The following is a 54283-nucleotide window of genomic DNA, read 5'->3' as shown; positions in this document are numbered from 1 at the left end:
CTCTTCGACCGATCGCGCGCCGTCGACGACGCAGAGCTGCGTCGCGACGATGAGAACGCCCGGCGGCATAAAGGAGATTTCGCCCGCTTTGAACGGGTCGGCATGCGCGAAGGGGATTTCGGCGCCGACGCCGGTCGACCAGCTGTAGGTGGTGAATTCACTATGCTGTTCCCAGCGAAGCCGCCAGTCGCCAAAGATAAAGTAGTGGAATCGCGCGCCCGGATCGGGCGCCAGCACGCCATGCGCGAGCGCGAGCGCGCCGATCGCTTCACGATCGGCGGCCGCCGCTTCGTGGTCCGTGGCGAAGGCGTAGTGATAGATGCGCCGCGGCGCGTCGAGCGGCAGGAACGGCCGCGCGTGCAGCTCCGCGAGAACAGCCTCGCGGAAGGGATGCTCGCTGAGAGTCTTGGGTTCGTCTTCGCTGATTTCCATTGCGTCTCTCTTGAATCGCGTTCACGCGAATCACCGGCGTCACGCGCCAGTCTGTCATGATCGGCGCAATGACGGCGGGGCGGGTCCGTTTTTGGTTGCCATGAATTCTATTCCAGATAATTCTTTGCGGGACAGCCGACGGGGCAAGCCGAATGGAGGGCCGCATGTTGGACGCGCGACGCGCACCATTCTCGTCGATCCTGAGCGCGCTCCTCACAATCGCCGCCACCCTCGCTTACGCGCAAACGGCGCCCAAGCCTGCGACGGAAGCCACGAAGTCCGCCAATCAGGCCGTACTGCAGAGTCTGAATTTCGACGACCGTGAAGATTTTGACAACGCCGCGCGCGGTCTCATCGCCAAGCCCGACTCGCTGACGATCAAGGACGCTTCGGGCAGGGTCGTCTGGGACATGGAAAGCTTCAAGTCCTTCATCGTCGACAAGCCAGCGCCCGATTCGGTCAATCCGAGTCTTTGGCGCAATGCGCAACTCAACATGCATTACGGCCTATACAAGGTTCACGACCGCATTTTTCAGGTCCGCGGCTATGATTTATCGAACATAACTTTCATCAGAGGCGACAAAGGCTGGATTGTCTTCGATCCGCTGATCTCGACCGAAACCGCCAAGGCCGCCTTCGAACTCGTCGCGCAGAACCTCGGCGAGCGTCCGATCGTCGCCGTCGTCTACAGCCACTCGCATGTCGATCATTATGGCGGCGCGCGCGGAATCATTGATGCGGCCGATGTGAAGGCGGGCAAGATCCAGGTTCTCGCGCCGGAACATTTCGCTGAACATGCGGTGAGCGAAAACGTCATCGCCGGCAACGCCATGAGCCGCCGCGCGATCTTCATGTATGGCGCGATGCTGCCACGCGGCGAACGCGGCAGCGTGGGCGCAGGACTGGGCCAGACCACGTCGACCGGCGTCATATCGCTCATTTTGCCGACGCGCGAGATCAAGAAAACCGGCGAGACCGTCATGATCGACGGCGTGCGCATGGTCTTCCAAATGACGCCGGGCACCGAGGCGCCGGCCGAGATGAACACCTATTTCCCGCAGTTCCGCGCGATGTGGATGGCCGAAAATGCGACCAACACGATGCACAACATTCTCACCTTGCGCGGCGCTCAGGTGCGGGACGCGCTGAAATGGGCGCGTTACCTCGATGAGACGATCGATCTTTTCGCGGACAAGACCGACGTCAAGTTCCAGAGCCATCACTGGCCGCTCTGGGGGCGAGAAAAGATCGTCGACTACCTCAAGAAGCAACGCGATCTTTACAAATATATTCACGACCAGTCCGTGAACCTGTTGAACAAGGGCTACACGGGCGTTGAACTCTCCAACATAATTCAGCTTCCGCCGGAGCTCGACAAGACATGGGCCGACCGCGGATATTATGGCTCGCTCAAACACAATTCGCGCGCGGTCTATCAGCGCTATATGGGCTTCTACGACGGCAACCCGACGACGCTGGACCAGCTACCGCGCGCCGAGGCGGCGAAGAAATACGTCGAATACATGGGCGGCGCGCCGGCGATCTTAAAACGCGCCAGAGCGGATTTTGATAAGGGCGAGTATCGCTGGGTAGCCGAGGCGCTCACCCATGCGGTTTTCGCCGATCCCGACAATAAGGAAGCCAAGGATCTGCTCGCCGACGCCTATGAACAGATGGGCTACCAGGCCGAGTCCGGGCCGTGGCGCGCCATCTATCTGCAAGGCGCGTTCGAATTGCGCAATGGCGTTCCAGAGTCGGGCGGCCTGAACACGGCGAGCCCCGACACGATCGAAGCAATGCCTCCGGAAATGACGTGGGATTATCTCGCCGTGCGCTTGAACGGGCCGAAGGCGGTTGGGAAAAAGCTGATCCTGAATGTTGAGTTCACCGATCTCAAAAAGCTGTATCGGTTGGCGGTCGAAAATGGCGTGCTGAACTATTCGGACAAGCCCGCGCCCAATCCGGACGCGAAGGCCACGCTCAAAAAATCGACGCTCGATCGGATCGAGCTTGGCCTCCTCACGCCCGAACAGGCGATCGCCTCGGGAGAGCTGAAAGTCGAAGGCAAGCGCGAGACGTTTGTGGAGTTCGTCGGATTGCTCGACAAATTCCCGTTCTGGTTCCACATCGTGACGCCTTGAGCGGCGGGAGCGGTCTCGATATGCGGCCGCAGCTCAGCGTCGTCGCCGGCTTGTCGCTTTTTTTTGTCGTTTTCGTCAGCCCTCAGACGGGCATGGCCTGCGGCTTCGATGGGCGGCTCGGCGACGGATTCAGCGCAATGCATCCAAAGTCGCTTGCGGTCGCTTTCGCAGTCAGCGACGCGGTCGCAAGCGGCGTCGTCAGTCGCGCTGCGATTGCGCCGATCGAGCCTGGCCCGAAAGGCTATTGGCGCGCCGCAGGCCGCATCCAAAGCCTCGAGCGTCGGCTTGCGGCGACTCCCGAGACGCTGATCCTGGCGCCGAAAATCTCCGTTCTCTTCATCGACTCTCAGCTGTGGTCGCGATTGGCCGCAAGCGCGGGGGGCTACGACATCGAAATGCATGTCGCAGGACCGGCGCCCGGCGATGTCGTGGTCGTGACCAATGAAACAGTCCTCGCCTCCGTGCTCGACGGCGCGCTTGCGCCGCAAGCCGCGCTCGATCTCGGCGTGATCGCAATCGACGCCGAGCAATCCGTGGCGAAGGCGGTGCGCAAGGCTCTGTTCAGCGCGACTGCGTCGACGACCGAGAAGACCGCTGCCGCAAAGCCAATTCCCTTCGTCAGACGCAAACGGTAGCTGCGGATTCGTGCGGAAGCGCGCGCACGCTCAGGTGATCACGCTTGGAGCAGCGCGCTGCGTATAGCGTTCGATGTCGGCGAGTTCGCGCGACAGGCCTACGAGATCGGCGAGCGCCGCCTCCGTCTCCATATGCTGCCGCGCGGGATCGGGTTCGTAGCGCTCGATATAAACCCGCAGCGTCGCGCCGGCCGTGCCGGTGCCCGATAGCCGGTAAACGATCCGCGAGCCATCAGTGAAGATCACCCGCAGGCCCTGATGCTGCGAGTCCGAGCCGTCGACCGGATCGTGATAGGCGAAGTCGTCGGCCGTCGCGACTTCAAGGCCGCCGAAATATTGGCCCTTGAGAGTCGGCAGACGTTGGCGCAACGCGTCGATCAGCGCATGGGCGCCGTCGCTCGCGACTTCCTCATAATCGTGACGCGAATAAAAATTGCGCCCATAGGTCGTCCAATGTTGTCGAACGATGGCGTCGACGCTCTCTTTGCGCGCCGCGAGAATGTCGAGCCAGAACAGCACCGCCCATAGCCCGTCTTTCTCGCGCACATGGTCGGAGCCGGCGCCGGCGCTTTCCTCGCCGCAGATCGTCACGAGACCCGCGTCGAGCAGATTGCCGAAATATTTCCACCCCGTCGGCGTCTCGTAGAGCGGGACGCCGAGCCTTTCCGCGACGCGGTCGGCGGCGGCGCTTGTCGGCATCGATCGCGCAATTCCTGTGACGCCTTTGCGATAGCCAGGCGCAATCGTGGCGTTGGCGGCGAGGATCGCGAGACTGTCCGAGGGCGTGACGAAACGACCGCGGCCGATGATGAGATTGCGGTCGCCGTCGCCATCCGACGCGGCGCAAAGATCGGGTGCGGCGTCCGACATGGCGAGATCATAAAGATGCCTGGCGTGGACGAGATTGGGGTCGGGATGATGACCGCCGAAATCGGGCAGGGGCGTCGCGTTGATGACGCTACCCGGCCGCGCCCCGAGTTCCTCTTCGAACAGCACGCGCGCATAGGGGCCGGTGACGGCCGACATGGCGTCGAATGTGAAGGTGAAGCCCGACCGAAAAGCGTCGCGGATGCGATCGAAATCGAAGAGCGTCTGCATCAGCGCTTTGTAATTCGCGACGCTGTCGACGACGTCGACGCGCATGTCGCCGACGCGCGTTTCGCCGAGCCTGTCGATATCGACGTCTTGGGCTTCGACGATCCTGAACGACGTAATCTCGCGCGTGCGCGCGTAGATCGCGTCCGTCACCTTCTCGGGCGCCGGACCGCCATTCGCGACATTATATTTGACGCCGAAGTCGCCGTGCGGGCCGCCGGGATTGTGGCTGGCGGACAGCACGATGCCGCCGAAGGCCACAAGCGCGCGAATGAGCGCCGAGGCCGCGGGCGTGGACAATATGCCGCCCTGTCCGATCACGACGCGGCCGACGCCGTTGGCGGCGGCGATCTTCAAGATCTTTTGAATCGCCTCGCGGTTGTAATAGCGGCCGTCGCCGCCGACGACGAACGTTGCGCCCTGATAGCCCTCCAGACTGTCGAAAATCGATTGAATGAAGTTTTCAAGATAATGGCGCTGCTTGAAGACCTCGACTTTCTTGCGCAGGCCGGATGTGCCCGGGCGTTGATCGGCGAAGGGCGTCGTTGCGATGGTGGTCGCCTGAGAATTCCCCATTTTGGAGCGGAGGCCTCGCGTGTTTGTCGGCGCCGCGGGGACGCGGCGTCCGCTTCTACAACTCGTCTCCGGCAACGGCAAAACGGCGGCGCGAGTCCCGCGCCGCCGTTCAGACTGCCTGGAAAATGTTGAGCTTACCAGCCCCAGCCGCCGCCCCAGCCGCCGCCGCCCCAACCTCCACCCCAGCCGCCGCCCCAACCGCCGCCGCCCCAGCCGCCGCCCCAGCCGCCGCCGCCCCAGCCGCCGCCCCAGCCGCCCCAGGGATCTCCCCATCCGCTGTAGGCGGCCGGGTAGTAGCCATAGGGGTAGCCATAGCCGCCATAACCGCTCGAAGCCGCGGCGAGGCCGGCGCCCAGAAGTCCGAGGCCCACGCCCGCGGCGATGGCGCCGCCGGGGTTGTAATAGCCGCGCCGGTAGCCGTAGCGCCGACCCCAGCCGCCGCGATAGCCCCAGCCGCCGCGATTGCCCCAGCCGCGACGATACCAAACATTTTCGACCGGGCTCGATGGTGCGACAATTGACCGATCGGGCGCGCTCATCGGCCCGGCGAGCGCTTCGGTGGGAACGGCGGTCGCCAATGTCGCGCTGCAGAGCGCGCCGGAGAGCGCCAATTTTAGGGCTTTTCGCATCGTTCATCCTCCTCCTGGCGCGGCGTCTCGCCGCGTGCGTCGCAAACTCCCCTGGAGCTCACGCCGCACTAACAACTTACTTAGGCTGAACATGATCCGCTGCGAGAGGCTGAAACGGGACTTTTTTTGGCGTTTACGTTAAGCGCCCAACATCGCTGTCAGACGCCGACGCCTCGGCGCCGATATCGTGGATGAAATCCAAAAGCCTGCAACGAAAGAAATCGCGCACGCGAGCGGCGGTCGCCGGATGCTGCTCCAAAATCAAATGAAACAACGGCCGCAAGATCTTAAGCACCGTGGCCGGCTCCTGGGCGATCGCGCCGGCGGGGCGCGTCGACGGCGCGAGGAGGGCGGTTTCGCCGATCAGCGTCCAGGGCCGGACGATCTTCGACCGAGGACGTCCGTCGTTTGCGGCGGTCAGCGCGATCGACCCCAAGGTGAGCACATAGCCGCCGTCCGACATTTCGCCGCGTCGAAACAGGACGTCGCCGGCGCGCAGCAGGCGCGTTTCTGCGGAAAGCGCGAGCATACGCAGGGCGTTCGGCTCGAAGATCGAAAAGAGAGGGATGCGCGCGAGATTGTCGATATCGTCGTCCAGCGTCATGTCATTTTGTTCGGCGTCCCCCACGCTATCTCTATATGCGCCGGCAGCGCGGCGTAAGCGTGGCGTAAGCGTTAAGACGCGGGGTCTTCTTCGCTGGCGGCAAGCCGGTATCCGTCGCGTTCCGTTTTGAGCCAGCGCGGCTGTTCGGGCGATGGCTCGAGCTTGCGTCTTAGACGGTGAATGTGCGTTTCGAGCGTACGGGTCGACATATTCGGACTGTAGCCCCACACGTCGCGAAGCAGCGCCTCGCGCGAGACCGCCGCGCCCTGGGCGCGCGCCAGCCTCGCGAGAATCGCCGTCTCTTTTTCGGTCAGCTTCAAGCGCGCGCCAGAAGGGGCCCGGAGTTCGCCGGCCTCGAAATGAAAGGGGCCGACAGCAGCCCGCGCCGGCGTGGAATCGACGAGCGCGACCAATTCCGCAAAGCGGATGGGACGCGTAACGACGGCGTCGACCCCCCGCGGCGGCGATTTCGGCTCATCGGCGATAAGGACGACACGGGTCCTGCAGCCCCGCGCGCGCGCATCAGCAAGCGCTTTGAGATCGCAATGGGCGTCGTCCACGATCGCCGCATCCGGCCAATCTTCTCCCGGCGCGCCGAGCTGGCCTTTGCGCAGCGCATAGCGGCCGAGCGCGGCGAATTGCTCGACGAGCGTCGCCCGCAACGGGGCGTTGGCGGCGATGCATAAAGTGCGCGAAAGGGACATCAGCTGGGGGCGCTCCTCGCGGGTATTCCTGCTATAGGCGGTCAGACGCCGACGATCGGCGCTTATGAACGCATCATGCACCGCCGAACGACCCGGACGAAACCTGCCGGACTGGCCTTGCTGCGCGTCGCGCGGCGCATTGGCGGCCGCCCGCACGAGGGAAGGCTGATCGCCGGGACGCTCATTCTTCCTTGCGCGCTCGGCCGCAGCGGAATCTCGCGCCGCAAACGGGAAGGCGATGGCGCGAGTCCGGCCGGCCGTTGGCCGCTCCTCTATTTTTACCTGCGCGCGCCAAATCCCCTGCGCCTGCGGTGGCGGCGCACGCGGCCGCACGATCTCTGGTGCGACGATCCGCGCTCCTTTCTTTACAACAAACCGCTGCAGGCGCCGTCGCGCCTCGGCCATGAGGAAATGTGGCGCAAGGACGCGCTCTACGACACCGTCGGCGTCATGGGCTACAATCTTCGTCCTCGGGTGCGCGGTCGCGGCAGCGCAATTTTCTTTCACATCGCCACGGATGATCTTTCGCCCACAGCCGGCTGCGTGGCGCTGCGCGCCCGCGACATGGCGCGGCTTCTGCCGCGGTTGCGGCGCAAGGTCGCGCTGTTGATCGAATAGCGCCGAGCCCCCTCCCTGTCCCTCCCCCGCTTCGCAAACCGGGTGCTCCCGGTTTGCGCATCGACCCCGAAGTCGGCAACAGCCGACTTCGGATGGGAGAGGGGACGCTAACGAGCGGCATTCGCGGGCATGAATGGCGCGACCGCAGCGTTGAAGCGTGACGCCAGTGCTGATGAAACGCCGAACCTAACTCCCTCTCCCGCGAAGCGGGGGATGGCTGGGGTGGGGGTCCGGGCCATCATCCGCGCGAGTCTGGTAGGAGCCGCCGTCTCACGCGGGATAGTCGCGCTCGCCCATGATCGCCGACCCGACCCGGACATAGGTCGCCCCTAACTGGATCGCGAGTTCGAAATCCGAACTCATGCCCATGGACAGTTCTTTGATCCCATTGCGCGCGGCGATGTCGGCGAGCAGCGCGAAATGCGGAGACGCCTGTTCGCCCACGGGCGGCACGCACATCAGCCCTTCGATGTTCAATCCATAAGCGTCGCGACAGGCGGCCAGAAAGCTGTCGGCGTTTTCGGGAAGGACGCCGGCCTTTTGCGGCTCGGCGCCGGTGTTGACCTGCACGAACAGCCGCGGGCGCTTGCCGGTCCTGGCGATTTCCTCGGACAGCGCCCTGGCGATCTTTTCGCGGTCGACGCTCTCTATGACGTCGAAGAGCTCGATCGCCTCGCGCGTCTTATTCGACTGCAGCGGGCCGATGAGATGCAATTCGATGTCCGGATAGTTTTCGCGCAGCGCCGGCCACTTCGACATAGCCTCCTGCACGCGGTTTTCACCGAAACTGCGATGGCCCGCTTCCAGCAGCGGCGCCACGTCCTCGGCCGGAAAGGTCTTGGTGACGCAGACGAGGCGAACGGCGCCGGGATCGCGGCCACAGTCCGCTGCAGCGCGGCGAATCGCTTCGCGTGTCGTTTCGAGGCGATCGGCGGCTCCCATGGCGCGAAAAATCGCGATTTCGGCGGCCGGGTCAAGCGCCGAATTTTTTACGCCTTCGCAGCGCGGAACTTCGCGCAGTCCGGCGCGTTAAGCTTCCGGCGGGAAGGTGCGCGGGGAAGGCCGAGGGATTGTCGCGACGTTCATGATTGAGAAACGCGTCCCGCCTACGAAGATTGCTCCCACAAAATTGGAGGCCGATAATGGTCAATGACAGCCTGACTTACGACGGGCGCACGATGCATTTGCATCATCTGCGCCGCAAATGGGGATGGATCGTCGCGCTCGGCGCGCTCATGCTCGCCGGCGGACTGTTTGCGCTCTACGACGTCACGACCGCCACGCTGGTGACCGTGTTTTATGTCGGCGCGGCGATGCTTGTCGCCGGCGCGATGGAGATCGTCACCGCCATTCAGATCAGGCCCTGGACCAGGGCGCTGCTCTGGGGCGCGATCGGGCTTATCACGATCGTTGCGGGCTTTCTGGTCTTCCGCGATCCTTTGCTCGCGGCGGTGTCGTTGACGGCGATCATTGGCGTCGCGCTGATCGCCGCCGGCTTGTTCAAGCTGATCCTCGCCTGGCACATCCGCGACGTCGGCCCCTGGGGTCTCGTGGCGTTCTCGGGACTGATCAGCGTCGTGCTCGGCGGAATGATCCTGGCGCAGTGGCCGATGTCGGGCCTCTACATCCTCGGCCTCTTCCTCGCGATCAATCTGATCTTCGAGGGCGTCAGCTGGATCACCGTCGGGCTTTCGGCGAAGGCGTGAGCGTTTGACAAAAGGCAGGGGCCGCCAAGCGGCCCCTTTTGTTTTCGCGACTGGATTGATGAATTCCGCCCTTTGACATCCCCCCGACCGCCCGGCATTAGAGGCGCAATCCCGCAAGCCTTTGACCGGACTCGCCAGCAAAATGAGACCCGAACGCTATAATTTCGCCGAGGCGGAGTCGCGCTGGCAAAAGATTTGGGAAGAAAAACAGTCTTTTAAGGCGGGTAGCAGCCCAGCCGCGGCCAAATATTACGTGCTCGAGATGTTTCCCTATCCCTCGGGTCGGCTGCACATGGGCCATGTGCGCAATTACTCGATGGGGGACGTCATCGCGCGCTTCATGCGCGCCAGGGGTTTCGACGTCCTGCATCCGATGGGGTGGGACGCCTTCGGCCTTCCCGCCGAAAACGCCGCGGCGCAGACCGGCGCGCATCCCGCGCAATGGACCTACGCCAATATCGCGGCGATGCGGGCGCAGCTCAAAACGCTGGGGCTGTCGCTCGACTGGTCGCGCGAGATCGCGACCTGCGATCCCGAATATTACGGGCGCCAGCAGAAGCTTTTCCTCGATTTCCTGAAAGCCGGCATCGTCGACCGCAAGAAGTCGAAAGTGAATTGGGACCCCGTCGACATGACGGTGCTCGCCAATGAGCAGGTCATCGACGGCCGCGGCTGGCGATCGGGCGCGCTCGTCGAGCAGCGCGAGCTGACGCAGTGGTTCTTCAAGATCACCGACTATTCCGAAGAGCTGCTCGCCGCGCTCGACGATCTCGAGCGCTGGCCCGACAAGGTGCGGCTCATGCAGCGCAACTGGATCGGGCGTTCGGAAGGCATGCTCGTGCGCTTCGCGCTCGCCCAGCCGATTGGCGAAGCGCGCGAGATCGAGGTGTTCACCACCCGCGCCGACACGCTGTTTGGCGCGAAATTCGTCGCGCTCGCCGCCGATCATCCGCTGGCGAAAGCCGCCGCGCAGAAGGACCCGGCGCTCGCCGCCTTCGCCGAGGAGTGTCGGCGCGGCGCGACGTCCGCGGAAGCGATCGAGACCGCGGAAAAGATGGGCTACGACACGGGGCTGCGCGTCGTTCATCCCTTCGATCCGAACTGGACGCTGCCGGTCTATGTCGCGAATTTCATCCTGATGGACTATGGGACGGGCGCGATCTTCGGCTGCCCGGCGCATGACCAGCGCGACCTCGATTTCGCGACGAAATATGAACTCGGCTTCAAGGTCGTCGTCTGCCCGGAAGACCTCGTTCCTCAAGAGCTCGAAAAGCAGATCGCGACAAGCGGCGAAGCCTTCGAGGCTGAGGGCAGGCTGGTCAATTCCGGCTTTCTCGACGGGCTTACTGTGTCGGAGGCGAAGGACGATGTCGCCAACCGTCTGACGACGACGGCGCTGTTCGGCCATCCCCAGGGCGAGCGGAAGGTGAATTACAAGCTGCGCGACTGGGGGATTTCGCGCCAGCGCTATTGGGGCTGCCCGATCCCCATCATCCATTGCGAGACTTGCGGCCCGGTCCCGGTTCCCGAGGCCGATCTGCCGGTGCGGCTGCCCGAAGACGTCTCCTTCGATCAGCCCGGCAATCCGCTCGATCGCCACGCGAACTGGAAGAATGTCCCCTGTCCTTCCTGCGGCGCGCCGGCGCGGCGCGAGACCGACACGATGGACACGTTCGTCGACTCGTCCTGGTATTACGCGCGCTTTGCCGACCCGCATAATGAGACGGCGCCGGCAAGCGCCGAGGCGCTCGCGCGCTGGCTGCCGGTCGATCAATATATCGGCGGCATCGAGCATGCGATTTTGCATCTGCTCTATTCGCGGTTCTTCGCCCGCGCCATGCGCGACAGCGGCCATGCCGCGGTGGCCGAGCCCTTCGCCGGACTCTTCACCCAGGGCATGGTCGTGCATGAGACCTATCGCGCGCCGGACGGCCAGTGGGTCGCGCCGTATGATGTCCGGATCGAAGCCAAGGACGGCGGTCGCCGCGCCTTTCTCGTCGACGGCGATGTGGAGATCGGCATCGGCCCAATCGAAAAAATGTCGAAGTCGAAAAAGAACACGGTCGACCCTGACGATATCGTCGCAAGCTATGGCGCCGATACGGCGCGCCTCTTCGTCCTGTCCGACAGCCCGCCCGATCGCGACGTCATCTGGTCGGACGAGGGCGCGCAGGGCGCATGGCGCTTCGTTCAGCGCCTGTGGAGGCTAACCGGAGAATTGGGACGGGTGGCTGCGCCCGTCGGGGCTGAGCCGCCGGCGGCGTTTCACGATCTCGCGCTCGCCGTGCGCAAGGCGACGCATCGTTCGATCGCCCAGGCGAGCGAAAATATCGAGCGGCTGCGCTTCAACAGCGCCATCGCCCGCATCCGCGAATTCGCCAATGAGCTGACGAGCGCGCTCGACGCCGTGACCGAAACGCCCGTTCCGGACGATCTCGCCTTCGCCTTCCGCGAGGCGGCGGACGCGCTCGTTCGGCTTGTCGCGCCGATGACGCCGCATGTCGCCGAGGAGTGCTGGGCCGATTTGGGCCACAAAGGTCTGGTTGCTGAAGCGCCTTGGCCGGCGGCCGATCCTACCCTGTTGGCCCAGGAGATGATAAGCCTGCCGGTGCAGGTCAACGGCAAAAAGCGCGCCGAAATTCTTGTCGCCCATGACGCGGACGAAGAAACGATTCGCAAAGAGGCTTTGGCGCAAGATGGCGTTCAGCGCGCCATGGAAGGCAAGCCGCTGAGGAAGTTCATTCTCGTTCCGAAAAGGATCGTCAATGTGGTCGTCTAGCAAATCGCCAGTCGGCAAGTCGGCAGTTGGCGCGCGTCCTACTGCCGAAGGCCGACTGCCGACTGCCCTGTTCCGGCAAGCGATGGTCGTTTTGGCGGCGCTGCTTGTCCTGCCGCTCGCCGGCTGCATCCAGCCGCTTTATGCGCCGGCAGGATTTGGGCTCGACTCCGCGCCGCTCGCGGCCGAACTGCAGTCGATCGCGGTTGATGAAATTCCGCAGCGGCTCGGCCACTATGTCCGAAATGAGTTGATCTTCGGCCTGAACGGCACCGGTTCGCAGCCGCCGCCGCGCTACCGTCTGATGGTCGTGCTCCGCGAGCGCGTGCAAACGCCGATTCTCGACACCGTGACCGGCCGCGCCACATCGGCGACGGTGATCGTCGACGCCGAATATCGGCTCGTCACCATCCCTGATGAGGTGGAGGTCACGAAAGGCATCGCTTTCAACATCGCGAGCTACGATCGTTTCTCGAACCGTTTCTCCAATGTGCGCGCCGCACGCGACGCAGAGATCCGCAACGCGCGGGTGATCGCGGATTCGATCCGCACCCGAATCGCCACCGTGCTCGCCACGCGCCTGTCTTCTGTCCCGGCTCCCGCCGTCGTTCGCTATTGACGGCGGAGGCGGACGATAGCGCCTCATGACGGCGGTCAAGAGTCGCGACGCCGAACGCTTCATCGCCGCGCCGCCCGAGGGCGTTTTTCTTTTCCTGGTCTTCGGCTCCGACGCGGGCATGGTGCGCGAGCGCGCGCTCGCGCTCGTCGAAAAGCGCGTCGACGAACGCCGCGATCCTTTCCAATTCGTCGAGATGAGCGGCGATGGCGTGGCCTCCGACCCGCTTGCGCTGCTCGACGAGGCCAACACCACGCCGCTCTTTGGCGGACGGCGCGCCATCCTCGTTGAGACCGGCGCCAAATCCGTCATTCCGGCGCTGACGTCGCTTATCGGCGCGCCGCCGGCGCATTGCACGGTCGTGCTGACCGCTGGCGCGCTGAGGCGCGACTCGCCGCTGCGCAAGCTGGTCGAGGGCGCCAAGCAGGGCGCGGCGATCGAGTGCCAGCCCGACGCGGAAGCGGATTTGCAGGCGCTGATCGATCGTAGCCTGCGCGACGCCGGCCTTGTCGCGAGTCCGGAAGCCCGCGGCCTACTGCTCGGCGCGCTTGGGGAAGACCGGCTGATGAGTCGCGCCGAGCTTGAAAAGCTCGCGCTCTATATGCATGGCCGCGAGCATGTCGAAGCCAAGGACGTCGAAGCGATTGTCGCGCATGCCTCGAACATCGCGTCGGATCGCATGGTGACGGCGGCTTTCGCGGGCGCCGCCGATATCGGCGCGGCGCTCGACGCTTATTTCGCGCAGGACGGGGATGCGCAGCAGCTCGTCATCGGGGCGCTGCGCTACGCCGTGGCGCTGCACCGCGCCCGTCTCGCCATGGAGCGCGAGGGCGGGCGACCCGATGTCGGCGTTTCGGCGCTGATGCGCGCCGGATTCGGCTTCATGCACCGCGCGCTGATGGAGGAGCAGCTCAAGAGCTGGTCATCCGCGCGTCTTGGCGCGCTGATCGAGCCGCTGCGCGCCGCGCAGATGCGGGCGCGCGCCAACGCCGGCGTGGCGCAGATGGAGGCCGAACGCGCGCTGTGGAACGTCGCGCGCGCGGCGCGGCGGTAAGGGCGCGGCGTCAGTCCCGATCCGGCGCGCCGAGTGGAAAATAAGCGCGATAAGGTCTTGCTTCGTCCACGGCTCTCGCGAAGGAGGGACGCGCGAGCAGCCGCTGCCGATAGGCCTTTACATTGACCAGCGCGTTGTCGATGGGGTGCGTCCAGTCGGCGTAGAAAAGCGCTGGCGCCGCCGCGCAATCCGCGAGCGAGAAATCCTCTCCCGCCGCCCATTCCCGACCTTCCATCTTTTCGTTGAGCCAGCCATATGCCGTCTCCAGCGCCCGACGCGCTTCAGCGACGCCAAATGAATCGCGATTCTCTTCTGAGCGCAGATGGTCGAATACGATTCTTTGCATCGGCGTCATGACGTAATTGTCGAAGAACCGATCCATGAAGCGGACCTCGATCGCCGCATGCCGGTCCGTCGGCAGGAGAGGGCTTCGGCCAGGGTGACGTAGGTCCAGATATTCGACGATGACGCTGGCCTCCATGATCCTGCGATCATCGTCGAGCAGAAGCGGAAAGCGTCTCATCGGCCAAAGCGCGGCCCACTCCGCTTCCGCCTGCTTGTCCTCGAGCGAGCGAAACTGGAAAGCCGTGTCGTTCTCGTAAAGCGCAATGAGCGCCTTTTGCGTGTAGGACGAAAACGGATGGCCATAGAGCGCGAGCGTCATGATGCGCTTTCGTCGAGCATGACGCTGAATCCGCCGAAGATCATGCGTTTGCCGTCGAATGGCATCGGCATGTCCTTCATGCGCGGGTCTTCATGCATTTTCTTGTGAGCGGCGTCGCGCACCTCTTTCGACGGCCACAGAACCCATGAGAAGACGACGTTTTCGCCGCTCTCGGCGGCGACGGCGCGTTTGAAGTCGGTGACTTTGCCGTCGGGCACGTCGTCGCCCCAACATTCGACGACGTGTAGCGCGCCCCACTCCTTCATGATGGGCCACATTTGCGCGGCGGCCTTATGGTAATCTTCCTTCTTGCCCATGGGCACGGGAATCACGAAACCGTCGACATAGCTCATTGCGCCGCTCCTTCTTTCTGGCACGCCTTTGACGCCGCCTCGGCGTCCATCCACATAATCTCCCAGATATGACCGTCGGGATCTTCGAAGCTGCGGCCATACATGAAGCCGAAATCCTGCGTCGGGGTCGGATCCGGGGCGCCGCCGGCGCGCGTCGCCTTCTCAATCATGGCGTCGACGTCGGCGCGGCTGTCGGCCGAAATGCAGATCAGAACTTCGGCGCTCATATGCGCATCGGCGATCTGCTTCGTCGTGAACTGCCTAAATTTTTCATGCGTCAGAAGCATCGCGTGAATCGTGTCGGAGAAAACCAGGCAGGACCCGGTATGGTCGGAGAACTGCGGGTTCTTCCTGGCTCCGATCGACTCATAAAAAGCGGTCGCTCTGGGCAGATCGGCGACCGGAAGATTGACGAAAATAAGCTTCGACATGGACGCTCCTCTCAAACCGAACGTTGCCGAACCTACCGCACAAGTTATAAAATACAACAATGAAGTTAGAAAAAATAACTAAAAGGCCGCGTGGGGCGTGCAAAGACTCATCCGCGCGCCGTTACGACGACGCCTGCGGCGCCGCCCATGCGCTTGATCTGATTGGCGAGCGCTGGGCGCTGCTGGTGATGCGCGAACTGATGTTCGGCCCGAAAAGATTCAGCGACCTGCGCGCCGATCTTCCCGGAATCAGCGCCAATGTGCTGACGCAGCGGCTGGAGCGGCTGGAGGAAATCGGCGCATTGACCCGGCGCAAGCTGCCACCGCCGGCGGCGAGCCATGTCTATGAATTGACGCCCTGGGGCTATGAGATCGAGCCCGTCTTAAGCGTCCTCGGCCGCTGGGCGGCGCGCTCGCCGCTGCATGACCCGACGCTGCCGCTCAGCGCCGCCTCGCTGATGCTGTCGTTCAAGACGATGTTCGACGCGAGCAGGGCGAAGGGACTGAACGCGCGTATCGGGTTTCGCATCGGCGACGAGACGTTCCTCGTGCGAATCCATGGCGGCAAATGCGACGCCGCCCGGCAAGCGTTGGAGGGCGCCGAGGTCGTCTTCGCCGGGACGGCGAGGGCGATCGCCGCGGCGGTCTATGGCGGCGCGCCGCTTGCGGCGCTTGAAGCTGAGAAGGCGCTCGCGATCAAGGGCGATCGCGCCCTGGCCGAACGCTTCACCAGGCTCTTTCCGCTGCCGCAAAAAGCGTGAGGGTCACGCCGCGCTGGCGAGGCTTTCGAAAAGCCTGCGGCCGTCGGTTCCGCCGACGAGCGGGTCGATGAGATTTTCGGGATGCGGCATCAGGCCGAGGACATTACGCTTGTCTGAATAGATCCCGGCGATGTCGTTGCGCGAGCCGTTGGGATTGGACTCGCCGCCGACAGCGCCGGCGGAGTCGCAATAGCGGAAGGCGACGAGGCCTTCGCCCTCGAGCCGCTCGATCGTGGCGTCGTCGGCTTCGTAATTGCCCTCGCCATGCGCGATGCAGACTTCGATCGTCTGACCTTTTGTGTATTGCCGCGTGAAGGCGGTGTCGTTGCGCTCGACTTTGAGATGCTGCATCCGACAGACGAAGCGCAGATTGGCGTTGCGCATCAGCACGCCCGGCAGCAGGCCGCTTTCGCAAAGAATCTGGAAGCCGTTGCAGACGCCCAGCACCAGTCCGCCGCGCGCGGCGTGCGCGCGCACCGCGTCCATGATGGCGGCGCGGCCGGCGATGGCGCCGCAGCGCAGATAATCGCCGTAGGAAAAACCGCCGGGCAATACGACAAGGTCCGTCCCGGCGGGCAGCTCGTGGTCGGCGTGCCAGAGCATCGCCGGCGGTCGCCCGGTCGCCTGTGTCAGCGCGCGGGCCATGTCGCTTTCGCGATTGGAGCCGGGAAAAACGACGACGGCGGCTTTCATCACAGATCGATCTGATAGTTTTCGATCACGGTGTTGGCGAGCAGCTTTTCGCACGCCGCCTGCAACTGCGCCTTGGCGGCATTGGCGTCGGCGCCGGCGAGCTCCACGTCGAACACCTTGCCTTGCCGCACGCTCGCGACGCCTTCGACGCCAAGCGATTTCAGCGCTCCTTCGATCGCCTTGCCTTGCGGATCGAGGACGCCGGATTTGAGGGTGACGACGACGCGGGCTTTCATGCGCTGTTCCAAATTCAGAAGATGGCGGAACGGTTACTGGCTCGACGCGCGAAGCGCAAGCCGGCGCGTTAGAGCAGACCTGTATCGCGGTAGATGTCGCGCAAGGTCATTCGAGCGCCGATGACGGGCAGGTCGAGCACGCTCACCGGGCTTTCGAAACGGCGCTCGGCGAAATCAGTGGCGCGATCGAAGGAGACGACTTCAAGCGCATCCTGCGCGACGACCACATACTGCCGGAGCGACGGCAGCGTCGCATAGGCCTTCCGTTTCCAGCGCAGATCCTTGTTCGCTGTGGATGGCGAAAGAACCTCAAACGCGATGATCATGTCATTGCATTCGACGCCAGTGAACGTCGCGGGTCGAATCAGAACGTCAGGAACTGGCACGCTGATGTCGGAAATGCGGACGCCCAGCCCCGGCAGCACCTCCCAAGGAGCGCTGGTCTCGCGCGCCAGCGCATCGAGCAGTACGGTGAGATTGCGAATGATCGTCTGATGCAGACGGCTGGCGGAAGCGTTCAAGACCGGCTCCCCTTCGATCAGCTCCCATTTTTCGTCGTCGGGACGCGTCGCGGTGAACGCGAAGAATTCCTCCGCGCGCATCGGACCTGAATCGAGATGAGGAACGCCCATGGCGGCCCTTTGGGATTTCCTACTGAACGAGCTTCGGCGCGCCGGTGCGGATCGTCTCGTTTTCCTGCATGATGCCGAGACGGCGCGCGACTTCGGTATAAGCCTCGACCAGCCCGCCCAAGTCGCGGCGGAAGCGATCCTTGTCGAGCTTGTCGTTCGACTTGATATCCCACAGCCGGCAGCTGTCGGGCGAAATCTCGTCGGCGACGACGATTCGCATCATGTCGCCTTCCCAGAGCCGACCGCATTCCATCTTGAAGTCGACGAGGCGGATGCCGACGCCGAGAAAGAGCCCGGAGAGGAAATCATTGACGCGGATGGCGAGCGCCATGACGTCGTCGATCTCCTGGGGAGTCGCCCAGCCGAAGGCGGTGATATGCTCCTCGGACACCATCGGGTCGTCGAGCGCGTCGTTCTTATAGTAGAATTCGATGATCGAGCGGGGCAGCTGCGTGCCCTCTTCCATCCCGAGGCGCTTGGCGAGCGAACCGGCCGCGACATTGCGCACGACGACTTCGAGCGGGATGATTTCCACCTCGCGGATGAGCTGCTCGCGCATGTTCAGCCGGCGGATGAAGTGGGTCGGCACGCCGATGCTGTTCAAATGCTGGAAGATATACTCGGAGATCCGGTTGTTGAGCACGCCCTTCCCGTCGATCACCTCGTGTTTCTTCGCGTTGAAGGCCGTGGCGTCGTCCTTGAAGTGCTGAATCAAAGTGCCGGGCTCAGGGCCCTCATAGAGGACCTTGGCCTTGCCCTCGTAGATGCGGCGTCGGCGGTTCATTGGGATCAACCGGGGCTTGAGGAAGTCCATCTGGCGGGTCGTCGCTCCTCCGAAGTGTGAACGCATGCCGGCTTGTGGGCGGCTCTCAGGGAGCGGCGGCGGGCGTGCGCCCAGCCGCGAGCACCGGCGGTCCTAGCGTCTTTGGCGGCCAGTGACAAGCCGACGGGTCACTCTATCGCAAAGGGGAAGACGATACAATGAAACTGAGAGAGCGGCGGCCCAGCGGCGCCGTCGCCGTGGGGATTCCTCTCGGATGCGCGGGCGCCCCTAATTTGAGCATCTGGTGGACGAGTTCACCGACATGGCGGTTCGCTGCTGCGACGCTCAGGGCGCAAACGGAAGCGGCCTTGGCTACTTCCAGCCGGCCTGTTTCTCGCAGTCCTGCCGGGCTTCAGGATTGGCCTTTTCCCACTGGGTGACGGACCGGGTTTCGTTGTCGTCCATCTTCTCGTTCATGCATATGCAATAGGCGCGGATAATGGCGGGCGTCCCGCCTTCCTCGCCCTTGTTATCGCTGATGCATTGATTGATCCATTTGAGGTCGTCGCTCGTCATTTTCTGGGCGAAGGCTGGGCTCGTAAGCGCCAAGGCGGACAAAATAACGCATGCAAATTTCTTCATGAAACGCCCCTACTGTGTCTGATGGCCGGACGGAAAACATTAGCCTCGACAAATAGCCGCACCGGCGCGCTTATTGCAATTTGGCGCGGCGCGAGGCTCTGTCCGCGCTCGCACCTTGGCGGGCAGGGCAGGGGGCGGTTTCGTCGCGGCCAGGACCACGCTTTCCGGCATTGGCTTTGCGCGCGAATACGCATATATCGAGCCCACGCCGATGCGGCGCATGATCGCCGAGTCCTGATTATAAGAACAACCCGGCCGAGGATGGACATGAGCACTTTCGACCAGCGCGAAGATTCCTTCGAAAAACGCTTTGTCCACGAAGAGGAGCTGCAGTTTCGCGCCGAAGCGCGCCGCAACAAGCTGCTTGGCCTCTGGGCGGCCGAAAAGCTCGGGAAGACGGGCGCCGAGGCGCAGGCCTACGCGGACGCCTTGGTCGCGGCGGAAGTCGCCGCCGACGCCGATGAGCGGGTCGTGGCCTTGGTCAAGAAGGATTTTGAAGCGGCGGGCGTGGAACAGTCCGAGCATCAGATCCGCCGCACCATGGACGAGATGCTGACCAAGGCGAAAGCCGAGATCAAGTCGGGCCAGTAACGGGCGACTCTATTCATCTTTTTTGGCGATAGTCGCGCCATGCGCGATTCGCCCCTGAGAGCGCCCCGACAGAAACCGCCTCCCGACGCCTCCTATTTTCAGGCGGCGCCGGCGATCGCCGAGCAAGCGGCGCTATGGCTGCGCTATCTTGCCGGCGAGCGGCGCGCCTCCCGGCATACGGTCGAGGCCTATGGCCGGGACCTCGCCAGCTTTTTGGGGTTTCTCGCGCAGCATACGGGTGAGCGGCCCGATGCGGCCGCGCTTAAGTCGCTTCAACCCGCCGACCTGCGCGCCTTCATGGCCAAGCGTCGCCGCGACGGGCTCGAAAGCCGTTCTCTTTTGCGGGCGCTCGCCGCCGTTCGCAATTTTCTGCGCTTCATTGAGAAGAAGGGCCTCGCCCGCACCGACGTCTTTGGCGCCGTGCGTCCGCCCAAGCGTCCGCACAGCCTCCCCAAGGCGCTCACCGTGCCCGACGCCCGCGATATCGTGGACCCCGAACAGAGAGCGGGCGAGGCGCGAGAGCCCTGGGTGATCGCGCGCGACGCCGCCGTGCTGGCGCTGCTCTACGGCGCCGGACTGCGAATTTCCGAGGCGCTGTCGATCGGGAGCGCCGCGGCGCCGGTCGGCGCCGCCGATCGGGTCACGATCCTGGGGAAGGGCGGCAAGAGCCGGACCGTGCCGGTCATCGCGCCGGTGCGCTCGACGATCGAAGCCTATCTCGCGCTCTGTCCCTATGATCTTGCCGGCGGGCCGCTGTTTGTGGGCGCGCGCGGCGGGCCGCTCTCGCCGCGCATCATCCAGCTCGCCGTCCAGCGCCTGCGCGGGGCGCTCGGCCTGCCCGAGAGCGCGACGCCGCATGCGCTGCGTCATTCGTTCGCCACGCATCTTCTGGGTCGCGGCGGCGATCTGCGCACGATCCAGGAATTGCTCGGCCACGCCTCGCTCTCGACGACGCAGATCTATACCGCCGTCGACAAGACGCGGCTCCTCGACGCTTATCGCTCGGCGCATCCGCGCGCGAAGTGAGGCTGAAGGCCGCGTGAAAGCCCTGAGGAGCCGCGAACTCTACCCTCCCCTTGAGGGGGAGGGTCGCATTGCGAAGCAATGCGGGGTGGGGTGACAGCTCGGATGAATGTAAGGGATGACGCAGCGACCGCTCGTATAGCGACAATATTTTGAGATCTGGCTCCACCCCACCCCGGCGCTTCGCGCCTATTGGGCGAGAAATGACCTCAAGACGCCCGAACTTTTAAAAACCTATCGGGCGCATGGCGTCGCGTCGCTCTCCCTCGATTATGATTTTTCCGAGGACGGCAAATATGTCGTCGCCGTGAGCATTCGGAAGCCGGACGGCGTGGCGCATGAAGGCGAACATATTTTCTTCGTCATCGCCGCCGCCGAGTCGGGCCTTCTCCTCACCGTCGTCGCCTCGCTTTTCCTTGCCGGTTTCGCCGTCCTTGTCTGGCGGCTGAGAAAGCCGCTCACTCCACCGGCTCCACCGCGCTGATCTCGATTCCAAAGCCCGAGAGCCCGACGAAAGCGCGGGGCTTTGACGACGAGGAGCGCAGGCGGATCGACGAAACGCCGAGGTCCTTCAAAATCTGCGCGCCGAGGCCGACGTCAAGCCACTGCCGCTTGCGCGTTTCTTCGGCGTTTTCCTCCTCGCCCCGCCCGACAATATTCGCCGGGACGCCGGCCGCGCCGTCGCGCAGATAGACGAGCACGCCGCGCCCTTCACGCGCAAAGCGATGCAGCGTCTTCTTGATCGTGTCGGCGCCCCCGAACACATCCGCGAGAATATCGGCGCGATGCAGTCGCGTCGGCACGTCGCGCCCGTCGCCGATCGCGCCCAACACGAAGGCGAAGTGCTGCACGCTGTCGAACGGCGTCACATAGGCGTGGCCGATCATTTCCCCGGCCTCTGTCTGGACGGGGAACGTCGCGACGCGTTCGACGAGCTTTTCGCGCGCCTGGCGGAACGCGATGAGGTCCGAAACCGACACGAGTTTGAGACTATGCGCGCGCGCGAATTCTTCGATCTGGCGTCCGGTCATCACCGTGCCGTCGTCATTGGCGAGTTCGCAGATGACGCCGACCGGCGGCAGGCCGGCGAGCTTGCACAGATCGACGGCGGCTTCCGTATGTCCGGAGCGCATCAGCACCCCGCCGTCCTTGGCGATCAGCGGGAAGACATGGCCGGGCCGCACGAAATCGCTCGCGCCCATATTGCCATTGGCGAGCGCGCGCACCGTATTGCAGCGCTGTTCGGCGGAAATGCCGGTGGTGAGCCCGTGGCGCGCGTCGACGGTGACGGTGAAAGCCGTCGCGAGCGGCGCGTCGTTTTCCGCGACCATGGGCGCAAGATGCAGACGGCGCGCCTCCTCGAGCGTGAGCGGCGCGCAGACGATGCCGCTCGTATGGCGGATGATGAAGGCCATTTTCTCGGGCGTGCAGAGCGACGCGGCGACGACGAGGTCGCCTTCGTTTTCGCGATCGTCGTCATCGGTGACGACGACGATCTCGCCTCTCGCCACGGCCTCGACGGCTTCAGTGATGGAATGGGACAATGAGATCTCCGGAACCCGCCGCTTGCGGCGCCTGCGTCGCATATCTAGCCTTGCCGTGGCCACGTTTCAAACCGGCGGCCGCGCAGCTTTCGCAATTGTCATTCCCGACGCGCGGCGTGCGATCGGAATAAAGACCAGCATTCCTGACGGCGCACTGGAGTGCCGGTTAGGCCGCCGTCTGCGGGAATGACATGGCCCAAGGCCAGGAAGAAAGGAGAGTGGGTTGCTCGACGCGGAATTGAAAAGGCAAGCGATCTGGAGCGTCTCGAGCTGGATAGCGGCGGCCGCACTGGCGTTCTTATCATTGCCTGCGCGCGCGGGCGCAAGCCCCTGCGCCGATATTGAGGGGGCCGCCTACACAGTATGCGACTTCGATGCGCGTAAGCGCGACGTTCGGCTCTTTCTGCGCGACGAGAAAGGCGAAATCTATGGCTCTTTCACGCGGCTCGCGGACGGACTGGCGAATAAGGGCGAAACGCTTGTTTTCGCCATGAACGCCGGCATGTATGCGGAAGACCGCACGCCAGTCGGCCTCTATGTCGAAAACGGCCGCACGCTGAGCGGCGCGAATACGCGCTCCGGCGCCGGCAATTTCCACCTGAAGCCCAATGGCGTGTTCTGGATCGACGGCGCGCGCGCCGGCGTCGCCGAGACGGCGCGCTTCTTAAAGAGCCGTCAGGGGGCGCAATTCGCCACCCAATCAGGACCGATGCTCGTCATCGGCGGGCGCATTCATCCCCGCATTCATGGGGACGGCATGTCGCAGAAATTTCGCAACGGCGTCTGTGTTCAAGACGGTCATGTCGTGCGCTTCGCGATCTCCAACCGGCCGGTGACGTTTCATGAATTTGCGCTGCTTTTTCGCGATCGCCTGCATTGCCCCGACGCGCTGTTTCTCGATGGCGGCTCGGCGTCGGCGCTCTATGCGCCGTCGCTCTCGCGTCACGACCGTTTCGCGCCGACGATGGGGCCGATCCTCGGCGTCGTCGAGAAGGCGAGTCGCTAGCTTAGTCGCGTAAGCGCCGCATTGAGCTTTTCGACGCGCGCCGCCGTCTCTTCGCGCCGTTCGCGGTGCTCGTCGATCACCTCTTCCTCGGCCTTGGCGAGGAAGCCCTCATTGGCGAGTTTGGCGTCGAGCTTCTTCAACTCGCCGTCGAGCTTGCCGATCTCTTTCGCCAGTCGCGCCCTCTCGGCGGCAAGGTCGATCACGCCTTCGAGCGGCATGGCGGCGCCGCCGCCGCGGACGATGAGTTGCGCGCTGCTCTTTGGCGCCGCCTCGGCGAAGCCGATGTGCGAGAGGCGCGCGAGCTTGCGGATCGTCTCGTCCCAGCGCGTCGCGCGCGCTTTCAGCCCGTCGTCGGCGCCGATCAGCAGCAGCTCCGTCTCGCTCGTCAAATTCATTTCCGCACGCAGCGAGCGCACTTCGGAAATAAGGTCGACGACCCAGCCGATTTCGCTTTCGGCCTCCGCATCTTCGAGTCCCGTGAGCGACGGCCAACTGGCGAGCGCCAGCATCGTCTCGCGCTTGGGACCGTCCGCGCCCTTGATCGCCCAGAGCTCCTCGGTGAGGAAGGGCATGAAAGGATGCAGCAGCGCATAGATCTGGTCGAGAACGAAGGCTGTCGTCGCGCGCGTCTCGTCCTTTTCCGCGCCATCGGCGCCTTGCAGCAGCGGTTTCGCCAGCTCGACATACCAATCGCAGAAGACGCTCCAGATGAAGCGATAGACGGCGTTCGCCGCGTCGTTGAAGCGGTAAGCCTCGATCGCCGCGCTCACGTCCGCCGTTGTGCGCGCCGCTTCGCCGATAATCCAGCGGTTCAGCGTGATCTGATTGGCGCGCGGATCGTAGCCCGGAACGCGCGCGCAGCCGTTGATCTCGGCGAAGCGCGAGGCGTTCCACAGCTTCGTCGCGAAATTGCGATAGCCTTCGACGCGCTGCGTCGAGAGCTTGATGTCGCGTCCCTGCGCCGCCATCGCCGCGAGCGTGAAGCGTAGCGCGTCGGCGCCATATTCGTCGATGAGGCGCAGCGGGTCGATGACATTGCCCTTCGACTTACTCATCTTCGCGCCCTTCTCGTCGCGAACGAGCGCGTGGATATAGACGTCGCGGAAGGGAACCTCGTCCATGAAATAGAGGCCCATCATCATCATGCGGGCGACCCAGAAGAAGATGATGTCGAAGCCGGTGACGAGGGCGCTCGTCGGATAATAGCGCGCGAGCTCCGGCGTCTTCTCCGGCCAGCCGAGCGTCGAGAAGGGCCAAAGCGCCGATGAAAACCAGGTGTCGAGCACGTCTTCGTCGCGCGTCAGCGTCACGCCATCGCCGAGTTTGGCGCGCGCCGCGGCAAGCGCCGCCTCTTCCGTCTCTTCGACATAGGCGTTGCCGTCCTCGTCATACCAGGCGGGGATGCGATGGCCCCACCAGAGCTGGCGCGACACGCACCAGGGCTGGATATTCTCCAGCCACTCGAAATAGGTCTTCTCCCAATTCTTCGGCACGAAAGCCGTGCGGCCCTCGCGCACGGCTTTGAGCGCCGGCTGCGCCAGGGTCTTGGCGTCGACATACCACTGGTCGGTGAGGCGCGGCTCGAGCACCGCGCCCGAGCGGTCGCCATGCGGGACCATATGCTTATGATCGTCGACGCCGTCGAGCAGCTCGCGCGCCTCCATCATTTCGACGACGCGCTTGCGCGCCGCGAAACGGTCGAGCCCGTCGAGCGCGGAGACTGTCGCCGCGAGTTCGGGGGAGGGGTCGACGCCTTCGTGAAACTCGGCGCTGGCGGCAAGCGTCATCTGCGCCTGCGGGTCGAGCACGTTGACGAGCCGCAGGCCATGCCGCTTGCCGACCTCGAAATCGTTGAAGTCATGCGCCGGGGTGATTTTCACCGCGCCGGTGCCCTTCTCGGGATCGGAATATTCGTCGGCGACGATCGGGATCAGCCGGCCGACCAATGGCAGACGAACGCGCTTGCCAACCAGCGCCGTGTAGCGCTCGTCCTCCGGATGCACGGCGACGGCGGTATCGCCGAGCATCGTCTCGGGGCGGGTCGTCGCGACCACGATGAACTCGCCGGTCTCTTTCCCGGTATCGTCGACGATCGGATATTTGAAGCGCCACAAATGGCCCTTCACTTCCACCTGCTGCACTTCGAGATCGGAGATCGCCGTGTGCAGCGCCGGGTCCCAATTGACGAGACGCTTGTCCTTGTAGAGCAGGCCGTCGCGATAGAGCTGAACGAAAACCTTCACCACCGCGCGCGACAGGCCTTCATCGAGCGTGAAGCGTTCGCGCGACCAGTCGCAAGAGGCGCCGAGCCGCTTCAGCTGCTCGACGATCTTGCCGCCGGACTCCGCCTTCCATTCCCACACGCGCTCGACGAATTTCTCGCGTCCGAGTTCGCGGCGATGTTCCTGGCGCTCCATCAGCTGGCGTTCGACGACCATCTGGGTCGCGATGCCGGCGTGGTCGGTGCCGGGCTGCCACAACACGTCGTCGCCCTTCATGCGGCGATAGCGCACGAGAATATCCTGCAGCGTGTTGTTGAGCGCATGGCCCATATGCAGGCTGCCGGTGACGTTCGGCGGCGGAATGACGATGGAATAGGGCTTCGCCTGCGCGCGTTCGGGCCGTCCGGCGCGAAAGGCTTGCGCCTCTTCCCACGCGTCGCGGATGCGCGATTCAATCGAGGCGGGAGCGAAGGTTTTTTCCATGGTCATGGGGCGAGCGGAGCCAGAAAGGGCGCTGATCCCTCCCCTTTTACGGGGAGGGTGGACCGGCGAAGCCGGGCCGGGTGGGGTTCTATACGCAAAGAAAGCGTGTTCGTCGAAGTCGCGAGCCGGCTTACGGATTCCCCCACCCGGCGAGCTACGCTCGCCACCCTCCCCGCAAGGGGGAGGGATTCGAACGTCCTGATCCGAAATAAGTATGCCGAAGCGGCTGAACTCACTCGGCGCTACGCCAGCGCCTTGAGCGCGCCTTTGCCGGCGTAGATCGCCGCGTCGCCCAGCTCCTCCTCGATGCGGATGAGCTGGTTGTATTTGGCGGTGCGGTCGGAGCGGGCGAGCGAGCCGGTCTTGATCTGGCCGCTGTTCGTCGCGACGACGAGATCGGCGATGGTCGAATCCTCGGTCTCGCCGGAGCGATGCGAGAAGACGGTGGTGTATCCGGCGCGATGCGCGGTCTCGACCGAAGCGAGCGTCTCGGTCAGCGTGCCGATCTGATTGACTTTGACGAGCAGCGAATTGGCGATCCCGCCCTCAATGCCGCGCGTCAAGCGCGTGACATTGGTGACGAAAAGATCGTCGCCGACGAGCTGAACTTTCTTGCCTAGAACGTCGGTGAGCTTCTTCCAGCCCTCCCAATCGTCCTCGGCCATGCCGTCCTCGATCGACACGATCGGATAGGCGCTGGCGAGCTTGGCGAGATAGGCGACCTGCTCGTCGATCGAGCGAGTCACGCCTTCGCCTTCGTAGACATATTTGCCGTCCTTGAAGAATTCCGTCGCGGCGCAGTCGGAGCAAAGATGCACGTCGACGCCGGGCTTGAAGCCCGCCGTTTCGATCGCCTTCATGATGAAGTCGAGCGCCGCTTCGGCGGAGGGAAGATTGGGCGCGAAGCCGCCTTCATCGCCGACCGAGGTGCTGAGCCCGGCTTTCTTGAGCGCCGCCTTGAGCGTGTGGAAAATCTCCGCGCCCCAACGGATGGCGTCGCGCACATTCGGCGCGCCGGTGGGCATGATCATGAATTCCTGGAAGTCGATCGGATTGTCGGCATGCACGCCGCCATTGACGATATTCATCATCGGCGTCGGCAGCACCCGCGCCTGCACGCCGCCCACATAGCGATAGAGCGGCAGCGCCGACGCCTCGGCGGCCGCCTTGGCGACCGCGAGCGACACGCCGAGAATGGCGTTGGCGCCGAGCCGCGACTTGTTCGGCGTCCCATCGAGCTTGATCATCGCCTCGTCCAGGGCAACCTGATCCTCAGCTTCAAAGCCGAGCAGCGTTCCAGCGATTTCGTCATTGACGTTGTCGACCGCCGTGAGCACGCCCTTGCCGAGATAGCGCGACTTGTCGTCATCGCGCTTTTCCGCCGCTTCATGCGCGCCGGTCGAGGCGCCGGACGGCACCGCCGCCCGTCCAGACGATCCATCCTCCAGGGTGACGTCGACCTCGACGGTCGGGTTCCCGCGAGAATCCAGAATTTCGCGGGCGTGGATGTCGACGATCTCGGTCATGGGTGCCTCTTCATGATGCGGCGCGGAGCGGCGCGACTTCTTAGACCTATTGCGCCGTCCGGAAAAGCCTCAGCCGTAAAAAGGTTCTGCGTCCGCTTCGGGCTTTTGTGGGATCTGTGCTGCGCCGCGGCGACGGCGCGCCGGCGAAATCCGTTGACTGGGGAGGGGCCCTCCCTATCCTTGAGCTTGATCAATGAGCGGGCGTTCGCCGCCAAGAGCGACGGTCGGCGGGAGGTTCGGATGGCCCTAAGCACAATGCGACTGGCGCGCGGCGTCGTTTTCAGCCTTTGTTTGGGGCTTTGGAGTCCCGCCAGCGCCTGGGCTCAGTCGCCGGAGCATGTCGCCGCCGCGAAAGCGACTTTGGAGAAATCTCCCGTTCGAGGCAATTGCGCGCCGGCGCAGGAAGACTTTCTGGGCTGGCCGGCGAATCTCGTGCAGCGCTGCGAATATCAGCACGAGGACATGCCTGGCCTCGCCTATGTGCTCGACGTAAAGCCGGAAACTCTGGCGCGCTGGGTCGAAACTGGATGCAGCGCGCTGTTGGTCGGCGCCGGCCATTGTTTCGACCGGACGCTGAAATGCGCGCTCGACAGCACAGGCGCCAGCTTTGTGATCGGCGGCAATCTGATCGCGGCGCGCGGCGGCGTGAAGCAGAATCGCTTTTACCGCAACGGCGTCGCAATCGTTGCGCCCAAAAGCGGGATGCCGGGCGCCGTGCCGATCCCAGAACAGGAGCAGATCGCGCATATGCCGGAAAAGGACGTCTCGGCGATGCTCGATCGCGGCGGCGTCGCCCTTTGGAACACCATGCCCTATCAATTCGCTGTGAAGGCCCTCGAAATCGCCGTGCCGGCGGAGATGAACACGCCGGACCGGCGCGAGAAATGGCTCGAAGTCACGCGCGTCGAAATGCTGAAGGCGCTGGAGAGCCCGGAAAATCGCTTTCTCTTGGGCTGGATGTCGGCGCATCCGATCACATTGCGTGCGGGCGAATGCCCGGACTCCCGCGACCCCTGAGCGGGTTAACGCTTGACGCGGCGGCGATTGCGCCATTGTTACGCGCATGACCAAGACGCATCAGGGCGCCGCGCTGCTCGGCCGCATGGCCGCGCTGCCGGCTTCGCCGGACGAGGCCGAACTCGATCTCGTGCCCAATCCTCACAAGGACGCGACCTATCTCGTGCGCTTCACGGCACCGGAGTTCACCTCGCTCTGCCCGGTGACCGGGCAGCCCGACTTCGCACATATCGTCATCGACTATGCCCCGGCCGAATGGCTGGTCGAGTCGAAGGCCTTGAAGCTTTACCTTGGAAGTTTCCGCAACCACGGCGCTTTTCACGAAGACTGCACGCTGCGGATTGCGCGCGATCTCGTTGCGGCGATGACGCCGAAATGGCTGCGCATCGGCGGCTATTGGTATCCGCGCGGCGGCATGCCGATCGACGTTTTCTGGCAGACCGGGGCGCCGCCCGAAGGGCTGTGGCTTCCTGATCAGGGCGTGCCGCCCTACCGGGGGCGGGGCTAGGCGTATAGGCGCTCCAAAGTCGAGCCTTGTGCGTGCGCCAGTAAATCACCTATGGGTCGCTGTGGTCTCCTGACGAGAGGCCGTCCGATCGCGGGGCCCAGAGAAGATGAAGCTTCGAACGTTTTTCTCGATCTTCTTCCTGTTGCTCGTCGCGCTCGCCGGCGGCAATTTGGCGCTGGGCGTTTTTCTGGAAAACGCTCAGAAGGATCTGGAGACATCGCATCGCGAATTGCAATCCCTGACCACGCTCGCTGAGGATTTGGTTTTTTCCTCGCAGTGGCAGACTCGCTTTGCGAGAGGTTACATCTCCAACAACGATCCGAGACGCGTTGAGTGGTACAACGTCATCGGCGCCATTCTCAACGGCGAAACCGCTCGGCCGAAGGATTATAACTTCGGTTATTGGGATCTCGTGAATGGCGGAATTATTCCGCCGCCCGAAAAGAAAAGCGAGGGCGCAGTTTCCATCGAAGAGCGTTTCCTAAGCCAAAATGTCACCGCGCATGAATTGAACAAGCTTAAGGAAGCGCGAAGCTTTCTGGAAAGAGTGGTCGCGATCGAACGCGCCGCAATGCATGCGGTGGATGGCGAATTCGATGACGGCGCTGGAACCTTTGCCCGCAAGGGCAAGCCCGATCGCGCGCTAGCGACAAAGCTGTTGTTCAGCGATGAATATCGCAAGCTCAACGGAGATCTGACGCTGCGAATTGCGCAGATGCAGAACTTGATTCGGCAGAGATACGCGGGACGAATTTCGCAAGAACAGGCGTTCGCCAACCAATTGTTTGAAGCCAACTCTTACCTGAACATCGGATTGTTTGGGGTGGTTGTTCTGTCCCTGATCTTTTTGCGCAACCGCTTCGCGGTTCGAGCGTCGCATCTCATGTCGGTCGTTCGCGAGATTGGCTCGGGAAATCTGGCGGCTCAAGCATCGGTCTTCGGAAGCGACGAGATCAGCGAACTCGCCACCACCGTCAACACGATGGCTGCAAATCTGAACGTCGCTTTCGACAAGCTCGAAGACAAGATCAAGCTTTCAGGCAAAGCCCTGTCGGACCTCGAGATCGAACGCTCGCGTTCGGAAAAGCTGCTTCACAACATTCTTCCGGCCGCGATCGCCGAAAGACTACGCGGCGGAGAAGAGACGATCGCGGAAGTTTTTCCTGAGGTCACGGTGTTTTTCTCCGACATCGTCGGTTTCACCGGACTCTCGGCAAAACTTGGTCCGCACGCCACCGTCAATATGCTCAACGTCCTATTCGAGAAATTCGACGAGCTTGTCGAAAAGCACGGCGTCGAAAAAATCAAGACGATTGGCGACAGCTACATGGTCGTCGGCGGAGTTCCGAACCGAGATCCCTTGCACTGTCAACATATCGCGGAATTCGCTTTAGACGCGCAAAGTTTCATCATGAGTTTCGCGGAAGGGCTCTCTTACCCGCTCCAGATGCGCATGGGCGTGCACACCGGCACGGTGGCGGCCGGCGTCGTGGGAAAGAAACGATTTTCCTATGATCTGTGGGGCGATGTCGTGAATGTCGCCAGTCGTTTTGAATCCACTTCCAAGCCCGACAAGATTCACGTGTCCGAAGCCGTGAAGGTGCGTCTCAGCGACGATTACGTATTGGTCGACGGCGGGACCGTCGAATTAAAGGGCAAAGAGGCGACGCGCTCGTTCTTCCTGATCGGCAAAAAGACGCAGATGCCGGGAATTTTGGAGTTTACGACTCCTGGCGGCGCGCCGGATAGTCCATCCCGACTGCGCCGCGATACGCCTTCATTTGCCTCATTTGCCCCTGGCTTCGATAGAAGAGCATAGAGATGATCCAGCTCGCGATCAGGATCGCGGCGATCGCGAAGCCGAAATTGGCGAGATTGTCGTTAAGCCCTTGAACGAGGCGCCAAAGGCCGCCGTCGAAGCCAAGCTTATCGCCGATCAAGCCGAGCGCTTCGATGCCGCCGATGAAAATGGCGACGATCACCGACATCGCTGTCATCACCAGATTGTACCAAAGTTTCCTCAGCGGATCGTCGAACGCCCAGCCGTAGGCTCCAGTCATCACGAGGCTATCCGTGGTGTCCATCAAGGTCATGCCGGCGGTGAACAGGGCTGGAAACACCAGAATCGTCGAAAATGACATGCCTTGCGCGGCCTGCGCCGCCGAAATTCCGAGCAGGCCGATCTCCGTCGCCGTGTCGAAGCCCAATCCGAATATAAATCCAACGACATACATGTGCCACGACCGCGAAACGAAGCGGAACAGCGGGCGGAAAACCCGGGTGAACAAGCCGCGTCCGTTGAGCAGACGGTCGAGGTCCTCTTCGAGCACCGGCTCGCCAAGTCTGGCCCGGTTGTACGCCGACCAGATCCCTCTGAGCAGGAGCAGGTTTGCAAGGCCGATGACAATGAGGAACGAAGCAGACGCGATCGTGCCGATGGCGCCGCCGAGGGCCTGAAAGTCATGCGCCTGGCCCTGCATGGCCACGGCCGCCGCCGCCATCATGACCGAAGCGAGGGTGACGAAGGTGGAGTGGCCGAGCGAGAAGAAAAATCCGACGGAATAGGGCGTCTTGCCGTCCTGCATCAATTTGCGGACGACATTGTCGATGGCGGCGATGTGATCGGCGTCGAACGCATGGCGAAGTCCAAACATGAACGCCAGAACGGCCGCTCCCATCAGGCCCGGCCGATCGGAGAAGGCCGTCCACGCCCAAGTCCAGGCGAAGACATTCGCCGCGATAATCACGCCATAGGTCGCCGTTGCCTTGGCTTTGAAATTTTCGCCTTGGTCATCGAAAGGATTGAGCGCCATGACCCCCGCCCGCCTCAGCAATAAAGATCTTTAACCGTAATCGCTTAATTAGGAAAGTTCATACGGGCGAAGAGCGGGCGGGGACGAACGCTTGACTGAGTGGCTACGAGTAGCCACTATCCGCCCCATGACGACTGTTTCGATCAAAGACGCGAAAAATCGCCTGACCGAACTTGCTCGACAGGTCGAGAAGGGCGAAACGATCGTCGTGACGCGGAATGGGAAACCGGTGTTCGATCTGGTTCCTCATCAACCAAAACGCGGATTGCGGCTCGACGCCGTCGACGAATTCAAGAAGCGACACGGCCTCCAGTCCATCGTCACTTTCATCGCTGAGGATTTCGACGCGCCCTTGCCGGAAGACTTCCTGCTGCGCCCGCTGCCGGATGATGCATGAGGCTGCTGCTCGACACGCATATTCTGCTGGCGTTGATTGAAAACCGTGTCGCCGAGTTCGGATCGCATGTGCAGTCTTTGCTGAAGAATGAAGATGCGGAATTTCTGGTCAGCGTCGCGAGTCTTTGGGAGATCGCCATCAAGTGGCGACTGGGCAAACTCGAACTCGCGATAAATCTTGAGATGCTTCCCGAACTGCTGGAAGCGATGGGGATCGAGGTCATCTCAATCAACGCGCGGCATGCGCTCGTCGCGGTCGAACCTGAGCCGCACACGCGCGACCCGTTCGATCGCCTGTTGCTGGCGCAATGCAAAATCGAGGCGTTGCGCCTCCTGACCGTTGATCGCGCGCTTCTCGACCATCCGTTGGCTGCGCGCAAGGCTTAGCGGATCGCCTTCGCCAGACGGTCTCTTGAGCAGGATGGCTTGCGCAGCTTCGATTTTGATAGGATGCGTCAGGCGGAAGCGCCGGGGAACGACATGCTGTCGGAAGAGAATATCGCCGAGTGGCGGCTCTGCGCGCCTTCGCTGCGGGATGCGGAGTTCTCCAACGGCCAAACACTGTATCGGCAAGGCGAGGAGCCGGGCTTTCTCTATTGTTTGATGCGGGGCGTCGTCAGGCTTTCGCATGTCGCGGAAAGCGGCGCGCAGATCACGCTCGCCATCGCGGGCGCCGGCGAACTCTTCGGGCGCGTTTCGCCAGGGCGAGCCTCGGCGCATGCCGCAAGCGCCATCGGCGACGCGTGCGTCCTGATGTTCGACCCTTCGGACGTGGCCCGTCTCCTCGCGAAAAGCCCATCGTTCTCGAGCTTCCTCAGCGCCGGACTGGAGGCGTCGCGGGAACGCGCCGAGCGCAGGCTGATCGACCGCCAGACCAAGTCAGTCGCCGCGCGGCTGATCGAGACGCTGGGAGAGCTTGCGCTCGCTTTCGGCGCGCCCTGTCCGCACGGCTATTCGCTCGAGATCCGGCTCACCCAGCAGGACATCGCCGATCTCGTCCATGCGAGCCGCCCAGTCGTGACGCGGACCATGAACGATTTGCGGCGCCGAGGGGCGCTCGACTATCGGCGCGACCTCATCTGCGTCAATCACGTCGCGCTGCAATCCCTCGCGAAGGAAAAACGCGGCGATCTGTGATCAAGATGACAGACCGCCTCCGCGCCGCGCCCTAACGAGAGGAGAAGGCGGCCGAGCCGCGCCGCCAACGCGGAGAAACCATAATGAAACCACTCACGGCGCGCCTGCATGGCTATCTGGACTATCTGACGGTGTTGATTTTCCTCGCCGCGCCGGCGGTGCTTGGTTTCGGCGGCCTGCCGGCGAAGCTCGCCTGGCTGCTCGCGGGCGTGCATTTGGCGATGACGCTCGTGACGAAATTTCCGCTCGGCGTCTTTCGGCGATTGGCATTCGCGCTTCATGGCTGGGTCGAAAGGATCGTGGGCCCGGCGCTCATCGCCATCGCTTTTCTTCCCGATATTTTCAGCGTCAAGCCGGCCTTCGCTTTTTTCGCCGGCATGGGCCTTATCATCATCGCGGTCGGCTGGCTGACGGATTACGCGGAGGCGGGTTAACGCCGACGCCCCTCCCGATCTGGCCTCGGCCTGTCGGGATTACAGGCGCATAGGAAAATTGCTGCGCCTCGTTTCAGACGGGCGTTTTCGCCAGACGGTCGAACGCCATCAATTCCTCGACCATTGCCTCCAGCGCCCCAAGCGGGACTTGCGTCGCGCCGTCCGAGATCGCCGCGCCCGGATCGGGATGCGTCTCGATGTAAAGCGCCGCGACCCCGACCGCCACGGCGGCGCGGGCGAGCGTTGCAACGAAACGCCGCTCGCCGCCCGATGACGATCCTTGTCCGCCCGGCTGCTGCACGGCATGCGTCGCGTCAAAAACGACGGGCGCCCCGGTCTCCCTCAACATCGGCAGCGCGCGCATGTCGGCGACAAGCGCATTATAGCCGAAGGTCGTTCCCCTCTCGGTGACGAGGACGCCGCCGGCGCCGGCCTCACGCGCCTTCTCGATGGCGTGGATCATGTCCCACGGCGCGAGAAACTGCCCCTTCTTGATATTGACGGAACGTCCGGTTTTCGCCGCCGCGACGATGAGATCGGTCTGCCGGCAGAGGAAGGCGGGAATCTGCAGCAGGTCGATGACCTCGGCGACGCGCGCGCATTGCCATGCTTCATGCACGTCGGTCGTCGCCGGCAAGCCGGTCTTCTCTCTGATTTCAGCAAAGATCGGCAGCGCGGCGTCGAGACCGACGCCGCGCGCCGCACCGCCGCTGGTGCGGTTCGCCTTGTCGAAGGACGCCTTGAAGACGACGCCGATCTTCAGTCGCTCGCCGATCGCGGCGAGTTCGCCGGCGACCTTGAGCGCCAGATCGCGGCTCTCCAGCGCGCAGGGGCCGGCGATGAGCGTCAAGGGCAGGTCGCCGCCGATGGCAACGCGCCGCGCGCCGTCTCCAATGAGAACTCTCGTCACGGCGCCTTGTCTCACGTTTTGATCAGCCGCGCGACCTCGGCGCGTAGCGCCGGCAAGACCTCGGCTTCGAACCAGGGATTGCGCTTCAGCCAGCCAATGTTGCGCCAGGATGGATGGGGGAGGGGGAAGATCAGCGGCTTAGCGTTCGCAAATTCACGCCAGCGCGCGACGATCTCGGAAACTCTCGCGCCTTTCGGCAGCGCATGGCCGAGCCGAGCGAAATGATAGTCCTGCGCATATCGGCCGATCGCGACGACCGTCTCGATCTGCGGCAGCGTTGCGAACAGCGAGTCGTGCCAGCGCGGGCGACATTCGGGACGCGGCGGCAGGTCGCCGCCGGCGGCGTCGTAACCCGGAAAGCAGAAGCCCATCGGGACGATGGCGATGCGCGAGACGTCATAGAAGGTCTCGCGATCCACGCCCATCCAGTCGCGCAGCCGATCGCCGGAAGGATCGTTGAAAGGAACGCCGGTCAGATTGACGAGATTGCCGGGCGCCTGGCTCGCGAGCAGCAGCCGCGCGGTGGGCGAAACGCGCAGCACGGGACGCGGCTCATGCGGCAGCTTTACGCCCTCGGGCGTTTCGGCGCAGACGCGGCAGGCGCGGATGCGCCCGGTTATCTCCTCAAGCTTCCTGTTCGGCGAGCGCCGCGTCATTACGGCACGACGCTCGGACGCGCCGAGACGTCCGTGCGCCAGCGCGAAAGATGCGGCAGATCTTGAGGAATATCGACCCGCGCGAGTTTTGTGAGATCCATGGCCACAATCGCGGTAATATCGGCGATCGTGAAGTCATCGGAGGCGATGAAGCGCCGCGCGGCGAGTTCGCCATCGAGAAAGCGCATCATCTGTTGCGCGCGCGGCCGCTGATGCTCGGCCAATTGCGGGAGCTGGGGGGACTCGAGCTTCGCGAGCGCCGGATGGCTATGACGAAAAGCCAGCCCGACTGGCGTGAACAGGCGGAATTCAATCCGGCGCTGCCACATCTCGACAAAGGCCTGTTCGCGCGCGTTCCGGCCAAAGAGCGGCGGGCTAGGGTAGAGCGACTCGATGTAGCGGCAGATGGCGACGGATTCGGTGAGAGTCGCGCCGTCGTCGAGAACGAGCGCCGGAACTTCCTCCAGCGCATTGACCGCCGCATAGGACTCCTGCTTGTGCTCATGGGACATGAGGTTGACGTCGCGAATGGGAATCGTGACGTTTTTCTCAGCCAGAAAAATGCGGACGCGTCTGGGATTGGGCGCCAGCGGCGTATTATAGAGCAGCATCTCCGCCTCGGTTTCGGCTCGAATATGGGTGGACCGGACGCGATTGGTGAGGGCGCCGTCAAACTTTCAAGAGGCGCGCCCGCTGGGCGGCTCGCAGTTTCGCAGCCGTAACGTAAGTTAGGCGCGATGACGAACGATCTCCCGACTCACTCTTCCGCCGCGCTCGTGCTGTTTTCAGGCGGGCAGGACTCGACGACCTGCCTCGCCTGGGCGCTGTCGCGCTTCGAGCGCGTCGAGACGGTCGGATTCGATTACGGCCAGCGCCACCGCGTCGAACTCTCGCGCCGGGCGGGGCTGCGCGACGGCCTTATTCGCCTCTCGCCGCTTTGGGCCGAGCGGCTCGGCGAAGATCGAACGATTTCGATCGAGGCGCTCGGGGCCATCTCCGAGACGGCGCTGACGCGGAACGCCGAGATCGCCTTCGCCGCCGACGGGCTTCCCAACACATTCGTTCCGGGGCGCAATCTGCTGTTTCTGACCTTCGCCGCGGCGCTCGCCTATCGCCGCGGCGTCGCCGATCTCGTCGGCGGCATGTGCGAGACCGACTATTCGGGCTATCCGGACTGCCGCGACCAGACGATCCGCGCCATGGCGCAGGCGCTCAGTCTCGGCATGGATCGCAGCATGAATATTCATACGCCGCTGATGTGGATCGACAAGGCGGCGACCTGGCGATTGGCGGAATCGCTCGGCGGCGAAGCGCTGGTGCGGCTCATCGTCGAAGAGACCCACACCTGCTATCTCGGCGAGAGGGGCCGCCGCTTCGACTGGGGCTACGGCTGCGGCGAGTGCCCCGCCTGCAAGCTGCGCGCGCATGGCTGGGAGAACTTTCGCGCCGGACAGACGAGCGCGCCGGCCGAGACCTTTTGATCTTCGAGTGTGGCGTAACGGCCACACAGGACGCTGACCTGCGCCGGCGAAGCGCAGGCGCATTGACATGCCTCCGCTCGGTCTGGATATGTTATGTTATAACATAATCAGCGAGAGCGGGCGTCCATGAGGAAGAGCGTTTTGGTCGGCGCAGCGGCCGGCGGCGCGGTAGTCGGGATTTTCACCAGCGTCGCGAGCGCCTTGGCTCAGCAGGCGTTGCCCCCGATTGAAGTCGGCTCCGTGAGTCCAATCAAGCGCGCCAAGATCGTCTCCCCGCCACAGACTCCCCCAGCGCCCGGCGGGCGCAACCGCAGCGTCGCCGGCCCGAGCGGACCCGAGCCGCGCGAACCGGCCGTGGCGCCGCTAGGTGTCCTTCCCATCGTCGCCGATCAATTCGCGACGGTCACGGTCGTCACCAATGAGGAGCTGCGGCGCTCGCCGGGCGCGACGCTTGGCGATGTGCTCTTCGCCAAGCCGGGCGTCACCGGATCGACCTTCGCGCCCGGCGCGGCGAGCCGTCCTATCGTGCGCGGTCTCGACAATTACCGCGTGCGAATCCAGGAAAACGGCGTCAGCAACAGCGGCGTCTCGGAACTTGGCGAGGACCACGCCGTTCCGCTCGATCCCGTCGCCGCGAGCCAGGTCGAGGTGGTGCGCGGCCCGGCGACGCTTCGCTGGGGGTCGCAAGCGATCGGCGGCGTCGTCAACGTCGAGAACAACCGCATTCCCACGGCCTTGCCCTGCCGTCTCGCGCTCATCCCGATGGCCGAGACGGAGGGTTGTTCGGTCGTCGAGACTCGCGGCGCGGTGATGACCGTCGACAACTCGCTCGAGAACGCGACGCTGCTCGACGTCGGCCGCGGCAACGTCGCCTTCCACATGGATGTCCACGGCCGTCGCAGCAGCGACTACCTTATTCCCGGCTATCCTTATCTTTTTCCGCCGGATCCGCCGCCGCCAGTCTTCGGACGCCAGCCCAATTCGTCAATGCGCTCGGCCGGCGGTTCGGTCGGCGGCTCCTATTTTTTCGACGGCGGCTTTGTCGGCGTCGCGGTGACGCAGTTCAACTCGCGCTATCGCATCCCCGGCATTGAGCCGACGGAGACCAATACGCGAATCGAACTTCGCCAGACGCGCGTGACGACCAAGGGCGAGTTCCGTCCGCAGTCGGCCTATATCGAAGCGGTCCGCTTCTGGGCGGGTCTGACCGACTACAAGCACCACGAACTCGCCAATGAGGGGGGCTTCGACGGCGTTCAGCAGACCTTCACCAACAAGGATCTCGAGGCGCGGGTCGAAACGCAGCTTCGCCCCGTCGATCTGTCCTTCGCGACTCTGACCAGCGCCTTCGGCGTGCAGGGCATGCATCAGATCCTGACCTCGCCCGGCCGCGAGGGCGGACTCTTCGATCCCAATCGGACGCGAAGCGTCGCCGGCTATTGGTTTAATGAATTCAGACTGACCGACACATCAAGAATGCAGCTGGCCGGACGCATCGAACATGCGACCGTCTCCGGCGCATTTCCCGAACTCCTCCTCTCCAGCGCAATTCCCCAGCCCCTCGCTGATCCGGCGCTGCAAGTCGCCCGCGTGCGCAATTTCACGCCAAAGAGCGGCGCCTTTGGGTTCCTCCAGGATCTGCCGCAAGGCGTCGTCGCCAGCCTGACCGCGCAATATGTCGAACGCGCGCCGCGCGCGCCCGAGCTCTTTTCGCGCGGGATCCACGAGGCGACGGGAACCTTCGATATCGGCAATCCGAATCTTCGAATTGAAGGCGCGAAGACCATCGAAATCGGCTTGCGCCGCCCGGTGGGCCCATTCCGTTTCGAGGCGACGGCCTACCTCACGCGCTTCGACGGCTTTATCTTCCGAAATCTCACCGGCGCGGTCTGCGAGGAAGATATTGCGAGCTGCGCCTTGGAAGGCGAGGGCGATTTGCGCGAGGCGATCTATTCGCAGCGCAATGCGCTCTTCCGGGGCGGCGAGTTACAAAGCCAACTCGACGTCGCGACGCTGGCAGGCGGCGTTTTTGGGGCGGAGCACCAGTTCGATGTCGTGCGCGCGACATTCGTGGGCGGCGGCAACGTCCCCCGCATCCCGCCCGTGCGGCTCGGCGGCGGATTGTTCTGGCGAGATACGAACTGGCTGCTGCGGGTCAACTTCCTGCACGCCTTCGCCCAGCGCAACATCGACCCAACGAATGAAACCCCAACGAAGGGCTATAATCTGCTGAAGGCCGAAATCAGCTACCGCATGCTATTCGATCCGGGCGATCCGCTGAGCCGCGAATTGAGGCTGGGACTCGTCGGCGACAATCTCCTCAACGAGGACATCCGCAACAGCGTCTCCTTCCGCAAGGACGAGGTGCTGCTCCCGGGCGCGAATCTGCGGTTTTTCGCGAATGCGCGCTTTTGAGCGCCTAAGGCAGAGCGATCGGGTGGAGGGCTTCCTCATCCTGAGGTGCGTGCGCAGCACGCGTCTCGAAGGACGCGGAAGCCCGTTTTCGCGTATTTTCCTCACCCTCGTCCTTCGAGACGCCGCCTTCGATCTCGGGCCTGCCCGAGATCGCCGTTAAATTCGCAAGTCGGGTAGACCCGACTTGCGGGCGGCTCCTTAGGATGAGGGTGAGGTAAACAATCCTTCACCCTACTGCCTTGGCGCCTGAGGCGTTTCGGCTTGATCGCCGGGGCGAAATAGGGCATAGGCGGGGCCAACGAAGCGCTGGGCGTCATCCCGGCCAATTCACCATTGCCGGGGATAGACCGATGAAAGTCCGCAACTCTTTGAAATCTCTGCGTTCGCGCCATCGCGCCAACCAGATTGTGCGCCGCAAAGGCCGTGTCTACATCATCAACAAGGTGCAGAAGCGCTATAAGGCCCGCCAGGGCTGAGTTCCGCCACGCCTGTTGATCCAGACGCATGAAGAAAGGGCCGGAGCGTCAGCTTGCGGCCCTTTTGCGCGTCTAAATGGCGTACGCCGCGTTAGACGCCGCCGTCATCCGCAACGCCCATGAGCGCCAGCACATGCGCGTTGACGCTGCCGCTGAGAGCGTCGACGTCATAGCCGCCTTCGAGCATTGAGACGACGCGGCCGCCGCAACGCCGGTCGGCGATATCCATCAGCCGTTTGGTCGCGTCGCCGAAATCCGTCTCGCGGAGCCGCAGCCCGCCGAGCGGATCCCGCTCATGAGCGTCGAAACCCGCCGATATGAGGATCAGATCGGGCGCGAAATCACGCACCCGCGGCAGGATTCGATCGGCGAGCGCTTCGCCAAAGGCGTGCCCCGTCGAGCCGGCGAGCAGCGGCGCATTGACGATGTTGTCATGGTCGCCCGTCTCATTGCGTCCGCCCGTGCCGGGATAAAAGGGCGCCTGATGCGTCGAGCAGAACAGCACTTTGTCGTCGGCCCAGAAGATCTCTTGCGTGCCATTGCCGTGATGGACGTCGAAGTCGACGATCGCCACCCGTTCCGCCCCATGCGCCGCCAGCGCGTGGCGCGCGGCTACGGCGATATTGTTGACGAAGCAAAAACCCATGGGATTGTGCGCGCCCGCATGATGTCCCGGCGGCCGGACGGCGACGAAGGCGTTGTCAGCCCGTCCCGACATCACCTCATCCACCGCGGCGACGGCGCCTCCCGCCGCGCGCCAAACCGCTTCGATCGTCTGCGGACACATCAGCGTGTCGCTGTCGAGCGCCGAATAGCCTTCGCGCGGCGCGGCGCGCTCAAGGGCCGCAAGATAGGCGTGCGGATGGACGCGCTGCAGGGATTCGGCTTGCGCTTGGGGCGCATTCATCCGCCTCAGCGACGCGAATCGCGCTTGCTCCAAGCCGCGCTGGATCGCCCGCAACCGTTCGGGGGCTTCAGGATGGCCGGGACCCATCTCGTGAAGGAGCCCGCTTTCATGTGTGACGAGGAGGGTTTTCAATGCTGCGACGCAATCCGGGCGGGCGACGCTACGCCAGTCAACGCCATGATTTTCCGCCTTCCTCGGCTTCCTGTCCATGAAAAAGAAATAGTAAAGGTCAAGCGCGAGGCCGCGCCGGTTGGCGTGGCGCCGGCGCAACAGTAAGGGAATAATTCTGAAGACGTGATCACAGCGCCAAAGTTCATGATAAGAAAATCGTAACAACTGTTTTGCGGCGGGAAGGAGTGCCTGAAATGAGTTTCAGATATGTGACAGCGGCGTCCGCGCTTCTCGCTGTCTTTTTGGCTGGCTGCAACGGGGGGACGCCTCTTCCCGATCCGAGGCTTAACGGCCGCGACGCCGAATTCATGGCGCTCGCTCCGAAGGCTGGGGTAAGTTCGCAATACGAACGCTACCTCGTCGATTACAAAACCAACGAGCCGGTCGGTTCGATCATCGTCGATAACCGCTCGAAATTCCTCTATTATACGATGCCGGGCGGCAAGGCCGTGCGCTACGGCGTCGCCACCGGTCAGGACGCGATGGCCTTCACCGGCCGCGCCTATGTGGGCGGCATGCAGGAATGGCCGCGGTGGATCCCGCCAAAGGACATGCTCGAGCGCTGGCCGCATCTCCAGCCGACGGCGGACGCCGGCGGTCTGCCGGGCGGTCCCGACAATCCGCTCGGCTCGCGCGCGCTCTACCTCTATCAGAACGGCAAGGATACGCTCTATCGTATCCATGGCACCAATGAGCCGGACAAGATCGGACAGGCCGTATCCTCGGGCTGCATCCGCATGCGCGACATCGATGCGATCGATCTTTACAACCGCGTAAAGGTCGGCACCAAGGTCGTCGTGCTCTAAGCTTTACGCCACAGTTCAAAATCTTCCTGCGACGCCCTCCGCTCAGCGCGCGAGGGCGTCGTCTTTTTGCGATCCGGCTCCCGGCGCAGTCGTTCAGCGGGCTGCCCGAGTAGAACCAAGGCTTCCCGCCTTCCCCCGCCTCGCCATGCGCCAATGTGCGTCGTCGCACAGCGCCTTGGTAAAGCGGACCTTAATGTCGCGAATGTTCGCAGGGTGCGGGCGATCGAAGAGGGGGATTGGTTATGCGTCCGACGACAAGCATGGGCTGCTTAGTTCTGGTGGTCAGCATTCTCTTGCTGGAATTCGCTGGCGCGGGCGCTTACCTCGCGTCGTCCGCGCAGGCGAAACCCTCGGACCCCTGCTACGGCTATGCGATTTGCCAGTAAAAATTTTCATTCGGTCGCGCAAATTGTGGAACGGGCGTGCGACATTTGCGTTTCTGTTCTGAAAGGCCGGTGCGCCCAAAATCAATGCTCGAAAGAGCGGAGACTCGGAGCGCCGCGCCTTTCAAGTTTTTATAACTGTTGCAGCGAGAGGCGGAAGGCTGGGCCTGTCATGCGCAATTTGGTTTTGTACGTTTTGATGCTGTTCCTGTTCGCGGCAAGCGTCGCAAGCGCGACGACAATTCTTTCCCGACCGTCGCCCAGCGGCGACGATTTCTGCTTTGGATATGCAATCTGCGAATAATCAGGCGGACCGTTTCTGACGCGCCAGTTCGCGCATGCGCGCGAGGCGGCGCGTCAGCGAGCCTGCTTCAACGCCGATCAACGCTTCTATACGCCCGCAGATGGCGTCGGCGGTTTGGCGGAGGCGCTGTTTGAACGGCGCGACCAGTCTGGCCGCCCAGGCGCGAATCGCGAGGACAAGCGAATAGATCTGACGGAATCGGTCGATCTGCATCAGCTTGTCCCGGCAGATGTCGAAAAGAAACGACATGACGCCGAGCGCCAGCGTTTTGGCGAGAAGAATCGCGAATAGCCCGGTGAATACATGGCCATGCGCGATCAATTCAAAACCGACCAGCTTGGCCGGGACGATCGCGAACGCCGGCGTGATAAATATCGCCAATGTTTTTAGGGGCGTAAGCGTCGCAACGAAGTCCTTGAACTGCTGTTCGTAACCTTCAAGCCCGAGCGCGCGTCCAAGATCGTGCAGCCAATCTCGGAAATGATCCCACAGCCAGGTTTCAATCAGAAAGAGGACGGCGAGCGCAAACCAGAACGCGTCCGTCACGCGCTGCTTCCAATTTTCCATACGTCTTCCTCTCATATGCGGCGGGGTGCGTCGCGCCAGCGCTCGGCGGGAATCACGACGCCGACAGAGACGAGCTCAAATGTGGATGGCGCGTTTGGCGACGGCGAAGGCCGCCTCGCGCATCGCCTCCGAGAGCGTCGGATGGGCGTGGCAGGTGCGTGCGAGATCTTCCGCCGAGCCGAAAAATTCCATCAACACGGCAGCTTCAGCGATCAATTCGCCGGCCGCCGCGCCAATAATATGGACGCCGAGCACCCGGTCGGTTGCCGCGTCGGCGATGATCTTCACGAAACCGTCGGTCGCGCGCATCGCGCGCGCGCGGCCATTGGCGGTAAAGGGGAATTTGCCGATCGCGACCTCGATCCCTCCGGATTTGGCCTCTTCCTCGGATATGCCGACTGCCGCGACTTCCGGCATCGTGTAGACGACGCTGGGTATGACGCCGTAATTCACATGCCCGGCCTGTCCCGCAAGGATTTCGGCGACGGCGATCCCTTCGTCCTCAGCCTTATGGGCGAGCATCGGCCCACGCACGACGTCGCCGATGGCGTAGACTCCCGGAACATTAGTCGCGAAGCCTTCGTCGATGACGATGCGCCCGCGCTCCAGGGCGACGCCGGCGTCCTCGAGTCCGAGGCCTTGCGTGAACGGGATGCGGCCCGTCGCAATGAGCACCGCGTCCGCCTCGACCGTGTCGGACGTCGCGCCATCCACGGAAGAATAGGAGACGACAGCGCGCTCGGCCTTGCCGGTTCCCTCGCGCCGCACGCCAGTCACCTTGGAGGCGAGCCGGAAAACAAAGCCCTGCTTTTCGAGGATCTTCTGGAAGCGCGCGGCGATCTCGAGATCGAAGCCCGGCAGAATGCGATCAAGATATTCGATCGCAATCACTTCCGTCCCGAGCCGCCGCCAGACCGATCCAAGCTCGAGTCCGATGACGCCCGCGCCGACGACGACCAGCCGCTTCGGCGTCTTCGCCAGGGACAAAGCGCCGGTCGACGAAAGGATCAGCTTCTCGTCGATCGCGATCTCCGCGCCGGAGGCGTCGCGCAGCGGCGCGACAGCCGAACCGGTGGCGAGAACAATGTTCTTCGCTTCGAGCGTTTGAACCGCGCCGTCCGCGCTCGCGACCTCGACTTGGCCGGCGCCTTTCAGCCGGCCGACGCCGCGAAACGAATCGATCTTGTGTTTTCTGAACAGGAAGGCGACGCCATTGACGTTCGCGCCAACGGTGTCGTCCTTGTGCTTCATCATCGCCGAAAGATCGAGGCGCGGCGGATCGACCATGACGCCGAGCGGCGCCAATCCATGCGCGGCTTCTTCAAACATATGCGAAGCGTGGAGCAGCGCCTTCGACGGAATGCAGCCGACATTGAGGCATGTGCCGCCGAACGTTGAATCCTTCTCGACGACGGCCGTCTTCAATCCAAGTTGCGCCGCGCGGATCGCGCATACGTAACCGCCTGGACCGGATCCGATCACGATAAGATCGTAGGTCATGTCATCCGCACTTCAAAAATGGCGCCGCTTCCAAGATCCGTTCTTAGATGAACGCATCCGAGATGAACTTTGGCTAAACGCCGCCCTCGGAAATCAGCCGGCGGCCCAGACGTAGATGAGCGTTGCGACGAGGCCGAGCGCGGTTTGACCCAGCTCCAGGCGGCCCCAAAGATTGATCACCTTGCGCGCTTCATGCGCCGCGTCGGCCTGGATCAGCGCCAGGATGCGATTGTTGAGCGGAACGATGGCAAGATAGGTGTAGGGCCAGCTTGCAATCGCGATGAGCGCGCCGAACAGCCATCTGACGTCATCGAGCTCGCGATAGGCGATGAAGCCGAAGAGCGCGGCAAGCGCGGCAAAACTTGCGAGCACAATGAAGCCGCGATGATCGGAGGGCTCCCACTCCTTGATCAGCGCGTCGTCAGTGAGCGCAAGCCGCGCCGGCTGTTCGACGTAATTGACATAAAGCGAGGCGCCGGTGAAAGCGCCGGCCGTCGCGAGCGCAAGCGAACCAATAATCATTCAAGTGTCCTTTGGCGGTCGGCATGACTCGGCGTTCCTGGCGAATCGACCCCGACCGCCGACCCGCCGCCGTTGTTCTTAAGCTGACTCGATCGCTTCCTCGTCGCAGACGACGCGGGAGTTGCTCTCGGCTTCAGCGGCGACGTCGATTTTCACCGCCTTCACCGCATCCTGCTCTTTTCGGCGATCGGTGAAATGGTCGAAGAACACCCTCATGGCGCGATCGACGCCATAGGGATTGATGCGTCTCGTATCCTCCCGATAGAACATCGGCACGTTCGGGGAAACCGTGGCGAGATCATAGGACGGGAGATAGGCGATGTTCGGCCTTGCCCGGACGACTTCGTCGGCGGCGGCGCGCAGAATCGCCTTGACGGCGCAGTTCGATTCAATGACGTGCCGGTCTTCATAGGTGGCGATAATGCCGACCGGCGACACGCTCAGCACGATGCGAACCTTGGGATTGACCTCGCGAATGCGGTCGACGGCGGCCATGAAGTCGCGCACGACGTCGCTGACGGTCATATTGTAGAACTCGTAGACGCTCGGATCCCAGGAGCCGCCGGCGACGCCCGGCGCAAGCTGCAGGATCGCGCCATCGGGCTTGTGGCGCCAGGTCTCGGTGTGGCCGAATGTGAAAACGAAGACGTCCATCGTCTCGAGCATGTGGCGGACCGCGGCGAGATGCCGCTCGCGATCGGCGCGCATCTCGTCGACAGTGGCGTATCCGTCCGGTTCGATGCGCGGCCGGAACGGATCGACGACGCGGCCGTCCTCCGGCCGGTTCCAGTGATCGAGCTGCGGCGTGAAGCGTCCATAGGCGCGTTCGATCAACTGCAGCAGCTGCACGGTCGTGTAGAGATTGCCGTAGCGGCAGGAATACATTGAGTAGTTGCGGCGCAGCGCCTCATCCGCGGACATGCCGGCCGGCGGCTGCTCGGCGAGATAGTAATGGAATCCGCTCGCCTGCAGGCCCATGGCGATCTCCTGCGCGAAGCAGCTGCCGCCCGTCGCGACTTTGTCCTGCGGCGAAATCTTGAAAGGCGTGCGAATGATTGGATCGAGCGCGAAGGGCGGCAGCGAGGTCACCGCCTTGCGCCAAAAGCGATGGTCGGGTAGGGAGCTATAGGGGTTCTCCGCCATGGTCGCACTCCTTTCTGATCCGGCCGATGGTCGCGGATCGAGCTTTTCCCGCGTCGTTCGCGAGCCGCCTTCTGGCGTCGCAACATAGACGGCGCCCGTCCGCTTGTCACCCGGCGGCGCCGCTGAGAACGCCCGCGCCGTCGCCAGTCCATGAAAGACCGCATGTTAACGCAGGTTGACACACAGATTCTAAAATCCTGGCGGCAATACGCCATCGAGCCGAGGATCGCGAGATTCACCGGCCGCGTCATGCGCAACACCGGGCCGCGGATCGCCATCATCGGCAATTGCCAGAGTTTCGGCGTCGCCTATGCGATGAAAGTGCTCGATCCGAGCGCGACCGTCGACCATTTTTCGATGATCGCCCGCGCCCGTTCGACGATGGGCCTCTTCGCCAAGACGCTGGAGACCTACGACTACGTCTTCTCGCATGACTTTCTCGACGGCCATGTGCGCGGCGGCGGATCGGAGGAATTGTGCAAGCGCCTGCCGAAGACGATGATCTTTCCTGCGATCACCTTCGCGGCCTTTCATCCCGATCTCGTCTATATTCACGATCTGTCGCGCATGCACGGTTTCGTTTGCGGGCCGATCGGTCCCTACCATTCGGCGATCGCACTTTTCGCCTATCGCAAGGGCTTGTCGGTCGAGATGGCGAACGCGCTCTTCAACGAGAACGTCTTTGACGCGCTCGGCTATTTCGACATGTGGAACGACGCGTCGCGCGAACTGGTCGATGGTACGCGCGACAGATATGGCCTCGATCTTTCGGCCGAGCTGATGAACTGGTCGCGCCGCGGCGTCTTCATGTACAGCACCGTGCATCCGATGAGCTTTGTGCTGTTCGATCTCTCCAAGAAGCTGTTCGAGACGGTCGGACTGAAGCCGCGGACGGTGAATTTCAACTATTACGCCATTCATGATCTCGCGCGCAGCGAGATCTTCCCGATCTATCCGTCGATCGCCAAACGATATGGCGCGCAGGGCGGCTATATGTTCAAGCTGCAAAACCACCATATATCGACGACTGTGGGCGACTTCCTGACGCTGCCGCAGTACATCGCGTCCTGCTACAAGATCTACAGCGGCCACGATCCCTCGCAGCTCAGCAATCCGCGCGTCGACGCCTGGCTCGCCGACGAGGCGACGAGCGGATTGCTGATGAGATTGGCGCGCGAGAATTTCGTCGCGGGCCTCACGCCGACCTTGTGAGCGCCTACTTCCAGCGCGTGTCGAATTTCGCGAGATTGAACGGCGGCTTATAGGGATGCAGCGGATTTTCGCCGCTGAAGGGCTTCACCACGGTGAGAATGCGCTCGCGATGTTTCAGGGGCGGGAAGCCTGAAGGATCCAGCGCCCCGGTGAAACCGAAAAGATGCGCCGGATCGACATTGACCTTGAATGCCGGCGGCGGGCGCATCCAGCTCTGCGCGGCCACATCCATATAGGCCGTCTTCAACATATGGTTGAGGCCCCACTGCGTCGGCACGAAGCAGGACTTCGCCGAGTCCGACATGTCCCAATAAAAAGTGTCGGGCCGCAATTCGAGCGTCGCGTCGCCTTCGAAAATCGCGATCGACCCTTCGTGCATGAGATGCCGTACTTCGGCGAATCCCGCGAAGGGGTCGACAAGGTGGTAGTAGACGCCGAGACAGATGATGATGTCGAAGGTCTCATTGAGCTTCGAGGCTTCGTAGATCGAAACGTTCTGATTGATCTCGACGTTGGAGTTTAGAAGCTTCTTGGCGAGGCGCAGCCCGGCGCCGCTCGCCCAGTTCTGGCTCACGTCGTCGGTGGCGACAACGCGCTTGGCGCCCCGCCGCTCGGCGTAAAAGCTCCAGAATCCGTCCCAGCAGCCGATTTCGAGCACGCTCTTGCCGGCGAAATCGATCTTGTCGAGCTCGCTCTCGATGAAGCGCCAGATGCGGCGGTGATCGTCGGCCTGCGACACGCTGAGGGCGCGCAGCCCGTTTCCGAAATCGAACTCATGATACCAATGAATGGCGTCAATTTCTTTTTGCAGCGCTTCGCGCGAGGCTGCGTCCTGCACGTCCATCGAATGTTCCTTGGATGATTGGGTCGGGCGCGCGAAAGCGCCCAGTCTAATCGCGGCGAGGGCGCGGAGTTTGCCTTTATTCCGCGCTCCATGCAAGGCGAGGACGCGTCGTCCCTAAGCCCTCGAGACTTTCCATGTCGGCCGCGAATGCGCGGATGCGCGGCGCAATCTCGTCGCGAAAGCGCGAGCCGTTGAAGACGCCGTAATGGCCGACGCCTTTCTGGACATAATGGCGTTTCCGGGCGGCAGGAATATTGGCGCAGAGATCCAGCGCGGCTTCGGTCTGGCCGACGCCGGAAATGTCGTCTTTTTCACCCTCGACCGCGAACAGCGCGGTGCGGCTGATCGCTTTGAGGTCGATGAGATTGTCCCGGTGGCGCAACAGGCCGAGCGGCACCTCGTGGCGGACGAAGATGCGATCCACGGTTTGCAGATAGAATTCTGCGGTCAGATCCATCACCGCGAGATATTCGTCGTAAAAATCGCGGTGTCTTTCGGCGGAGTCGCCGTCCCCCTCGACGAGATGGTTGAACATTTCGAGATGGGCCGAGATATGGCGCTCAAAATTCATCGACATGAAGCCGGAGAGCTGCAGAAAGCCCGGATAGACTTGGCGTCCCATGCCGGCGTGCGGAAACGGCACGCTGTGGATGCAATGGCTGCGGAACCAATCCATCCCGCGCTGCTGCGCCAGCTTGTTGACGGCCGTCGGATTCACCCTTGTGTCGATGGGACCGCCGACCAGCACCATGGATTCGGGGACGTCAGGATCATTGTCCGCCTCCATTGCGGCGATCGCGCAGATGAGCGGCACTGAGGCCTGACAGACGCCAAGCGTATGCAAGGGCGTTTCAGTCCCGTTCAGGGCAAGGAAGCGCATGATTTCGATGAGATAATCGATGTAATCGTCGAGATCGAAGGAGCCGTCGACGAGCGGCACCGTCCGCGCGTCGCTCCAATCCGTGATGTAGACGTCGTAGGTCGGCAGGAACGCCTCGACCGTGCCGCGCAGCAGCGTGGCGTAGTGGCCGGACATCGGCGCCACAATCAGCAATTTCGACTGTCGGGGCGCAGGACCAGTAAACAGCCGCTTGAAATGCAGCAGGCCGCAAAACGGACGGCTCCAGACAACCTCCTCGAGGATTTCGACCTCGGCGCCGTCGACGATCGTCGTGTCCAGGCCGAACAGGGGTTTCCCGTAGCGGCGAGTCATGCGCTCGAACAGTTCCGCGGAGGCGGCGACGTTGCGGCCGAACGACGTGTGATGCAGCGGATTGAGCGGATTCTTCATCGCGTGCAACATCGCGTCCGTCGCCGCCCGCGCCGGCGCGAAAGCCAAGTGCAACATTTCGTATAGCTGGTACGACATACGGTCCATCTTTACGCTTCTCCCCGCCACCCCCGTCGCAGCCGCCGCGCTGCGTTTCATGCTGCACTGCACAATCTAACTAATAACACATTCAAGATGGGCAAGGTTAGAAATCTGGCGAGCAGAGCTGTGGCGCCACAGACCTGAAAATTTGCAGTTCTGTCATACTCTCGCAGTCCAGGCCCCGACTGCAAGCGAAAACCAGAGCGTGGCGGTTGAAATCCGGTAGAGCGCCAAAGCGCGGCGAATATCGGCGGTATTGGCCTCGCGCCTGCCGTCGCCCAGACTTGCGCCGTCCACCGCCTCTGCGCCGTAGGAGCGTGGACCGCCGAGCTTGAGGCCCAAAGCGCCCGCAGCCGCGGCTTCGGGCCAGCCGGCGTTGGGAGAGGCGTGGTTCGGGGCGTCGCGCCAGGCCGCCGCCAGCGCCCTGGCCGGAGAGGCGCCGCTCACCGCCAAGGCGCCGATCGCCAGCAGGCCCGCAGTCGCGCGCGCGGGGAGAACATTCATCAGATCGTCGCAGCGGGCCGCGGCCCAGCCGAAGGCGAGATAACGCGCCGACTTATGGCCGATCATGCTGTCGGCGGTGTTGACCATCTTATAGGCCAGCGCGCCTGGCAGGCCGAAGACCGCGAGCCAGAGCGCCGGCGCGACGACGCCGTCGGAGAAATTCTCGGCGAGGCTCTCGATGGCGGCGCGCGCGACGCCGGACTCGTCCAGCGCTGAAACGTCGCGTCCGACGATTTTCGCCACCGCCGTCCGGCCGTCCTCCACCGAGATCGTCAGAGCCTCCGCGACCGCGGCGACATGCGCATGAAGGCTGCGCTGCGCCAGAAGGCTGGACCCAACCACAGCGAGCGCAATCCAGCCGAGCGGAAGCGCGAGCGCCGCGCGTTCGATCAGCGCGCCGCTCCCAACAGCGATGACAAGAAGCGCGGCGAGAGCGAGGGCGCCTTTCGATCGGCGAAGCGTGAAGGAGTCGCCCTCACGGTTCAGCCCTCGGTCGAGCGCGGCGATCACCGCCCCCATCCATGTCACCGGATGGCCGATCCTGCGAAAAAGCGCATCCGGATAGCCGGCGCCCGCCTCGATGGCGAGCGCCAGAAGCGCAACGCCGAAATTCACCGTCCAAAAAGCGCGGTGATCGAGGCCTTGGCCAGCGCATTCTGATTGATGGTGAAGCCGGCGATGGCGGTGCGGCCATGAGCGGCGTCGCCGAGCTTTTCTATCTTGAGCGCGTAAACGGTGAAAACGTAACGGTGCGGCTTGCCGGGCGGCGGGCAGGGGCCGCCATAGGCCTTGTCGCCAAAGTCCGTCTCCAAATGATGCGCGCCGGGCGGCAGATTTTTCCCCGAAGCATCGCCCGCGCCGCGCTTCAAGCCGCGAACGTCGGCGGGGATATCGACGATGAGCCAGTGCCAGAAGCCGGCGCCGCCCGTCGGCGCATCGGGATCGTGCACGGCCACAGCGAAACTCTTGGTGCCAGGAGGCGGATCGCTCCAATTGAGCTCCGGCGAGACGTTCTCACCGGTGCAGCTCATGGAATCATAGACATGCTTCGTATCGATCGTCTTGCCTTCGGCGACGTCGGGGCTTGTGAGCTCGAACGCCTGGGCGCCGCTCGAATCGGCGGCGGCCAGCGCGATAAGACCGAGAAAGGATGAAACGCTGCGCAACATGTAAGCGTGCTCCTCAAATCTGGAAAATCATCGCATCTTTAGCGGATCGGCGCGCCGGTGTCGCGCGCTCGCGCTTCGCGGTAAAGAGGGCGCATGAGCGATGCGGGAAGTGGGCGTCCTTTGCGCCGCGGCTGGACGACGGGCGCCTGCGCGACCGCGGCGACGCGCGCCGCCTTCGAGGCGCTGATGACGAACGCGCCGCCTCCCGATCCGGTCGAGATCGCGTTGCCGTCGGGAAAGCGCGTCGCCTTCGCGCTGGCGACCTTTGAACGCGGCGAGGATTTCGCCCGCGCCGGCGTGGTCAAGGACGCCGGCGACGACCCGGACGTCACTCACGGCGCTCTGATATGCGCGCAAGTGCGCCGCGGCGCTCCGGGCGCGGGCGTGCGGTTTTTCGCGGGAGAAGGCGTCGGCGTGGTGACGCGTCCGGGGCTTCCGCTGCCGCCCGGCGAGCCGGCGATCAATCCCACGCCGCGTAAGATGATGGTTGAGACGATCATCGAGGCGAGCGCGAGGATCGGCGTTGGCGCGGACGCCGACATCGAAATTTCGGTCCCTGGCGGGGAGGAATTAGCCAAGCATACGCTGAATGGACGGCTCGGCATCGTTGGCGGCCTATCCATTCTCGGCACGACCGGCATCGTCACGCCTTTTTCCTGCGCCGCCTGGATCGACAGCATCCATCGCGGCGTCGATGTGGCGCGCGCGAGCGGTCTGGCGCATGTCGCCGGCACGACCGGCTCGACCTCCGAGGCGGCGGTGAAGCGGCTTTATGATCTGCCGGAGACCTCCCTCATTGAAATGGGCGATTTTGTCGGCGGGCTTTTGAAATATCTTCGCACGCATCCTGTCGCGCGCGTCACGATCGGCGGCGGCTTCGCCAAAATGACCAAGCTCGCGCAAGGGCGACTCGATCTTCATTCGGGGCGCTCGAGCGTGGATTTCGGGCGGCTCGCCAACACCGCGCGCGAGGTCGGCGCGGGCGAAGAGATTGCGGCGCTGATCGAGAGCGCCAATAGCGCGCTCGAAGCGTTGCAGATCGGGCAAAGCGCGGGAATCGATCTTTCGGCGGCGATCGCACGCGATGCATGGAAAACCGCTGCGCGGGCGCTCGATGCGGCGGACAGCGAATTGGAGATCATCATATTCGACCGCGAGGGGGGTCTGCTCGCCCGCACGCCGTTCCAAAGAGCCCAGACATGAGCGAAAATCCGCATCTTACCCTTGTGCTCGGCGGCGCGCGTTCAGGCAAAAGCGCATATGCGGAGAGTCTCATCGTCACGCATCCGTCGCCCTGGACCTATATTGCGACGGCGGACATTCTGGATGAGGAAATGCGCGCGCGCGTCGACGCGCATCGCGCAAGACGCGGCGAGGAATGGCGCACGGTCGAAGCGGCGCAGGCGCTCGTCGAGGCGATTCGCGAGGCGCCAGTCGATGGACCGCTGCTGATCGACTGTCTCACGCTCTGGCTGAGCAATCGGCTGCTCGGCGGCGCCGATCTTTCACGTGATCGCGCTGCGCTTGTTCATGCGTTGTCGTCACGCTCGGCGCCGACGATCGCCGTCTCGTCCGAGGTTGGATTGTCGATCGTGCCGGACAATGCGCTGGCGCGTTCTTTCCGTGATGCGGCAGGCGAATTGCATCAGGCTGTCTCACGGATTGCGGGAAGGGTGGCGCTTGTCGTCGCGGGCAATCCGCTGATCGTGAAGGGGCCGCCGATCACGTGATCATTTCTGCCTGGCGCTAAAGCTTCGCCACACGATTTTAGAGGAGAAGTTCATGTTTATTCCTTTGCGCAGATTACACATCGCCGTCGCCGTGACGTGCTGTCTTGCAGCCGACGCCGCGTCGGGCGCCGAGCGCCTGCCGGCTTACGGCGCAAATCTGTCCGAGACCTCCGTGTCGGGGCTTTCATCGGGCGCGGCGATGGCTTTGCAATTCCATGTGGCGCATTCCGGCGTTGTCAAAGGCGCGGGGATCGTCGCCGGCGTGCCTTATGACTGCGCGGAGCAGAGTTCGAACCAAGCGACCAGCAATTGCATGAAGCCGGACGCCTCCCATCCCGTCCCGGATCCGGCGCATCTGAAGGACATCACCGACTCGCTCGCGCGCTCCGGGGCCATAGACGACGTCGCCAATTTGAACGATGCGCGCGTCTGGTTGTTTTCCGGCCGCAAGGATGAGGTGGTGCATCCCGTCGTGATGGATGCGGCGCACGACTATTATTCGTTTTATGTGCCGCCGGATCGCATCGTCTATCGAAACGATATCGGCGCGGGTCACGCCATGGTGACCGAGGACTACGGCGACAAGGAATGCAGCGCGAACAAGGCTCCGTTCATCGTCGACTGCGACTTCGACGCCGCGAAAGCCTTGCTCGAGCAGATTTACGGGCCGCTCAACCCGCCGAGCGCGCAGCCTGCCGGAAAATATGTCGAGTTCGATCAGAAGGAATTTTTGCCCGACGGCAATCCCTACAATCACAGTTTAAGCGATGTCGGCTACGCCTATGTGCCGCATGTCTGCGCTCTGGAGACGTGCCGCGTGCATGTTGCCCTGCATGGCTGCAAACAGCAGGCGGCCGAAGTTGGCGACGCATTCTACAAACACGTCGGCTACAACCGCTGGGCCGATACGAACCACATTATCGTCGTGTATCCGCAAACCATCAGCCGCTGGGGCTGGGGCTGGCCGTTCTATACGTTGAACTTCGTTTTGAATCCCAACGCCTGCTGGGACTGGTGGGGCTATGACAACGCCGAACACCACACCAAGAAAGGTCCGCAGATCGCCGCCATTCGCGCGATCGTGGACCGGCTCGCGACGAAGCCCTGAGTCAGGCGCTAGTCAGTCCCTCGTCCTTCGAGACGCGGCCTTCGATCTCGGGCTTGCCCGAGATCGACATTAAATCCGCAAGTCGGGTAGACCACGACTTGCGGGCCGCTCCTCAGCGACTGTCTTGGCGATCAAGCGTTTTGTGTGCGCCATGGCTTTGCGTCCCTGATGATGGCGTTAAGGATCGTAAGGAGCTTTCTGGCGACGGCGATGAGCGCGACGATCTTCGGCTTTCCGCTGTCGACGAGTTTGTCGCGGAAGGCCTTGAGGACGGGGTTGTGACGGGCGGCAACCATGGCGCCGAGAAAGAGCATGCTGCGCACGGTCTTGCGGCCGCCGCCGATGAAGCTCTTGCCGCGCCATTGACCGGATTGGCGGGTGTAGGGCGCAAGGCCGGCCAACGCCGCGATTCGCCTGCGGTCGAGCGCGCCAAGTTCCGGCAGTTCGGCGATCAGCGTGCGCGCAATCACTGGCCCAACGCCTGGAACGGAGGCGAGCAGATCTTGCTTTTCGGCCCAGGCGGGCGTGCCGCGCATATAATCGTCGATCTCGCCGTCGAGTTCGGCGAGTTCCTTTTCGAGCGCCTTGCGCAGGCGCGCGATGCTTTTCTTCAAGCGTTTGTCGGCGCGCCGCTCGCGCTGG

Annotated in this window: 59 protein-coding genes (1 of these 59 cut by a window edge); 28 read left to right on the top strand and 31 right to left on the bottom strand. The window is 63.3% G+C overall.

Annotated elements, in window-relative coordinates; translation table 11 throughout:
• Positions 1–432, bottom strand: partial view of a DUF3422 domain-containing protein gene (locus tag IYX23_RS01595; RefSeq protein ID WP_196391705.1) — the 5' portion only. 888 nt of this gene lie to the left of the window's left edge; the window shows 432 of its 1320 coding nt (coding positions 1–432); its start codon is at positions 430–432; its stop codon lies off the left edge, out of view.
• A gap of 164 nt (positions 433–596) precedes the next feature.
• Here IYX23_RS01595 and IYX23_RS01590 point away from each other — a divergent pair, with 164 nt between their 5' ends.
• On the top strand, positions 597–2573 hold the full coding sequence (locus IYX23_RS01590; protein WP_196391706.1) for an alkyl sulfatase dimerization domain-containing protein: 1977 nt from the start codon (positions 597–599) through the stop codon (positions 2571–2573).
• 20 nt (positions 2574–2593) lie between these two features.
• Positions 2594–3208, top strand: coding sequence for a hypothetical protein (locus IYX23_RS01585; protein WP_196391707.1), 615 nt, complete (start codon positions 2594–2596; stop codon positions 3206–3208).
• 30 nt (positions 3209–3238) lie between these two features.
• Here IYX23_RS01585 and IYX23_RS01580 read toward each other — a convergent pair whose 3' ends face one another.
• From IYX23_RS01580 to IYX23_RS01565, 4 genes are all read right to left on the bottom strand, one after another.
• The gene (locus IYX23_RS01580) at positions 3239–4879 is read right to left on the bottom strand and encodes an alpha-D-glucose phosphate-specific phosphoglucomutase (RefSeq protein ID WP_196391708.1); all 1641 of its coding nucleotides are present in this window, start codon (positions 4877–4879) and stop codon (positions 3239–3241) included.
• A 134-nt stretch (positions 4880–5013) separates the two neighbouring features.
• Positions 5014–5508, bottom strand: a complete 495-nt coding sequence (locus tag IYX23_RS01575; RefSeq protein ID WP_196391709.1) for a hypothetical protein — start codon at positions 5506–5508, stop codon at positions 5014–5016.
• Positions 5509–5641: 133 nt separating this feature from the next.
• Complete coding sequence (locus IYX23_RS01570) at positions 5642–6112, bottom strand: cyclic nucleotide-binding domain-containing protein (protein WP_196391710.1); 471 nt, start codon at positions 6110–6112, stop codon at positions 5642–5644.
• Between the two features lie 71 nt (positions 6113–6183).
• Positions 6184–6816, bottom strand: a complete 633-nt coding sequence (locus IYX23_RS01565; protein WP_196391711.1) for a winged helix-turn-helix domain-containing protein — start codon at positions 6814–6816, stop codon at positions 6184–6186.
• Between the two features lie 75 nt (positions 6817–6891).
• Here IYX23_RS01565 and IYX23_RS01560 point away from each other — a divergent pair, with 75 nt between their 5' ends.
• A complete protein-coding gene (locus tag IYX23_RS01560) occupies positions 6892–7434 on the top strand; it encodes a L,D-transpeptidase family protein (RefSeq protein WP_196391712.1) in 543 nt (180 codons plus the stop codon).
• A gap of 270 nt (positions 7435–7704) precedes the next feature.
• Here IYX23_RS01560 and IYX23_RS01555 read toward each other — a convergent pair whose 3' ends face one another.
• Positions 7705–8376, bottom strand: coding sequence for a YggS family pyridoxal phosphate-dependent enzyme (locus IYX23_RS01555; RefSeq protein ID WP_196391713.1), 672 nt, complete (start codon positions 8374–8376; stop codon positions 7705–7707).
• A gap of 200 nt (positions 8377–8576) precedes the next feature.
• On the opposite strand from IYX23_RS01555, the gene IYX23_RS01550 reads away from it, so the two are divergent.
• The 4 genes from IYX23_RS01550 (at position 8577) to holA (ending at position 13586) form a co-directional block, all read left to right on the top strand.
• Complete coding sequence (locus tag IYX23_RS01550) at positions 8577–9140, top strand: HdeD family acid-resistance protein (protein WP_196391714.1); 564 nt, start codon at positions 8577–8579, stop codon at positions 9138–9140.
• 142 nt (positions 9141–9282) lie between these two features.
• Entirely contained in the window at positions 9283–11919 is a 2637-nt protein-coding gene (leuS, locus tag IYX23_RS01545) for a leucine--tRNA ligase (protein WP_196391715.1), read from the top strand.
• Positions 11906–12535: an LPS assembly lipoprotein LptE gene (gene lptE / locus IYX23_RS01540; protein WP_348643610.1), complete on the top strand. Its 630-nt coding sequence runs from the start codon at positions 11906–11908 to the stop codon at positions 12533–12535. The genes leuS and lptE overlap by 14 nt, the downstream gene beginning before the upstream one ends.
• Positions 12536–12560: 25 nt before the next feature.
• Positions 12561–13586, top strand: coding sequence for a DNA polymerase III subunit delta (gene holA, locus IYX23_RS01535; RefSeq protein WP_196391716.1), 1026 nt, complete (start codon positions 12561–12563; stop codon positions 13584–13586).
• Positions 13587–13596: 10 nt separating this feature from the next.
• On the opposite strand, the gene IYX23_RS01530 is transcribed toward holA, so the two are convergent.
• The 3 genes from IYX23_RS01530 to IYX23_RS01520 are packed head-to-tail and all read right to left on the bottom strand — an operon-like array spanning position 13597 to position 15034.
• On the bottom strand, positions 13597–14250 hold the full coding sequence (locus IYX23_RS01530) for a glutathione S-transferase family protein (protein WP_196391717.1): 654 nt from the start codon (positions 14248–14250) through the stop codon (positions 13597–13599).
• Positions 14247–14603, bottom strand: a complete 357-nt coding sequence (locus IYX23_RS01525; protein WP_196391718.1) for a DUF1428 domain-containing protein — start codon at positions 14601–14603, stop codon at positions 14247–14249. The genes IYX23_RS01530 and IYX23_RS01525 overlap by 4 nt, the downstream gene beginning before the upstream one ends.
• Entirely contained in the window at positions 14600–15034 is a 435-nt protein-coding gene (locus IYX23_RS01520) for a VOC family protein (RefSeq protein ID WP_196391719.1), read from the bottom strand. The genes IYX23_RS01525 and IYX23_RS01520 overlap by 4 nt, the downstream gene beginning before the upstream one ends.
• A 59-nt stretch (positions 15035–15093) precedes the next feature.
• Between IYX23_RS01520 and IYX23_RS01515 the strand changes: the two genes are divergently transcribed.
• On the top strand, positions 15094–15795 hold the full coding sequence (locus IYX23_RS01515) for a helix-turn-helix domain-containing protein (protein ID WP_196391720.1): 702 nt from the start codon (positions 15094–15096) through the stop codon (positions 15793–15795).
• A gap of 3 nt (positions 15796–15798) precedes the next feature.
• On the opposite strand, the gene purQ is transcribed toward IYX23_RS01515, so the two are convergent.
• The 5 genes from purQ to IYX23_RS01490 form a co-directional block, all read right to left on the bottom strand.
• Positions 15799–16488, bottom strand: a complete 690-nt coding sequence (purQ, locus tag IYX23_RS01510; protein ID WP_196391721.1) for a phosphoribosylformylglycinamidine synthase subunit PurQ — start codon at positions 16486–16488, stop codon at positions 15799–15801.
• Positions 16488–16724, bottom strand: coding sequence for a phosphoribosylformylglycinamidine synthase subunit PurS (gene purS / locus IYX23_RS01505; RefSeq protein ID WP_196391722.1), 237 nt, complete (start codon positions 16722–16724; stop codon positions 16488–16490). Before purS ends, purQ begins: the two co-directional genes overlap by 1 nt.
• Positions 16725–16792: 68 nt before the next feature.
• Positions 16793–17356 (bottom strand): Uma2 family endonuclease, encoded by a 564-nt coding sequence (locus IYX23_RS01500; RefSeq protein WP_196391723.1) that lies wholly within the window; start codon positions 17354–17356, stop codon positions 16793–16795.
• A 19-nt stretch (positions 17357–17375) separates the two neighbouring features.
• Positions 17376–18170 (bottom strand): phosphoribosylaminoimidazolesuccinocarboxamide synthase, encoded by a 795-nt coding sequence (gene purC, locus IYX23_RS01495; RefSeq protein WP_014892432.1) that lies wholly within the window; start codon positions 18168–18170, stop codon positions 17376–17378.
• Positions 18171–18491: 321 nt separating this feature from the next.
• A complete protein-coding gene (locus tag IYX23_RS01490; RefSeq protein WP_246716405.1) occupies positions 18492–18695 on the bottom strand; it encodes a hypothetical protein in 204 nt (67 codons plus the stop codon).
• Positions 18696–19028: 333 nt separating this feature from the next.
• Here IYX23_RS01490 and IYX23_RS01485 point away from each other — a divergent pair, with 333 nt between their 5' ends.
• From IYX23_RS01485 to IYX23_RS01475, 3 genes are all read left to right on the top strand, one after another.
• On the top strand, positions 19029–19352 hold the full coding sequence (locus tag IYX23_RS01485) for a DUF1476 domain-containing protein (protein ID WP_196391724.1): 324 nt from the start codon (positions 19029–19031) through the stop codon (positions 19350–19352).
• A gap of 39 nt (positions 19353–19391) precedes the next feature.
• Complete coding sequence (locus IYX23_RS01480; protein ID WP_196391725.1) at positions 19392–20378, top strand: tyrosine recombinase XerC; 987 nt, start codon at positions 19392–19394, stop codon at positions 20376–20378.
• Between the two features lie 304 nt (positions 20379–20682).
• Positions 20683–20859, top strand: coding sequence for a hypothetical protein (locus IYX23_RS01475; RefSeq protein WP_196391726.1), 177 nt, complete (start codon positions 20683–20685; stop codon positions 20857–20859).
• Here IYX23_RS01475 and ribB read toward each other — a convergent pair.
• Complete coding sequence (gene ribB, locus IYX23_RS01470) at positions 20834–21919, bottom strand: 3,4-dihydroxy-2-butanone-4-phosphate synthase (RefSeq protein WP_196391727.1); 1086 nt, start codon at positions 21917–21919, stop codon at positions 20834–20836. The genes IYX23_RS01475 and ribB overlap by 26 nt on opposite strands.
• 289 nt (positions 21920–22208) lie before the next feature.
• On the opposite strand from ribB, the gene IYX23_RS01465 reads away from it, so the two are divergent.
• Complete coding sequence (locus tag IYX23_RS01465) at positions 22209–22925, top strand: phosphodiester glycosidase family protein (RefSeq protein ID WP_210330420.1); 717 nt, start codon at positions 22209–22211, stop codon at positions 22923–22925.
• On the opposite strand, the gene IYX23_RS01460 is transcribed toward IYX23_RS01465, so the two are convergent.
• Together IYX23_RS01460 and eno are read right to left on the bottom strand one after the other, a co-directional pair.
• Positions 22922–25630, bottom strand: coding sequence for a valine--tRNA ligase (locus IYX23_RS01460; RefSeq protein WP_196391760.1), 2709 nt, complete (start codon positions 25628–25630; stop codon positions 22922–22924). The two genes, IYX23_RS01465 and IYX23_RS01460, sit on opposite strands and share 4 nt — an antisense overlap.
• Before the next feature lie 242 nt (positions 25631–25872).
• Positions 25873–27156: a phosphopyruvate hydratase gene (gene eno, locus IYX23_RS01455; RefSeq protein ID WP_196391728.1), complete on the bottom strand. Its 1284-nt coding sequence runs from the start codon at positions 27154–27156 to the stop codon at positions 25873–25875.
• Positions 27157–27396: 240 nt separating this feature from the next.
• On the opposite strand from eno, the gene IYX23_RS01450 reads away from it, so the two are divergent.
• The 3 genes from IYX23_RS01450 (at position 27397) to IYX23_RS01440 (ending at position 30500) form a co-directional block, all read left to right on the top strand.
• Entirely contained in the window at positions 27397–28173 is a 777-nt protein-coding gene (locus tag IYX23_RS01450; RefSeq protein ID WP_196391729.1) for a hypothetical protein, read from the top strand.
• A gap of 46 nt (positions 28174–28219) precedes the next feature.
• Positions 28220–28681, top strand: coding sequence for a preQ(1) synthase (gene queF / locus IYX23_RS01445; protein WP_196391730.1), 462 nt, complete (start codon positions 28220–28222; stop codon positions 28679–28681).
• Between the two features lie 106 nt (positions 28682–28787).
• Complete coding sequence (locus IYX23_RS01440; protein WP_196391731.1) at positions 28788–30500, top strand: adenylate/guanylate cyclase domain-containing protein; 1713 nt, start codon at positions 28788–28790, stop codon at positions 30498–30500.
• Here the strand turns inward: IYX23_RS01440 and IYX23_RS01435 are convergent.
• Positions 30403–31494, bottom strand: a complete 1092-nt coding sequence (locus IYX23_RS01435) for a HoxN/HupN/NixA family nickel/cobalt transporter (protein WP_196391732.1) — start codon at positions 31492–31494, stop codon at positions 30403–30405. The two genes, IYX23_RS01440 and IYX23_RS01435, sit on opposite strands and share 98 nt — an antisense overlap.
• A 127-nt stretch (positions 31495–31621) precedes the next feature.
• Here IYX23_RS01435 and IYX23_RS01430 point away from each other — a divergent pair, with 127 nt between their 5' ends.
• The 4 genes from IYX23_RS01430 to IYX23_RS01415 all read left to right on the top strand — a co-directional run bounded on the left by IYX23_RS01430 (position 31622) and on the right by IYX23_RS01415 (position 33461).
• A complete protein-coding gene (locus IYX23_RS01430) occupies positions 31622–31891 on the top strand; it encodes a type II toxin-antitoxin system prevent-host-death family antitoxin (protein ID WP_196391733.1) in 270 nt (89 codons plus the stop codon).
• Complete coding sequence (locus tag IYX23_RS01425) at positions 31888–32277, top strand: type II toxin-antitoxin system VapC family toxin (protein ID WP_196391734.1); 390 nt, start codon at positions 31888–31890, stop codon at positions 32275–32277. The genes IYX23_RS01430 and IYX23_RS01425 overlap by 4 nt, the downstream gene beginning before the upstream one ends.
• 63 nt (positions 32278–32340) lie before the next feature.
• Complete coding sequence (locus IYX23_RS01420; RefSeq protein ID WP_246716404.1) at positions 32341–33027, top strand: Crp/Fnr family transcriptional regulator; 687 nt, start codon at positions 32341–32343, stop codon at positions 33025–33027.
• A gap of 83 nt (positions 33028–33110) precedes the next feature.
• Complete coding sequence (locus tag IYX23_RS01415) at positions 33111–33461, top strand: hypothetical protein (protein ID WP_196391735.1); 351 nt, start codon at positions 33111–33113, stop codon at positions 33459–33461.
• A gap of 73 nt (positions 33462–33534) precedes the next feature.
• Here IYX23_RS01415 and kdsA read toward each other — a convergent pair whose 3' ends face one another.
• From kdsA to IYX23_RS01400, 3 genes are read right to left on the bottom strand one after another with little or no spacing between them, the layout of a single operon-like run.
• A complete protein-coding gene (gene kdsA / locus IYX23_RS01410) occupies positions 33535–34371 on the bottom strand; it encodes a 3-deoxy-8-phosphooctulonate synthase (protein ID WP_196391736.1) in 837 nt (278 codons plus the stop codon).
• An 11-nt stretch (positions 34372–34382) separates the two neighbouring features.
• Positions 34383–35027: a uracil-DNA glycosylase family protein gene (locus IYX23_RS01405; protein WP_196391737.1), complete on the bottom strand. Its 645-nt coding sequence runs from the start codon at positions 35025–35027 to the stop codon at positions 34383–34385.
• Positions 35027–35638: a glutathione S-transferase gene (locus IYX23_RS01400; protein ID WP_196391738.1), complete on the bottom strand. Its 612-nt coding sequence runs from the start codon at positions 35636–35638 to the stop codon at positions 35027–35029. Before IYX23_RS01400 ends, IYX23_RS01405 begins: the two co-directional genes overlap by 1 nt.
• Positions 35639–35764: 126 nt before the next feature.
• Here IYX23_RS01400 and queC point away from each other — a divergent pair, with 126 nt between their 5' ends.
• The 3 genes from queC (at position 35765) to ykgO (ending at position 39399) form a co-directional block, all read left to right on the top strand.
• Positions 35765–36508 (top strand): 7-cyano-7-deazaguanine synthase QueC, encoded by a 744-nt coding sequence (queC, locus tag IYX23_RS01395; RefSeq protein WP_196391739.1) that lies wholly within the window; start codon positions 35765–35767, stop codon positions 36506–36508.
• Positions 36509–36634: 126 nt separating this feature from the next.
• The gene (locus tag IYX23_RS01390) at positions 36635–38923 is read left to right on the top strand and encodes a TonB-dependent receptor (protein WP_196391740.1); all 2289 of its coding nucleotides are present in this window, start codon (positions 36635–36637) and stop codon (positions 38921–38923) included.
• Between the two features lie 350 nt (positions 38924–39273).
• Positions 39274–39399, top strand: coding sequence for a type B 50S ribosomal protein L36 (gene ykgO / locus IYX23_RS01385; RefSeq protein WP_018407448.1), 126 nt, complete (start codon positions 39274–39276; stop codon positions 39397–39399).
• 91 nt (positions 39400–39490) lie between these two features.
• On the opposite strand, the gene IYX23_RS01380 is transcribed toward ykgO, so the two are convergent.
• Positions 39491–40393, bottom strand: coding sequence for a histone deacetylase family protein (locus IYX23_RS01380; RefSeq protein WP_196391762.1), 903 nt, complete (start codon positions 40391–40393; stop codon positions 39491–39493).
• A gap of 278 nt (positions 40394–40671) precedes the next feature.
• Between IYX23_RS01380 and IYX23_RS01375 the strand changes: the two genes are divergently transcribed.
• Positions 40672–41283, top strand: coding sequence for a L,D-transpeptidase (locus IYX23_RS01375; RefSeq protein WP_196391741.1), 612 nt, complete (start codon positions 40672–40674; stop codon positions 41281–41283).
• Between the two features lie 242 nt (positions 41284–41525).
• Positions 41526–41669: a hypothetical protein gene (locus tag IYX23_RS01370; RefSeq protein ID WP_196391742.1), complete on the top strand. Its 144-nt coding sequence runs from the start codon at positions 41526–41528 to the stop codon at positions 41667–41669.
• A gap of 301 nt (positions 41670–41970) precedes the next feature.
• On the opposite strand, the gene IYX23_RS01365 is transcribed toward IYX23_RS01370, so the two are convergent.
• The 4 genes from IYX23_RS01365 to IYX23_RS01350 form a co-directional block, all read right to left on the bottom strand.
• A complete protein-coding gene (locus IYX23_RS01365) occupies positions 41971–42537 on the bottom strand; it encodes a hypothetical protein (RefSeq protein WP_196391743.1) in 567 nt (188 codons plus the stop codon).
• A gap of 75 nt (positions 42538–42612) precedes the next feature.
• A complete protein-coding gene (gene lpdA, locus IYX23_RS01360) occupies positions 42613–44037 on the bottom strand; it encodes a dihydrolipoyl dehydrogenase (RefSeq protein WP_196391744.1) in 1425 nt (474 codons plus the stop codon).
• A 93-nt stretch (positions 44038–44130) separates the two neighbouring features.
• Entirely contained in the window at positions 44131–44559 is a 429-nt protein-coding gene (locus tag IYX23_RS01355) for a DUF1772 domain-containing protein (protein WP_196391745.1), read from the bottom strand.
• A 78-nt stretch (positions 44560–44637) separates the two neighbouring features.
• Positions 44638–45702 (bottom strand): GSCFA domain-containing protein, encoded by a 1065-nt coding sequence (locus IYX23_RS01350; RefSeq protein ID WP_196391746.1) that lies wholly within the window; start codon positions 45700–45702, stop codon positions 44638–44640.
• A gap of 162 nt (positions 45703–45864) precedes the next feature.
• Here IYX23_RS01350 and IYX23_RS01345 point away from each other — a divergent pair, with 162 nt between their 5' ends.
• Entirely contained in the window at positions 45865–46914 is a 1050-nt protein-coding gene (locus IYX23_RS01345; protein WP_196391747.1) for a WcbI family polysaccharide biosynthesis putative acetyltransferase, read from the top strand.
• Between the two features lie 4 nt (positions 46915–46918).
• On the opposite strand, the gene IYX23_RS01340 is transcribed toward IYX23_RS01345, so the two are convergent.
• The 4 genes from IYX23_RS01340 to IYX23_RS01325 all read right to left on the bottom strand — a co-directional run bounded on the left by IYX23_RS01340 (position 46919) and on the right by IYX23_RS01325 (position 50803).
• Positions 46919–47758, bottom strand: a complete 840-nt coding sequence (locus tag IYX23_RS01340) for a class I SAM-dependent methyltransferase (protein WP_196391748.1) — start codon at positions 47756–47758, stop codon at positions 46919–46921.
• Positions 47759–47834: 76 nt separating this feature from the next.
• Positions 47835–49136 (bottom strand): polyhydroxyalkanoate depolymerase, encoded by a 1302-nt coding sequence (gene phaZ / locus IYX23_RS01335; RefSeq protein ID WP_196391749.1) that lies wholly within the window; start codon positions 49134–49136, stop codon positions 47835–47837.
• Between the two features lie 153 nt (positions 49137–49289).
• Entirely contained in the window at positions 49290–50249 is a 960-nt protein-coding gene (gene cbiB, locus IYX23_RS01330) for an adenosylcobinamide-phosphate synthase CbiB (protein ID WP_196391750.1), read from the bottom strand.
• Positions 50246–50803: a YbhB/YbcL family Raf kinase inhibitor-like protein gene (locus IYX23_RS01325; protein ID WP_196391751.1), complete on the bottom strand. Its 558-nt coding sequence runs from the start codon at positions 50801–50803 to the stop codon at positions 50246–50248. Before IYX23_RS01325 ends, cbiB begins: the two co-directional genes overlap by 4 nt.
• A 93-nt stretch (positions 50804–50896) precedes the next feature.
• Here IYX23_RS01325 and IYX23_RS01320 point away from each other — a divergent pair, with 93 nt between their 5' ends.
• Genes IYX23_RS01320 through IYX23_RS01310 form a run of 3 tightly spaced genes read left to right on the top strand, consistent with a single transcriptional unit; the run spans position 50897 to position 53641 of the window.
• A complete protein-coding gene (locus tag IYX23_RS01320; RefSeq protein WP_196391752.1) occupies positions 50897–52006 on the top strand; it encodes a cobalt-precorrin-5B (C(1))-methyltransferase in 1110 nt (369 codons plus the stop codon).
• Positions 52003–52533: a bifunctional adenosylcobinamide kinase/adenosylcobinamide-phosphate guanylyltransferase gene (cobU, locus tag IYX23_RS01315; RefSeq protein ID WP_196391753.1), complete on the top strand. Its 531-nt coding sequence runs from the start codon at positions 52003–52005 to the stop codon at positions 52531–52533. Before IYX23_RS01320 ends, cobU begins: the two co-directional genes overlap by 4 nt.
• Positions 52534–52585: 52 nt before the next feature.
• Complete coding sequence (locus IYX23_RS01310; RefSeq protein ID WP_196391754.1) at positions 52586–53641, top strand: polyhydroxybutyrate depolymerase; 1056 nt, start codon at positions 52586–52588, stop codon at positions 53639–53641.
• 131 nt (positions 53642–53772) lie between these two features.
• On the opposite strand, the gene IYX23_RS01305 is transcribed toward IYX23_RS01310, so the two are convergent.
• Positions 53773–54283 (bottom strand): transposase (locus IYX23_RS01305; protein WP_210332539.1); only part of this gene is annotated, 511 nt, incomplete at its 5' end.

It is taken from the genome of Methylocystis sp. L43 (assembly GCF_015709525.1).
GTDB lineage: Bacteria > Pseudomonadota > Alphaproteobacteria > Rhizobiales > Beijerinckiaceae > Methylocystis.
This window is presented reverse-complemented; position numbering and strand designations above follow the sequence as displayed.

Coding starts and splice junctions, on each gene's coding strand:
- IYX23_RS01490 (WP_246716405.1), bottom strand. CDS start 18,695: ATGACGAGCGACGACCTCAAATGGATCAATCAATGCATCAGCGATAAC.
- IYX23_RS01430 (WP_196391733.1), top strand. CDS start 31,622: ATGACGACTGTTTCGATCAAAGACGCGAAAAATCGCCTGACCGAACTT.
- lpdA (WP_196391744.1), bottom strand. CDS start 44,037: ATGACCTACGATCTTATCGTGATCGGATCCGGTCCAGGCGGTTACGTA.
- IYX23_RS01380 (WP_196391762.1), bottom strand. CDS start 40,393: ATGGGTCCCGGCCATCCTGAAGCCCCCGAACGGTTGCGGGCGATCCAG.
- purC (WP_014892432.1), bottom strand. CDS start 18,170: ATGGACTTCCTCAAGCCCCGGTTGATCCCAATGAACCGCCGACGCCGC.
- queF (WP_196391730.1), top strand. CDS start 28,220: ATGACCAAGACGCATCAGGGCGCCGCGCTGCTCGGCCGCATGGCCGCG.
- IYX23_RS01345 (WP_196391747.1), top strand. CDS start 45,865: ATGTTAACGCAGGTTGACACACAGATTCTAAAATCCTGGCGGCAATAC.
- IYX23_RS01400 (WP_196391738.1), bottom strand. CDS start 35,638: ATGCTGCTCTATAATACGCCGCTGGCGCCCAATCCCAGACGCGTCCGC.
- IYX23_RS01310 (WP_196391754.1), top strand. CDS start 52,586: ATGTTTATTCCTTTGCGCAGATTACACATCGCCGTCGCCGTGACGTGC.
- IYX23_RS01530 (WP_196391717.1), bottom strand. CDS start 14,250: ATGACGCTCGCGCTCTATGGCCATCCGTTTTCGTCCTACACGCAAAAG.
- IYX23_RS01415 (WP_196391735.1), top strand. CDS start 33,111: ATGAAACCACTCACGGCGCGCCTGCATGGCTATCTGGACTATCTGACG.
- IYX23_RS01555 (WP_196391713.1), bottom strand. CDS start 8,376: ATGGGAGCCGCCGATCGCCTCGAAACGACACGCGAAGCGATTCGCCGC.
- lptE (WP_348643610.1), top strand. CDS start 11,906: ATGTGGTCGTCTAGCAAATCGCCAGTCGGCAAGTCGGCAGTTGGCGCG.
- IYX23_RS01590 (WP_196391706.1), top strand. CDS start 597: ATGTTGGACGCGCGACGCGCACCATTCTCGTCGATCCTGAGCGCGCTC.
- IYX23_RS01390 (WP_196391740.1), top strand. CDS start 36,635: ATGAGGAAGAGCGTTTTGGTCGGCGCAGCGGCCGGCGGCGCGGTAGTC.
- IYX23_RS01370 (WP_196391742.1), top strand. CDS start 41,526: ATGCGTCCGACGACAAGCATGGGCTGCTTAGTTCTGGTGGTCAGCATT.
- IYX23_RS01570 (WP_196391710.1), bottom strand. CDS start 6,112: ATGACGCTGGACGACGATATCGACAATCTCGCGCGCATCCCTCTCTTT.
- IYX23_RS01325 (WP_196391751.1), bottom strand. CDS start 50,803: ATGTTGCGCAGCGTTTCATCCTTTCTCGGTCTTATCGCGCTGGCCGCC.
- purQ (WP_196391721.1), bottom strand. CDS start 16,488: ATGAAAGCCGCCGTCGTCGTTTTTCCCGGCTCCAATCGCGAAAGCGAC.
- IYX23_RS01575 (WP_196391709.1), bottom strand. CDS start 5,508: ATGCGAAAAGCCCTAAAATTGGCGCTCTCCGGCGCGCTCTGCAGCGCG.
- IYX23_RS01460 (WP_196391760.1), bottom strand. CDS start 25,630: ATGGAAAAAACCTTCGCTCCCGCCTCGATTGAATCGCGCATCCGCGAC.
- IYX23_RS01420 (WP_246716404.1), top strand. CDS start 32,341: ATGCGTCAGGCGGAAGCGCCGGGGAACGACATGCTGTCGGAAGAGAAT.
- IYX23_RS01565 (WP_196391711.1), bottom strand. CDS start 6,816: ATGTCCCTTTCGCGCACTTTATGCATCGCCGCCAACGCCCCGTTGCGG.
- IYX23_RS01525 (WP_196391718.1), bottom strand. CDS start 14,603: ATGAGCTATGTCGACGGTTTCGTGATTCCCGTGCCCATGGGCAAGAAG.
- holA (WP_196391716.1), top strand. CDS start 12,561: ATGACGGCGGTCAAGAGTCGCGACGCCGAACGCTTCATCGCCGCGCCG.
- IYX23_RS01515 (WP_196391720.1), top strand. CDS start 15,094: ATGAAGTTAGAAAAAATAACTAAAAGGCCGCGTGGGGCGTGCAAAGAC.
- queC (WP_196391739.1), top strand. CDS start 35,765: ATGACGAACGATCTCCCGACTCACTCTTCCGCCGCGCTCGTGCTGTTT.
- phaZ (WP_196391749.1), bottom strand. CDS start 49,136: ATGGACCGTATGTCGTACCAGCTATACGAAATGTTGCACTTGGCTTTC.
- purS (WP_196391722.1), bottom strand. CDS start 16,724: ATGAAAGCCCGCGTCGTCGTCACCCTCAAATCCGGCGTCCTCGATCCG.
- IYX23_RS01500 (WP_196391723.1), bottom strand. CDS start 17,356: ATGGGCGTTCCTCATCTCGATTCAGGTCCGATGCGCGCGGAGGAATTC.
- cobU (WP_196391753.1), top strand. CDS start 52,003: ATGAGCGAAAATCCGCATCTTACCCTTGTGCTCGGCGGCGCGCGTTCA.
- eno (WP_196391728.1), bottom strand. CDS start 27,156: ATGACCGAGATCGTCGACATCCACGCCCGCGAAATTCTGGATTCTCGC.
- IYX23_RS01355 (WP_196391745.1), bottom strand. CDS start 44,559: ATGATTATTGGTTCGCTTGCGCTCGCGACGGCCGGCGCTTTCACCGGC.
- IYX23_RS01375 (WP_196391741.1), top strand. CDS start 40,672: ATGAGTTTCAGATATGTGACAGCGGCGTCCGCGCTTCTCGCTGTCTTT.
- IYX23_RS01450 (WP_196391729.1), top strand. CDS start 27,397: ATGGCCCTAAGCACAATGCGACTGGCGCGCGGCGTCGTTTTCAGCCTT.
- IYX23_RS01580 (WP_196391708.1), bottom strand. CDS start 4,879: ATGGGGAATTCTCAGGCGACCACCATCGCAACGACGCCCTTCGCCGAT.
- IYX23_RS01350 (WP_196391746.1), bottom strand. CDS start 45,702: ATGGCGGAGAACCCCTATAGCTCCCTACCCGACCATCGCTTTTGGCGC.
- IYX23_RS01320 (WP_196391752.1), top strand. CDS start 50,897: ATGAGCGATGCGGGAAGTGGGCGTCCTTTGCGCCGCGGCTGGACGACG.
- IYX23_RS01425 (WP_196391734.1), top strand. CDS start 31,888: ATGAGGCTGCTGCTCGACACGCATATTCTGCTGGCGTTGATTGAAAAC.
- IYX23_RS01340 (WP_196391748.1), bottom strand. CDS start 47,758: ATGGACGTGCAGGACGCAGCCTCGCGCGAAGCGCTGCAAAAAGAAATT.
- IYX23_RS01440 (WP_196391731.1), top strand. CDS start 28,788: ATGAAGCTTCGAACGTTTTTCTCGATCTTCTTCCTGTTGCTCGTCGCG.
- IYX23_RS01405 (WP_196391737.1), bottom strand. CDS start 35,027: ATGACGCGGCGCTCGCCGAACAGGAAGCTTGAGGAGATAACCGGGCGC.
- IYX23_RS01435 (WP_196391732.1), bottom strand. CDS start 31,494: ATGGCGCTCAATCCTTTCGATGACCAAGGCGAAAATTTCAAAGCCAAG.
- IYX23_RS01560 (WP_196391712.1), top strand. CDS start 6,892: ATGCACCGCCGAACGACCCGGACGAAACCTGCCGGACTGGCCTTGCTG.
- IYX23_RS01585 (WP_196391707.1), top strand. CDS start 2,594: ATGCGGCCGCAGCTCAGCGTCGTCGCCGGCTTGTCGCTTTTTTTTGTC.
- ykgO (WP_018407448.1), top strand. CDS start 39,274: ATGAAAGTCCGCAACTCTTTGAAATCTCTGCGTTCGCGCCATCGCGCC.
- IYX23_RS01520 (WP_196391719.1), bottom strand. CDS start 15,034: ATGTCGAAGCTTATTTTCGTCAATCTTCCGGTCGCCGATCTGCCCAGA.
- leuS (WP_196391715.1), top strand. CDS start 9,283: ATGAGACCCGAACGCTATAATTTCGCCGAGGCGGAGTCGCGCTGGCAA.
- IYX23_RS01480 (WP_196391725.1), top strand. CDS start 19,392: ATGCGCGATTCGCCCCTGAGAGCGCCCCGACAGAAACCGCCTCCCGAC.
- IYX23_RS01365 (WP_196391743.1), bottom strand. CDS start 42,537: ATGGAAAATTGGAAGCAGCGCGTGACGGACGCGTTCTGGTTTGCGCTC.
- IYX23_RS01485 (WP_196391724.1), top strand. CDS start 19,029: ATGAGCACTTTCGACCAGCGCGAAGATTCCTTCGAAAAACGCTTTGTC.
- IYX23_RS01550 (WP_196391714.1), top strand. CDS start 8,577: ATGGTCAATGACAGCCTGACTTACGACGGGCGCACGATGCATTTGCAT.